We start from the raw sequence: 57,671 nt of genomic DNA on the forward strand, positions 1-57,671 counted from the left end.
CGGATCTGTCATGAGACAAATGTAAGCATTGTAAGGAAAATCTAAAAGAACGACCCCCAAGAAATATCGGGTGAGCCGGAAAGCAATTGTCAGTGTAGTTAAAAGCAATTTATTTCGCATTCAAAAATAATTGTTTTTATAGTTACAGACAATTGTTTTCCTTTCCGGATATCTATTCCTGGCATTAGCTGGTGGCCGGCAAAGACCTTTCTGAGAAAAAAAGAAATGATTATAAACCATATAATATATTCACTATTGGTTATGTCACAAATTATAAATACTTTTGTCTCAGAGATAAAAACAATAAAGAATTGACTATGACAACTTATTTACAACCAAACAACTGCCAAAGTTGGGACGAAGTACAAGATGAACTCTTTGGTGCTACCGGAACTCCTCTACGCGAACAACTTGAGAAGGAAAGCGAATTTTTTCGTATTAGCGAACGATTGAAACTGGCCAGAAAAGAAGCAGGGTTAACTCAACAGGAACTTGCCGAAAAGGTCGGTTTGAAACGAAGTGATCTTTCTCTTATAGAAAATGGAAAGATTGACGTCGGGATTACAACACTATTCGATTTATTCAGGGCCTTAGGCAAAAAACTTAGTTTTACCATTTTATAGCAACAAAGAAAAACAAACTGAAACTATGGAAAATATACGTAATATCTTCTTTTATGGCAATTACGCTAAAGAGTTTATCAAGGAACAGCGCTTCCCTATACAAAAGAAAATAAAGTTTGTGTTCGATTTAATACGTTATGAATCACGTGTATCCAAACAATTCCTAAAACATATAGAAGGGGCTAAAGGACTATATGAAATACGCATAGAAGCGGATAGGGATATCGTCCGTATCTTCTGCTGTTTTGACGAGGGTCAACTTATTGTTTTGTTTAATGGATTTCAAAAGAAAACCCGTAAAACACCAACTAAGGAAATACAAAAGGCTCTTTTGCTAATGGAGGAATATTTCACAAATAAAAGATAACATTGAAAACATTCCACAAACTTTAGATATATTTGAACACTCAAGTTATCTGATACTTAAATAAGACGGAAGAAATGAATAAAGTAGTAATAGCTATGGACTCCTTCAAAGGTTGCCTGACCACTGAAGAGGCCGGGAAAGCGGCGGAGGCAGGAATAAAGGCGGTCTTTCGGGATTGTGAAACACTTCTTTTCCCTATCGCCGACGGAGGCGAAGGTATGTTGGATGTACTTCTTTCCACGACAAACGGGACGTACGAAAGCCTGACGGTACACGGTCCTCTGATGGACCCCGTAGAAGGCAGATACGGCCTCTCGGGGGACGGACGGACAGCTTTGATCGAGATGGCGACAGTCAGCGGACTGCCACTCGTGCCGCGGGAGAAAAGAAACCCGATGCTAACTACGACCTACGGGACAGGCGAACTGATCCTCGATGCACTCCGGCGAGGTTGCCGCAAGTTCATTGTCGGTATCGGAGGCAGTGCAACCAACGATGCCGGACTGGGAATGCTGCAAGCGTTAGGATTCCGCTTTCTGGACAGGGATGGTAATCCGTTGGGAATAGGTGGAAGGATTATGTCGGAAGTGGCAGCCATAGATACGTCTGCTGTTCATCCGGCCTTAAAAGAGGCACATTTCACAATTGCCTGCGACGTGGAGAATCCTTTCTGCGGTCCTGATGGGGCGGCTTATATCTTCGCCCCTCAAAAAGGGGCTGATTCCGATATGGTGAAAGAACTGGACGCCGGTATGCGTTCTCTTGCACAAGTCATCCGGTCAGTAACAGGCAAAGAGATTGCCGATTACCCCGGAGCCGGAGCAGCCGGAGGCATGGGCGGCGGTTTCCTCGCATTCCTGAATGCCGAATTGAAGCCGGGTATCCGCCTGATGCTCGAAGCACTGGATTTTGAAGAAAAGGTAAAAGGGGCCGATCTGGTTATCACCGGTGAAGGACGGGTAGACGGGCAAACGGCCATGGGGAAAGTCCCTTCCGGTATCCTGAAAGAGGCACAGAAACAGAATATTCCCGTCATCGTGATAGCCGGAAGCATAGAAGATACGGAAAAGATGAACCGGGCAGGTTTCCAGGGAGTATTCTCTATCACGCCAGGCCCGATCTCATTAGAAAAAGCGATGCAACCGGAGTTTGCCAAAGCAAACATCCGCCGGACAGTCAGCCAAGTCTGCGCGGCGATCCGTCCGTTTATTACCCGATAAAATAAGATTTACATAATCACTTATAAAGAATGAAAATATGAAAGAAATCAAAGAGAAGGCTGAACAGATGCTACAGCAGTGTGAGGTAGTCACCATCGCATCCATTAACGAGAACGGTTATCCCCGTCCTGTTCCCATGAGCAAAATCAAATCGGAAGGCTATTCAACGGTTTAAGCCTCCTTGTTTAGAAGTTCATCTTCTCATCGATGATATATTCCGGACGTGCTTTGATTTCATCAAACAGGATTCCGACGTATTGTCCTAACACCCCGACTGTCAGCAATTGGACGCCACCAAAGAAAATGACGGAAGTCATGATGGATGTCCAGCCTGTTTCGGCTTTGCTGAAACCGTATATCTTGCCTAAGGTAAACCAGATTGCCAATACGATACCGACCAGCACGGCTATAAATCCCAGGCTCGTAGCCAGTCGCAGCGGCTTCTTGGAGAAATAGAGCATGGCAGTCGTGGCAAACTTCCACATCTTGCTAAACGGGTATTTCGTCTCGCCGGCAATACGCGCCTCACGCTCGTAATAAAAGGGAACTTGCTTAAAACCCACCCAGCTGATCAGCCCGCGAATATATTTACCCCGCTCCTGGAAACGGTCGAACTGGTCCATCACTTTACGGTCTATCATACGGAAATCGCCCGTATCCAAAGGGAAGCTGACATCACTCATATAGTTGAGCATACGATAAAAGGCTTTCGCTGTAATTTTCTTAAAAAGCCCCTCACCTTCCCTCGACTTGCGGACACAATAGACCACGTTAGCCTCTTCCTTCTCTTGCAAAGCCAGGATATCGGAGATCAGTTCAGGAGGGTCTTGCATATCGGCATCCAGGATAACAGCCAGGTCGGCATCACAATTATTGATGCCTGCCGTCACTGCCGGCTGGTGGCCGAAGTTGCGGGAGAAATGGATCACTTTCACCTGCGGATCGGTTGCTGCAATCTCGTTCAGCATCACACGCGTGCGATCCCGGCTACCGTCGTTGATGTAAATAATTTCCGTTTGAACCGGAAGCTGTCTCAACGCTTCCCGTGTACGCCGGTACGATTCGGCAATAACCAATTCCTCGTTATAACAGGGAACTATAACCGCAAGTTTCTTCATCTGCATTTAAGCCTTAAACGTATAGAACTTATTCATTATAAAATTAATCACCGTATAGAAAGCCATTGCTATCAACTGGTTATAATACGGATCGATCGGCAGGCAGGGATTCAGGACATACACTAACAATCCCAACTGCAGCAAATAGCACACTCCGAACACTACGCCAAAACGGACGGCACTGCCGATCCATCCTGCCGAGCTCCGGAATGTCCATTGCTTATTCCATATAAAACTATTTAATACGCCTGCCACATAACCGACTACGTTCGAGACTACATCCGAACACCCGAACAACTTCATCATAACCCAGATGACAACGGCGGTTATTACCGTATTACTTACTCCAACTATGCCATATTTAATGGCTTGCTTGACTGTTTCCTCCATTCTTCTTTATAATCTCGTCCACTTCCTCCGCCGACAATTCCTTCACATTTGTGATTGTGAAGACATCGGAAAGGAAGTTTCCATACTGGTTACATTCGCCGATCACCAGATCAAGCGTCAACTTGATATCAGTCCGGACCGGAATCAGAAAAACCAGCTCCAAATAATTCTCATTGATTGTCAACCGTTCGATCTCACAGTCCGCTTTCCCGAGGGAATACGGAAACTCACGTTCGATCACTGTCCGCTGATAATCCTGAAACGGCTTCAGTTCATTCGCCAGGATCAGGACATAAAAACGTAACTTCTCTCCTTTTCCACCCAAACCGGTGGAGATATAAACCTGCTTCTCGTCAGACAGTTCGGACTCCAACGCGATACGGCTCTCCATTAACGCCATATAAGCCCAATCCGCCACATCCGGATCAGGGGCCTGCGCATATTCTTCCAGGATCCGGTAAGCTTTCACCTTACGGGAAGTAGCCAGCATGGACAATACATATCTCTTATGTTCCGTAGACGATTCGGGATCATCCAGACTATTTTCGAAAATGGTAAAATCCATATTCGAGATATCCGGCTTGTCTTTATCTTTCCTGATCTTCTCAGAATATTTAAAATATTCCATCTGCCGTTCTACCGGTACACGCTGTTCTAATATATGGAAATGTCCGTCAATCCTACTAAAAGAGTCCCGGAACTTCTTGAAAATGTCATTATCCTCTTTCATAAGCCTACTTTTTAGTTTTGTACATATCCATTAAACAAGAAACTAAGACAAATGTAAGGCTTTTTCCCGATAAATAACTATCGGGAAGGTAAAAACGGGATATTATTATGCTCCGGCATAGATCAAAAATCCTAAACCGATCACAAACAGGACAAACATTCCGGCATTCAGATAGTCCGACGAACGCGGAGCTCCCTTAAACTCATGCCAGATCAAAATCCCCCACAAAGCAGAGACTAAGGTTGCCCCCTGTCCCAAACCGTAAGAGATGGCAGCTCCTGCCTTTTCGGATGCGATCATACTGAAAGACTGCCCGATACACCAGATTACACCGCCCAACATACCGACAAGGTGCGTTTTGGCATTTCCTTTGAAATAACCGGAGATGGATACCGGAGCGCCTTCCACCGGACGTTTCATCGCTATCGTATTGAACAGGAAATTACTGATAAACACACCCAGGGAGAAGATAAAGACTGCCGTATAGGGAGTCAGCTTGCCCGGAGCCGGATTGGCAAAATTCCCCAGGTCCATCGAAGCGGCAACGAAACGGTAGAAGAAAGCCATGATTACACCTGCGGCAACAGAAATGAAGATACCCTTTCCGGAAACCTTCTTCGAGCCGACCAATGCTTTTTTATAGGCCAGCCCGTTCAGGAGGATGGCAACAGTGATCAATGCCACGCCGATAAAGATATACATCGGTTCACCTTTGGCCGCCCCGAAATAGTTGACCAATACGCCCAACACTAATGCCAACCCGATCCCTACCGGGAAAGCGACCGACATCCCGCATATCGCAATAGCCGCCGACAAGAGGATATTGGCAGCATTAAAAACGATACCCCCCAGGAAAGCGCTTCCCAGCGAGCCCATATCGGCTTGTGCCAGATTGGGCAAGAAGCTCTGTCCTTCAGTGCCGATGCTTCCTAACGTAAAGGCGGACAATATGGAAAAGAGCAAAACTCCGATCACATAATCCCAGTAAAAGAACTCATACCGCCACGTTCTGGAAGCCAGCTTCTGCGTATTTCCCCACGATCCCCAACAGAGCATTGTTACAACGCAGAACAGGATCGCCAACGAATAATCTTGTACTATAAACATAATATTCTTATTTTGAAACAGGTTGATGCATCATGTAATTCTCGATCAAAGCCGCCATTTCCGTCGGCGGCACTTTCTCTATCAGGCGAAGGTCCCTGCCTCTCTCGTCCGGTGTCCAGCTATTCGTTCCTTCATCGTCCACGACACGGAAAGTTCCGCGCTCTACATTGTAATAGGGTTCATATCCTTTGATAGCAACCAATACAGCCGTAAGGTCCCAACTCATCCGCCCATCCGGATCACCTTCGGCAAAACAGAGGGAATAGGCCTCTTTCACCGGGCTGTTCTCCACATTCATCTGAACGAGCTTCTTTCCGGTAAGGATCACATTCCCGATCTTCCAGCCACTGAATACGATTTCCGTAGGCCACTGTTCTGCCACTACACGGGAAGACGGGACATCACAATAAACATTAAACTCTTTCCCTTCCGGAAAGAAACCAGCCATCGAAACCAAACGTTTCACCTTCTTAGCCACCAACTCGCGGCCGGAAAGAGGACTGTATTCGTCACCCTGCGAGAGCAAAAGATCTTTCAGGTTTGTGAAAAAGCCGATCGTACAAACCACGACACTGTTATCGGGCTGTGCACTCAAAATCCGGCGATACACCTTCACTGCATCGGGAGCATCCGATGTTTTAGCTGTCTTATGCGGATAGTTGGCGGGAAGCGCTTCCGTCCATTTAACCTTATGCCAGGTAGTCAAGGAGGCGCCCCCTTCACTTTTCGGAGCTCCGACAGGGATATCCGGCCGCTTGAAATAGGTATTCAACACTTCGATACAAGGCACGACATTCTCATCCTTATTGGAAGAAACAGTCGCCAGAATATTCACCTGCCCGCTATCGGCCAGCGCATGCATCAGGGCCATTGCCCCTACATCGTCATAATCCGGTCCCAGGTCGGTATCCAGTATCAGGTTGACAGGTTGTGCAGCCGGCTCTTCTGCGGTTGTTGCCGCCGGCTTACCGGTACAGGCAGCCAATAGTGCGGCCAAACAGATAAAAAGAATTGATTTCTTCATGGTATTATAATTTATTGATGAACAACTTGAAGAGGCGCATCAGAATAGACCAATGCCTCATTAAAATGAACGGAAGCATCCGGTGCCGGATTCAGCCATTTGAATGTAAAGATATGCTTTCCTTTGGGAATCTGATATTTCCAGAACAAATCATTTCTGCGGGTTCTGGAAGCGGCAGGCAGATTAGCCGTTTCGACACATTCGCCGTCCATATACATTTCGACGCGGGCAACATAACGCTCATCGGCAGCCCGTACATATCCTTTGAATACGATTCCTGTTCCGTCGAGCACAATCTCCCCGACATCGGTTACTTGTTTATTCACACGAATGAGATTTTGGGGAAATAATCCTTCAAACGCTTTCTCATAACGCACCGGAACTGGCGATTGACAAGCAATCGTGACCTCTTTTTCCCCTACCTTTCCACCATTCCGTTCGATCATCTGCAAGGCCTGCTTGAATGACATCTCATAAGTCCGGTTCAGCGATATATCCGTATAGGCAAAATTCAAATCCTCCACCTCCTTGAGATTCGTCAGCCAGTATTCCGGAATCCCGCTATAGCCCAGGACAGTTCCTAAGATACCGGCTGCCGAAGCAGGATTACAGTCCGAGTCCTGGCCGCAACGGGTGGCAATATCCATTGTCTTGAAGAAATCACCCTCGCCATACAACAGCCCGATCAGGATATAAGCACTGTTAATAACAGCATCGATATTAAACGGGACAAAGACGCCATCCGGACAACCGATATCCTCACTCCATTTCTTTTCGCATTCAAACCAGGTACGTTTCCAATCGTCCGGAAATTCTGCATGCCAACGGATCACATCGCTCATGCATTCGTAGTAACGGCTTTGTTCCGGTATCGTTTTCAGTGCTTCCGTCACAATAAATCCGATATCGTCCGACACGAAGGCAAGCGAATACATAGCACCGACATATACGCCGCCATACCAGCCGTCCCCATAATTCATGATATGTCCGATCTTGTCGGATATTTCGGAAGCCGCATTCGGCATTCCCGGCGACATCAGACCGGAATAGTCCGCCTCTATCTGGTAATCCAGATCGTCTGCATGAGGATTATTCAACCAATGCCCGGAAGCGGGCGGCATGATTCCCTGCAGAATATTATAACGGGCCGACTGGTTCGCATGCCAGAGAGGATAGCCGGCTGTTGCAAAAGCCATTGCAAACGAATCGACCGGAGCATCCAGTCCTAACCGGTCGAAGACATCGACAAACGTCAGGTCCATATAAACATCGTCATACAACCCGGGCGAGTTCTCATACCACCACTTGATATAGCCATCCGCCCAAGGAATCGGGACATACTCCTGGATCATCGTCCCGTTATACCTGAACTCTGTCGGTCCGCCATAGGTACAACCGATCGTTTGTCCGGCCCAACCGCCTTTTATCTTATCCAATAATCTTTCCCGGCTGATTGTAAATGTTTCGGGAAGAGTTGCCGCTTTTTGTCCGGCCGGTTGCTGCGAACAAGAGATCGCTCCCCCTATCAAAACAACAGCCAACATTTGTAATATTGCCTTTTTCATAATAACAAATAAGATTTATATTAACCGAAAATATCCACTTCATTCCGATAAGGTGCCGATGATTGCGCCCCTACACGTGTCACCGATATAGCCGAAGCCTTACAGGCAAAACGGGCAGCTTCCTTCAGGTCGCGCCATTCGGAAAGGGCTACGGTCAAGGCTCCGTTAAACACATCGCCGGCTGCCGTCGTATCGACAGCCTCCACTTTCCAAGCCGGGACAATCTCAGACTTTCCGTCACAGTAGATAAGCGCTCCTTTCGATCCGAGTGTAATGATCACGTTCTGCACTCCCATCCCGGAAAGGACACGGGCGGCTTCACAGGCGGAAGACTCGTCTGTTATCTTCACGCCGGAAATCATTTCCGCTTCCGTCTCATTCGGTGTGATCAAGTATAAACGGCGAAGCAGTTCGGCTGATAACGGATGAGCGGGAGCCGGATTCAGGATCACCTTCTTTCCCTTCTCCCAAGCCAGATCGGCGACATAACAGACTGTCTCCATCGGGATCTCCAACTGCATCAAAACCAGATCGGCCTGCTCGATGGCCTCCTCCGCCCTGGCCAAATCGGAGGGCATCAGGTTGGCATTCGCTCCGGAGGCAACGACAATACAATTTTCGGCCTTCTCGTCCACCGTGATCAGCGCCACACCGGAAGGATGCTCGGAATCTGAAAATATATAAGAAGTATTGATACCCTCCTCCTCGAAAAGCTGTTGCGACTGATGGCCGAATATATCACTTCCGGTCTTGCAGATAAAAGTAACCGGACCACCCAGGCGTGCAATGGCAACTGCCTGGTTTGCCCCTTTCCCACCGGGATTCATGAAGAAGGTTCCGCCTAAAATCGTCTCGCCCGGCCGGGGCAGATGTGCGGCTTTTATGACCATATCGGTATTGCTGCTACCGACCACCAGTATTTGTTGCCTGATTGACTGTGTTGTATCCATGCCTGTATCTCGTATTAAATATAATTGTCTACAATGAAGCGTTACAAATATAATCGTATATCTTTTCTCTTTTTCTGCATAATTCTTTTGTAAAGATAAACCCAAATCTTACTTTTGCAAAAGAAGTTTGCAAGAATAAAACTCATATACAAGCAGATAAGTTCATGAAACAAGCCACAAAACTCAACCAGATCATTCTACTGATCCAATCGCTCTCCAAAGCGGAAAAACGGTATATCCGGCTCTGCTCCAATCTGCAAAACGGGGATAAGAACTATATGATCCTGTATGATCTGATATGTGAAGGCATCTCTCCCGACCAGATATTCGAGAAATTCTGCGACGAAGTAAATGAAAAAAGCTTCGAGATGGCAGCCAAACATCTCTACCAGGTATTGTTGGACAGCCTTGTGCAATTGCGTGAAAAGCAGGATATACAGACAGCCATTTTCAATTACATCACCAAAGCCGGTATCTTGTTTGAACGCGAACTATTCGACAATGCGTTTGACGAATTAGATAAGGCCCGGAAGCTGGCTGTCACGTATGAAAACGACCCGCTGCTTCTATTGATCCGCCGTACGGAGCTGAAATATATGAGTGCACTCGGCTTTGAAGGTATCAGCGAGAAAGAGTTGGTAAATAAACAGATGCAGATTAACGACGTGATGAAATACGCCCGCAACACCAACCTCCACCTGCAATTATATGACATTCTGAAACACCGCATCACTTACAAAGGATATGCCCGTTCCGACAAGCAGAAAGAAGACCTGAACGATCTTGTTTTAAGTGAACTAAACCTGGTTGCCAACCATTCCTACCAGGGATTCGAGGCTCGTAAGCTTCACTTGCTGTTCCAGGCAACCTATTACCTGAACACGGGAAACTACAAATCCGCCATCCGCTTCTATCAGGAATTGATCACCCTGTTTGAAGCCAACCGCCATCTGATTCTCAACCCGCCGATCTACTATCTCAGCGCCATCGAAGGGGTACTGGATAGCCTGCACGTCGCCGGATTATATCAGGAAATGCCTTTCTTCCTGTCCAAACTCGAAGAAATCAGCACAGGCGACTATCCGTCGGAATTTCTGATAGAAGTGCAAGCCCGCCTCTATTTGTATAGACTTTCAAGCTTGCTCAATACAGGACAATTCGAAGCGGCTTCAGATCTCACAGAAGAGAACAACGAACTTGTATCAAAAAAAGCCACGACAGCGGGACCGGAAACACAATTGCGGCTGGCCCTTTATTCCGCCATCCTCCATCTTTGCCTGGGAGAACCGGCAAAAGCCCGTAAGAGCATGAAAAAGATATTCGGCTCCGGCAAATCATTCCACACATTGCCCTCTTATAAAACAGCCCGTCTTGTCAATCTGCTGATACAGGCGGAATCGGGCAATTATGACTTTTTTGCAAACGAAATCAACTCCATCAAACGCAATATCCGCTACGAGAAACAAACATACAGAACCGAAAAACTCCTGTTCCGTTTCCTGATGGCCCATCCGTTGCCCGTCTATAAAAAAGACAGGGAAAAACTTTGGCAGCAATACCGGAAAGAGATCACACTAATCCGACAAGACAAATATGAAAAACAACTCCTTAAAACATTCGATTTTACAGCCTGGGTCGAAAGCCGATTAACCGGCACACCTCTCCGGGAGATACTGACCGGCACAAAAAAAGGGGCCGTGTAAGCCCCTTCATCTATTTATTATTATCAGGTCAAACCCGAATCTTATGCCCGCTCAACGCGTAATAGAAAATCATCAGATAAGCCGGGAAGCAGATCCAGTAAGCCTGTTGCAAGTCGCCGAACACATCAGCCAACCAACCGAACAGTAACGGGAAGATAGCGCCACCCACGATAGCCATCACCAACAGCGAAGAACCCGTCTTGGTGAACTTGCCCAGGTCTTTCATGGCAAGCGGCCACAAAGCCGGCCACATCAACGAATTGGCAAGACCCAACAGGGCGACGAACCAGATGGAAACATGAACCGGAAGGAATACGACCAGCAAAGAACTTATCACACCTATTATAGCACAGATAAACATAGCCTTTTCCTGTGAGAGATATTTCGGAATAAAGAATACGCCGACCAGATAACCGGCCACCATACCGATCACCGTATAAGAAGTATATATCTGCGGGTCGGCCAGACCTATCGATTTGGCATAGTCCACGATACTTGCCATTGCCAACGTCTCAACGCCCACATAACACAGCAAAGACACCAGACCTAACAGCAGGTGCGGGAACTGCCAGATACTTGTCTTTGTGGAGGCATAGGAAGAAGAAGCTTCCTCATCACTCTCGTCCTCCCCTTCCGCTTTCACTTCGGGCAGCGGGACAAAAGCAACCAAAACGCCCAACAAGACAAAAATACCGGAGATAAAGTAGAACGGCAACTTAATGTCATCCAACTGCACATCGCCCAGATTCAGGAATACGCCCAGGAAAATAGGGGCGATCGCCCAAGCCGCCTTATTGGCAATCCCCATCATGCTCATACGGGTAGCAGCGCTTTCCAGCGGTCCGAGAATTGTAATATAGGGATTTACAGCCGCCTGCAACATCGTATTACCGATACCGCTTACGAACGAAGCCAACAGGAACATGGCAAAACTCTGGTTCTCAGCAGACGGGATAAACAGATACAGGCCGACAGCAAAAAACAGAAACGAAAGAATCATCGTCTTCTTATACCCGATCGCCTTGATAATAAGCCCGCAGGGATAACCGAAGATAACAAATGTAGAGAAAGTAGCGGCCAGAACCAGATAGGATTCAGCGGTAGTCAAATCCAATGCCGTACGCAGGAACGGAATAATCAATCCGTTAATACCTAAAGCGAAGCCGATCATAAAGAACAGTACGCCAATTACAACCAAAGGGAATAAATACCCTTTTGAAGCAGAGTTTGTGTTTTTCATGTTTATTTGTTTTTACGTTTATAAATTATTCTCCGCAAATGTACTGATATTTTTGGATTCTATCGTCATATATTTTATAATCCGGCATTGAAACCTTTTTCTTCTTATAAAACTAAAAAATACACTTATCTAAACAACATTTCCACCTTTTCCCTATATTTGCACCCAAATTGTTTAGGGATCAAATTTATGGCAACTACTACTAAAGAAATGACGGCGGGAGCTCCCCTTCCGCTTATTCTCAATTTTACCTTCCCACTGTTGCTTGGAAATATATTGCAACAAACCTATTCGCTTGTCGATGCCGCTATCGTTGGAAAATTCTTAGGGATTAACGACTTGGCTGCAATCGGGGCAAGTACGTCGGTCGTGTTCCTGATACTGGGATTCTGTAACGGGTGTTGTTGCGGGTTCGGGATTCCGGTTGCACAGAAGTTCGGGGCGAGGGATTACAAGACAATGAGGCGTTATGTGGCGGTCAGCCTGCAACTGGCAACCCTGATGTCTGTCGTTATTGCTATTCTGACAAGTATCTACTGTGCAGACATTCTGCGTAATATGCGGACGCCGGATACTATTTTCCGCGGAGCCTATCTTTACCTGTTGGTGACGTTTATCGGAGTACCCTGTACGTTCTTCTACAACCTGCTATCGAGTATCATACGTGCACTTGGAGACAGCAAAACGCCATTCTGGTTCCTTCTTTTCTCGACCGTATTGAATATCGTGCTCGACCTCTTCTGTATCCTCGTACTGGGATGGGGCGTGTTGGGTGCGGGAATTGCAACCGTTGTGTCACAAGGCGTATCGGCCTTGCTATGTTACTTCTATATGTACCGGCATTTCCCGATTCTAAGAGGGACTCCCGAAGATCGGAAATTCCGCCTGCCATTGGCAAAGAACTTACTGTATATAGGCGTCCCGATGGGGCTCCAATTCTCGATTACGGCTATCGGCAGTATCATGTTGCAAAGTGCCAACAACGCACTGGGAACCGCCTGTGTAGCCGCCTTTACCGCCGCCATGCGAATCAAGATGTTCTTTATCTGTCCTTTTGAAAGCCTGGGTATCGCGATGGCGACCTATGCGGGACAAAACTACGGGGCGGGTAAGCCGGAACGTATCTGGCAGGGCATCAAAGCCAGCTCCCTGATGATGATGCTCTATGCCGTGGTTACTTTCATCATATTAATGTGGGCTTCCGACAAGATTTCCCTGCTGTTCGTAGATGCTTCGGAGACGGAAATACTGGAAAACACGGTCTTGTTCCTCCATGCCTCCTGCTATTTTTTCCCGATTTTAGGATTGCTTTGTATCCTGCGCTACACCATACAAGGAGCGGGCTACACCAATCTCGCCATGCTTTCCGGCGTGTCCGAGATGATAGCTCGCGGACTGGTCAGTGTCTTTGCCGTACCGGTATTCGGGTTCCTTGCCGTCTGCTTCGGTGACCCGACAGCTTGGGTCGCTGCCGACCTGTTTCTGGTTCCAGCGTTCATCTATGTCTACCGCAGGTTGAAAAAGACGGTACGGAGCGCCTGATCAGGCAATGCCCAGTAGCTCAACTTCAAAGACCAGCGTAGAGAAACCGGGGATCGGACCGGATGCACGTGTGCCGTATCCAAGCGTATAAGGAATATAGATCATCCAACGGTCCCCTACATGCATGTGCCGAAGGGCTTCCTGCCAGCCTTCGATCACCTGGTTCAGCCGGAAAGCCTCCGGATATCCTCGTTTCCAGGAGTTGTCGAACTCACGTCCGTTAATCAACGTGCCGCGATAATGGACGGAAACTACATCACTCAACCCCGGCGAAACCATACCGGAACCTTTCTCTATTTCTTTATATAACACGCCGCAAGGAAGTTTCATAACTCCCGCCTGTCCGGCCATCTCATCCATAAACAGCAAATTCTGTTCCTTATATTCTTCTTTCTTTCCCATTCGAATTTCATTTAATTCATGGGCAAAGATACATAAGTATTCGGAATGAACTGCGCACCGCATTTTATCTATAGTCTGCTGAAACGAAATGGTTCATAAATTGGCATATTTGAAACAAACAGACCTCGTAGGGGCGGTTCGCGAACCGCCCAAAGCCCTATAAGGGCGATACATTGTGACACTGGATGTTACCGGTGCCGCCCTTACAGGGCTAAGAGGGGGAGGGAGACATTTTCCTTAACCCAAGGCTCACGCCTTGGGCTGAGATCTGCCGGGCTTACAGCCCTAAGACAACGTCGCTATTTGGGCGGTTCGCGAACCGCCCCTACGGGGCCGTTATCCACATCCTGTTAAATCATCATTTACAGGCTCATTATTTCTTAAATGCGATCCCTTATAACTTTCAACTATCCCGGGGGGCTTATTGTATAAAACGTATTTTTCAGGCCCGAAAGACATCCGAAACAAAACAAATGTTAATGGCTTTTTTTGACCTCAAAAAGGAACTTTTTCACCTTTTTAGAGCGTTTCCAGCATTTACGACCGTCCTAATTGGAAAGATGACCGTTTTAAGGGCAAAAAAGCACCTAAATTTCCTTGGGATATTTGGAACCGCCGTCCGTTTTATTTTCAAATATTCGATTCTCCGGGAGTTAAGGTTTATCACTTTGTCGGCATTTATGCCTTCCGGTAATCAAAAAGAATGCATTTCAGAACGGGCTGCGCACCTCACCCCACCAGGAGGGGATAAACCATGAAAAGAGTCAAACCAAAATCGATCAAGATTTCGGACGAAATAGAAAAACAGTCAAAACAGGGGGTTATTGTAATTCATCTGGTTTGCAGGAGGTCCATTATTTGCCAGTATTAAAACAACCCGACAAGGAAGGAAGGGAGGCTAAAATAAACAGAAAGAAATAAAAAGAGACAAACAATTCTACCATAAGTCTGTTCTTTAATGGCTAAATCTAAACAAAAAAGTTATGCACATACGTACATGGTGTTATGCTATGCTCTCCCTGATTTTGCCTATGACGGTACAGGCACAAGGGGAACACAAATACCTGGATCACGCATTGCCGGAGGCGTGGCAGGAAGACGACAGTAATTTCCAACAGACATTACCGGTAGACGACCAGTGGTGGAAGAACTTCAACGACCCCGTACTGGATTCGCTGATCGAAGTGGCCGTCCGGCAAAACTACTCCGTACTGATGGCGGCAGACCGCATTGCAATGGCTAAGGCGAACCTGCGCATCCAACAAGGCAGCTACTCGCCCACCCTCGGGTTTTCGGCAGGCTGGACCCGCCAGCAAACCAGCGGTAACACCGGCAGCCTGCCGCGAACAACAACCCAATACAGCGATGCCACCCTCTCGATGAACTGGGAGATCGACGTATTCGGCAGTATCCGTAACCGTGTAAAGGCACAGAAGGAAAACTTCGCCGCCTCGAAAGAGGACTATAATGCCGTGATGGTGTCCCTCTGTGCACAGGTAGCCTCCGCCTACATCAACCTGCGGGAACTGCAACAGGAAGTGGAGGTTGTGAAAAAGAACTGCCAATCACAACTTGCCGTCGTCAAGATCACGGAAAAACGGTATGAGACAGGGCTTGTCTCCAAGCTCGACGTAGCACAGGCCCTATCCGTCTACTACGACACGAAAGCCTCCCTTCCGATGCTGGAAGCCGGGATTATCCAATACACAAACGCATTAGGCGTATTGATGGGACTCTACCCTCAGGATGCCCGTAAGATCATGGAGACACAGAAACCGTTGCCGGAGTATGTCGAGATGGTCGGTATCGGCATTCCGGCCAACCTGCTGCTCCGCCGTCCGGATATCCGGTCAGCCGAACGGCTGGTGAATGCACAGGCTGCCTCCCTCGGAGCATCCAAATCCGATTGGTGGCCAAAGGTATTTGTAAACGGTTCGGTAGGGTTCGCATCGCACGATTTGGATAAACTGGCGAACCACAATAGCCTCACGTACGAGATCGCCCCGTCCATCTCCTGGAGCTTCTTCCAAGGAGGTAAACTGGCACAGGCCACACGGCTTGCCAAAGCCCAACTCGACGAGTCGATCCGACAGTTCAACCAGGATGTGCTGACAGCCGTCCAGGAAGTGGACAATGCGATGAACGCCTACAAAAACTCGATCCGGCAGATCGTTGCCCTCCGGGAAGTGGTCAACCAGGGAAAGCAAACCCTGGAACTCTCCCTCGACCTCTATAAACAGGGGTTGACTCCTTTCCAGAACGTGCTGGACGCCCAACGCTCCCTCCTTTCCTACGAGAACGAGTTGACACAGGCGAAAGGATCTTCCCTTCTTAGCCTGATACAGCTTTATCAGGCGTTAGGGGGAGGTTGGGGAATTGAAGAATAGTTGAAAGTTGAGAGTTGAAAGTTGAAAGTTAAGAATTAAAAAATAAGAAGATGAAGACGTATTTTAGAATAGGGATTGTGGGGCTGCTGGCAGTGGTGATGCTGGCAGGCTGCAAGGAGAAGAAACAGCAGACGGAAACGCCGGCGCCTTCGATCAGCGTGGCGATGCCGGTTGTAAAAGATATAACCTTGACGAAGGATTATCCGGGCTATCTGAGTTCGGACAGGATGGTCAACCTTGTTGCACGTGTAAACGGATATCTGCAATCGTCCGAGCTTGTGCCGGGTGCCAAAGTGAAAAAAGGCGACCTGATATTCGTGATCGAGCCGGAGGTCTACCAGAATAATGTCACACAGGCGGAAGCCGCCCTCAACACGGCTAAAGCCCAAGTGGATTATGCCCGAAGTAACTACGAACGCATGAAAGAAGCCGCCAAAAGCGGTGCCGTCAGCCAGATACAGGTCTTGCAGGCACAGTCGACAGCCGCCGAGATGGAAGCCTCCGTACGTAACGCCGAAGCCGCCCTGAAAACGGCCCGGACCAACCTGGGCTATTGCTTCATACGGGCTCCTTACGACGGACGCGTCACACGGGCAAGCTATGACGTAGGCAACTATATCAACGGAGCCGTCCAGCCCGTCACACTGGCCACCTTATATAAAGACGACCTGATGTATGCCAACTTCAACATCGAAGACAACCAGTTCATGCGCATGAAGCTGATTGCCGCACAGAACGATCCCAGTATCAAGATGCCGACCCATGTCACCATACGCGCCGGACAGGACGGACGCCAGACCTACACCGGTACGCTGGACTACCTCTCCCCCAACATCGACCTCTCGACCGGGACGCTGAACATCCGTGCCAACCTGAAGAACGAAGACGGCGAACTGAAGAGCGGCCTCTACGTCACCATCACACTGCCTTACAGCGAACAGAAAGATGCCGTCCTGGTGCGCGACGCCTCCATCGGTACCGACCAGTTAGGGAAATTCCTGTATATCGTCAACGACTCGAACATCGTACGCTATCGCCACATCGAAGCCGGACAGTTGGTGAACGACACGCTCCGGCAGATCGTCAGCGGCATCCGCCCGGATGAACGCTATGTGACAACAGCCCTGCTGAAAGTAAGGGACGGTATGAGTATTAAGCCTATAAAATAAAAAGCTATGGTAAAATTCTTCATCAACAGACCCATATTCGCTACCGTCCTCGCCCTCATCCTGGTGGTAGCCGGATTGGTCACGCTACATATATTGCCAATCGCACAATATCCGGAGATCACACCGCCTACCGTACAAGTCTCGGCCGTCTATCCGGGTGCGGATGCGGAAACGGTCGCACAGACTGTCGGACTGCCCATCGAACAGCAGGTGAACGGTGTGGACGGCATGCTATACATGAGTTCCAATTCATCCAGCTCGGGAGCCTATTCGCTGACCATCACGTTTGCCGTCGGGACAGACATCGACATGGCAACCGTCATGGTACAAAACCGTGTCAGCATCGCACAAAGCAGCTTGCCGGAGGCGGTGATCGTTCAGGGCATCACGACTAAGAAACAATCGTCGAACATCGTCATGATGCTGACTTTAAGCTCCAAGAATCCCATCTACAACGGGCTTTACCTCAGCAACTACGCCAACCTCAACATGACCGACGAACTGACCCGCCTGCCGGGTGTAGGCTCCGTCAGTGTCATGGGTGCAGGCAGCTACAGCATGCGCGTCTGGCTCGACCCTGACGCCATGCGTATCCGGAACCTGACTCCCGATATGATCTTCCAGGCCATCTCGACACAGAACACACAGGTCTCCGCCGGCTATGTCGGGCAACCGATCGCCAAAGCGGACAACCCCTTCCAATACACGCTGACCGTAAAAGGACGCCTCACGACACCGGAAGAGTTCGGCAACATCATCCTCCGCACCGAAGAGGGTGGCAAGATCCTACGGCTGAAAGACGTCGCCCATATCGAACTGGGCAGCTCTTCCTATAACGTCACCTCCAGCCTGAAAGGCCATTCGAGTGCAGCCATCGCCATCTACCAGCTACCCGGCTCCAACTCGCTCGAAGTGGCCAAAGGGGTGCGCGACAAGATGAAACAGCTGGCCGCCAACCTGCCGGAAGACGTCACCTATGATGTAACCTTGGACACGACACAGGTCATCAACGCTTCCATCGACGAGGTGCTCGTCACCTTCCTCGAAACGACCGCGCTTGTGATTCTCGTGATCTTCCTTTTCCTGCAAAACTTCCGGGCGGTCATCATCCCCTGTATCACCATTCCCGTCTCCCTGATCGGGACGTTGGCGGTGATGTCTGCATTGGGATTCTCGATCAATACGCTGACACTTTTCGGGTTGATCCTCGCGATAGCGATTGTGGTGGACGATGCGATCGTGGTGGTGGAGAACTCGTCGCGCCTGATGGACACGGGGAAATACACCGCTCGCGAGGCGGTGACGGAGGCTATGGGTGAAATCGTCGGCCCGATTGTCGGTGTCGTGTTAGTACTGCTGGCGGTGTTTATCCCGACCACTTTCATTGGCGGCATCTCCGGACAGCTGTACAAACAATTCGCACTGACCATTGCAGCAGCCACCGTCCTGAGCGGATTCAACTCGCTTACGCTCACACCCGCCCTCTGCGCCCTGTTCCTGCAAGCCAACAAAGAGCCGAAGTTCTTCGTGTTCAAAGCATTCAACAAGGTATTCGGCAAGACGCAGAGCCTCTATGACGACATTGTCGGCCGTATGCTGAAACATCCGGTTGTCACCATGTTAGTGTTCGGTGTCATAACCGCCGTGGCTATCGTCATGTTTATGCGCTGGCCGACCACCTTCATCCCTGAAGAGGACGACGGCTACTTCCTTGTATCCGCTCAGCTCCCTCCGGCTGCCAGCCTGAACCGTACGGAAGCGGTCGGGAAAAAGATAGACAAGATACTCGACAGCTACCCGGAGGTCAAGACCTATATTGGGGTAAACGGTTTCTCCATCATGGGCGGCGGCGAACTCTCCAATGCCGGTACCTATTTTGTAATCCTGAAGAACTGGGACGAGCGGAAAGGCAAGGCGCATACAGCCTCGGCCGTCGTCAACCGCTTCAACCGCGAAGCCTATGGCATCGAGGAAGCCCAGATATTCGCAATGGTTCCCCCTGCTATCCCCGGACTGGGTGCTTCGGGCGGTTTGCAGCTGCAATTGGAAGACCGTAAGAACCTCGGTCCGACAGAGATGCAACATGCCATCGAGACCCTTCAGCAGACCTACCACAGCAAGCCGCAGTTGCTCAGCCTCTCGAGCATGTACCAGGCGAACGTCCCCCAGTATAAACTGGAGATCGACCGCGACAAGGTGCAGCTGTCAGGCCTCCAGCTCAACCAGGTATTCTCTACGTTGAGCTACTACATGGGAGCCGCCTACGTCAACGACTTCGTTGAGTTCGGACGCATCTACCAGGTCAAGATCGAGGCTAACGGAGAGGCACAGAAGGTCATAGACGATGTCATGCACCTGAGCCTCGAGAACAATGCGGGAAAAATGGTTCCCTTCTCTGCTTTCACCGAAGTGAAAGACCAGTTGGGGCTGGACCAGATCAACCTCTATAATATGTATAAGTCCGCCTCCATCACCTGCATCGCCAACCCGGAATACAGCTCCGGTGAAGCGATACAGGCCATGGAAGAGCTGGTACAGGAACAGTTGGGTGATAATTTCGGATACGAATGGACCTCCGTCGCCTACCAGGAGACGAAAGCCGGTTCTACGACGATGCTCGTCTTTGCCATGGCGCTGTTGGTCGCCTTCCTGGTCCTTTCCGCCCAGTATGAAAGCTGGACAAGCCCGATTGCCGCCATTTTAGGACTGCCGATCGCCCTGTTGGGTGCGATCCTGGGCTGTTTCGTGATGGGTGTCCCGGTCAGTATCTATACGCAGATCGGTATCATCCTCCTGATCGCCCTCTCGGCCAAGAACGGTATCCTGATCGTCGAGTTCGCCCGCGACTACCACAAAGCCGGCAATCCGATACGCGAATCGGCCCTCGAAGCCGGCCACGTCCGCTTGCGCCCGATCTTGATGACCTCGTTCGCCTTCGTGCTGGGTGTCATGCCTCTGCTGTTCGCTACGGGAGCCGGAGCGGGAAGCCGTCTGTCATTAGGTGCAGCCGTCGTATTCGGTATGGCGGTCAACACTATCTTTGCAACGATGTTCATCCCGAGCTTCTATGAGCTGATGCAAGATTTCCAGGAAAAGGTGTTGGACAGGTTCAGCCGGAAATAAAAGTGAAATTAACAAAGGTGTCTGACAAGAGTTCGTGCTCTTGTCAGACACCTTTGTTATATTTTCAACAGTTTGACTTATTTTTCTGTATTATCAAAATCAAGTAGATTACCCGTATTATATCTGTCAAAATCAGACTGAAACAATCGGTCTTGAATGATACGATATTTCTCAAATTCACTTTCAGCGAATGCTTTGGCAACTTGTGCGGAGACTGTGCCTATATTGTTAAGTAGGTCATACTCATTAAACTGTAAAAATGCGTCTAACTTCTTTGCCCAATCTTCCATTGACATAGGGATATGTCGCTCAGCTTGTTCTTCCGCATAATCCAAATACATTGAAACGATTCTGTCCAAACGAAGAAGTTCTCGTAACGTCAGAATGCTGTAGCTCGTTTGCTGTTTATACGATAACCTACGGCAATAATAGCATCAAGGTTATAATGCTTGGTATTATAGTTTTTCCCATCGAAAGCAGTTACCGAGAAAGACTCGGTAACTGAAATTTCATCTAACTCACCTTCTTTAAAAATGTTTTTCAAATGCAGCCCTATATTATCCGTAGAACAATCAAAGAGTGTGGCCATCAGTTTTTGACTCAACCAAATCGTATCTCCTTGTAACCGCACCTCAATGCCATCGCAGCTACCTTTTTGCGTCAATTCCTTTCCCAATATAAAACAAGTCTATCCAGGTATTGAAATTACCTATTTGACAAGTGTTTAATAACATCTTACTTTTACACCACAGTCAAAAACAATATCTGTAGACAGGCAGTTTTATTTTAAAGGATAAAGTGAAGCTGAAAGAATACGCAGACAGTAGGTCCGCGCGGTCAGGTCTTATTGCAAGATCCCTGGCTGATCGAAAAACTCGCACACTTGTTGAAAGAGACGCGCTGACAGTAGCTATTTGAGTAAAACAGAAAGGGGAACCTCACGGCCCCCCTTTCCCAAAACTCACTATTAAAACCTTGCTTAAAAAGCAAAGATTACTTATGAAAAAAAATTACGTCATTATTTTTCAGTAATATCCTTAACGCCTCCTGCTCGGAATCAGAGAGAGACAGATGCTCCAACCCCCGCCGATACTTCCCCAAATTATGAAAATCGGAACCGGCAAAATCATAGAGACCGTTCTTCAACAGATAGCGAGACTTATCAAGAGCCTGCTTCCCATAGAAACCTGCCAGTGACAGGATATTCAACTGGAACTTATACCCGCGCTCTTTCAGCGATACGTACTTCTCGTGCTCCATATAGATATACCGTTCAGGATGTGCGATAAGAGGCGTATATCCGCTCACAGTCAAGTCATACAACATCCCGTCCAACTCCGGGGGAGCCGACAGGTAAGAAGTCTCGACCAGCACCAACCTCTCGTCACCCATCGTTAGATACCCGTCTTTCTGATGGGAAGCAAACCCCGCATCCAGCATATACTCCGCCGCCAACTTCACCTGAATGCCCGGAGGAAGCATCTCCTGCAGCATCGCGAACCTTTCCGACAGGAAAGAGCGGTTGTTCATGGGCAAATCTTCCATCACATGGGGAGTCAGGTAAAAAGAAGCCACCCCCATATCGGACAAGGCGCGAAAAGCGGCCATCGCCTCCTCTTCCGTCTGTACACCGTCGTCCACACCGGGAAGCAGATGGCAGTGCACATCCGCCATCCCTTCCAATAATCCGGTCTGAAGGATATTTTTCTTCCGGCTAAAAAGTGAAAACATTCCTATTCCTTATTTCCGTAACCATATCCATACCCGTAACCATACCCATAGCCATATCCGTAACCGATACGTTTATAATTGACACCGTTCAATATGACACACAGGTTACGCAGTTTCTCCTGCCTGTACATGCGCTCCAGATCCGGCAGCTGGCGGCGGTCGAACAAGCCGGCGCGAATCACATAGATCGTCAGGTCCGCTACCCGGTTGACAATAGCCGCATCCGCCACGACCCCGCTCGGCACGTTATCCAGAATCACATAGTCGTACCGTTCCTTCAGCCCGGCTATCAGCGTTTCCAGACGGTCGCTCAGCAACAGTTCTGCCGGATTGGGCGGTACAGGCCCCGCATGGATAATATCCAGGTTCTCATGGAATTCATTTCTTGAGATGATCTCATCCACATCCGTCACCTTGCCCGAAAGGAAATTCGTCACCCCTTTACCCGAACCAGCCGTATGCGATGTCAAAGTTCCTTTCCGGACATCCAGGTCGACCAGCACCACCTTCTTCTTTGTCAGGGCAAAGCTCATCGCCAGGTTCATCGAAACGAACGTCTTACCCGCACCCGGGTTGAAAGAGGTGAACATCACCACCTTCAGGTCTTTTGCCTTCACACGCATGAAGTCCATGTTCGTCCGGACAATACGGAAGGCTTCCGATACGGAGTCGCGTCCTCCTTCCCGGACCACAATCTCATTCTTATCCTTTTTCTCGCGTGACGGGATCTCGCCAAGGAACGGGATCGTCATACGGCCTTCCAGGTCTTTGCGCGTACGCACCTTCGTATCCATCGTTGCCTGCATCCAGAAGACACCGGCCGGGATCATGCACCCTAATATCAGGGAAGCCAACATCACCATCATCGACTTCGGAGCCACCGGTTTCTTGCTTCCCGACGCCGGGTCGATGATACGCGCATTGCTCTCCGTGATCGCTTGCGAGAGCGCGTTTTCCTCCCGTTTATTCAATAAGTAGAGATAAAGTTCTTCCTTGATTTTCTGTTGCCGCTCGATCGACAGGACCTGCTTTTGCTGTCCCGGCACGGCCGAGATACGGCGAACGTTCTGTTCCTCCCTGCTACGGACATTCTTTATCTGGATGTTCAGGCTTACAATCAGGTTGTCCACCGAACGGACAATCGTCTGTTTCATCGCCTGTATCGAGCTGTTCAGGCTCATGACCACCGGGTTCCGGTTGCTGCTGCTGCTGACCAGGCGGTCCCGTTTCAACAGCAAGGCGTTGTATTCCCCTATCTGCGACTCGACGTTCGAATCCGATATGCCCGTATTGGCCGGTATCAGTTCCGCCTCTTTCGACGGGTCGACCAGGTAACTGCGGATATACCGGGCCAACGTTAGCTGGTTCTCTAAGCTCAATCCCTCGCGGCTGTATTCGCTGCTCTCCTTCAGGTACATGCCTGTTTCCGAAACGATATCCGTCAGTTGGTTTTCCCGTTTGAACGATTCGATATGCGAGTCCACGTTCCCCAACTCCTTTTCGATAATGATCAGACGGTCGTTAATGAAATCCGAGGTGTTGACCGTTATCTGGTTCTTATCGTTTATCACATCCTCGTTATAGATCGCGATCAGGGTATTGACAATATCTTCCGCCCGCTGGATCGATTCGTCCTGCAAAGTCAGGTTGATGATCGTCGCCGTCTTGCTGGCAAGCGCCACCTGCAATATCCGGTTGAAATGCAAGACCGTCTCGTCGAGGTCGCTTTTCGTCACCCGCACCGGCGTCCCGAAATACGCTGTCGTGTAGAACAAGGTAGGCGTCACCACCACGCGGCCGACAGGTGTCTGCACCGTGTCGTTCAACGCTACCGTCACAGCATCCGAGACATCCACTGAATCCGCTTCAAAATCGGACAAGGCCACCTTGCCTTCGTCTATCGCCGTCGCCACCAACCGGAACTGCTGGTTCGGCTCCGCATCCGGGAACTCCAGATGGACCGGGCTTTGCGTATATAGTTCCGTAGTTCTCAATCCCCTTTTCTGCGTATAGCTGATATCCAACTTCAAGCGTTTAACGACATTCTGCATCAGTTGCCTCGACTGGAACACAAGTACCTCGTTATCCACGCTGCTCTTCATGCTAAACATTCCCAGGTCCGAAAAAGCCGATGCCTCGCTCATTGCCCCCGATCCCTTCGTGTCGTCTTTAATCAGGACCGATGCGGTACGTGTGTACTGTTTGGGGGCCCATTGCAAATAGACAAAAGCGGCCGACATACAGACCACTACCGACAAAGCAAACCAATACCAGTTGGCCCGTACGATCTGAATGATATCTCCCAGGTTCAGCTCGTTCTCTTCCTGCTGCTGTAAGTTTTCTAATTCCTGATTAGGTTCCATGCAATTCTTTTGTTATTTAGAGAGTGTTACAATCAATGAGATTACCGACGCCAGGACCGATATACCGGACAGCCATACGCCGACCGAATTATTCTGGTTAATGCCGCTCTGCCCCGCTTTCGCCTTATTGGGCTCTACATACACGATATCGTTCTGCTGCAAGTAATAGCAAGGCGATTTAAAGAGATCGGCCGAACGGAGGTCATGGTAGAGGATCGTCCGCTTTCCGTCTTTCTCGCGTATCACCGCCACCCGGTCACGTTTACCGTAGATGGTCAGGTCGCCCGCCATACTGAGCGCTTCCAACAGCGTGATGCGGTCTCCCGAAATATTGAAACTTCCCGGACGCGCCACTTCCCCCATCACCGATATCTTATAGTTCAGGAACTGCACCGTGACGATCGGGTCCTTGATCAGGTCGCCTTCAATCAGTTTCTCCTTGATCTGGTCGGTCAGCTGCATACGCGTAAGCCCTTCGACATGCATCTTTCCGAGGATCGGGAAATCGATATCCCCGTTCGCATCCACCAGATAGCCCAACACGCGCTGCTGCCCGTTCAAGACGCCTCCCGTCGTACCCAACTGATAAGTCACCATCGGCATATTAAACGGCAAAGCCAACTCCGGCTCCTTACAATTCACCATGATCGACAACAAGTCGTCACTATGGATAATCACCTTGTACTTTTGTTCGATCTCCTGCTGCTTGTACGGTTCCACATCCTGCAGGTACAAGACTTCCTTCGGAGAAGTACAGGCGGTAAACAATACCACCAGGCACAAAAGTGCCTCTTTCAAATACATCTTCATCATAAATCTCTCTTGTTTTAAATCATCATTTAATTATGAATGCCCCAATTATTATTTCTTAATTCTTAATTTTTAATTCTCAATTCTCCATCACCCCCTCCTATGCAACGCCAACGAAGCATCACGCAGCTCCAAGCGATAGCGTTGCAAGGAATCGATGCAAGCGGCACGGGCATCCTCGTCGGCAGTCCGGGCCAGACGGCGGCATTCGTTCCGGACATCCGTTTCCAGACATATTTCCCGGTAGCAGAGATGCAGGTAACGGATCAGTTCGCCCTGCCGGACCGGTTCCGTATGGGACAGTTCCGTATGCTGCTCGTACAACTTGTCCAGCTCCGGGAAACAGCCGGTGAACGACTGCCTATCTTCCGGTAACGACATCTCCGGTATCTCTTCCGGGCCGTACCCCTCCGCTACGCTCTCCGGCCAACGCCGGCAAGCCGCCGACAAAAGCTCCCCGACCCTCGACCGGGCAGGCGGTATCATCGCCTTCCGTACCCAGGCGGCAAACGCCTCGCGTCCCATCCGGCGGAACATCTCGTCGGGGTCTTTTCCCCCTTCCGGGACCAGGTTCACGACCTGCAAACCGGATTTCCGGAGCAGGGGGACCAACTTACCCGCCGTCTCGCGCCCTGCCCGATCGGCATCCAACAACAGGAAAACCGTATCCGCCGCCCCGCGTATCAAGGACAGATGCACTTCGGAAAGATTCACCCCGCACAGGGCGACTGTCCGGCCGAAACCCGCGGCATGCATCGCCAAAGCATCCTTATAGCCCTCGGTGATAAAAACCTGCCCGCTTTCGCGTATAGCCGCCTCCGCCTCATGCCAGGCATAAAGCAGGTGATCTTTTTTATAAATCGAACTGGTTTTGCTGTTCATGTATTTGCGTTGCTTCAGCACTTCGGGGTCCGTACCCAGATAGCGTGCGGCAAAGGCGACAAGCTGCCCGGCGCCGTCCCGTATCGGGAATACAAGGCGTCCCTCGGTGAACCGGTACAAAGCAGGAGTAGCGGTATCCGCCCCCATCCGTACCCCGAACCGCTCATACGTCTCCCTCAACTCCCCGCACCCCGGGTCATAGGGAAGCAAAGTCTTCCAAAAACGCTCGTTGCCGGAGACCGTCGGCGCTTCGTCATGCAGGTCCTTTATCTTCGTTTCCGGTTGCCGAACCTCCGGCTCCCGGGGAATATAACCGGTATGGCAGAGGTCCGCACAAATCCGGACAGCTTCCCCGAAACCGCATCCCTCGCGCTTTTGCACGAAGGTGAACGCATCGCCTCCCGCCTCGCAACTGAAACAATGGTAGAGCCCCTTTGCAGGGTTGACCTGCAAAGAGGGGTGTTTATCCTCATGGAACGGGCAAAGCCCCACGTAGCCCGCCCCCTGTTTCTGCAAATGCAGGTAATGGCCGATCACCTGCACGATATCGATCCGTCCGCGTAGGGACGCTATGTCTATCGGATTATTCATCTACTTTCCATGTTTAATTTCCGGTCGGGATTCCAGAAATAGGTGAACGATTTATTGCGATACACATCGGCCACGCCGCGCGCGCCGTTTCTTGTCTTCAGGACATACATCCGGATCAGGTGATGGGTACTCCGCCCTTCCGCGGTTTTCGGAATCCCGTACTCCTCCGGACGATGAAGGATGACCACGTTGTCGGCCACCTGTTCGATCGCACCCGAATCGCGCAAATCGCTCAAAACCGGTAGATGTTCTTCCCGTTTGTGTACTTCACGGTTCAACTGCGAGACGACCAGTATGGCACAATTCAGCTCCGTCGCAATCTTTTTCAAGCCGCGGATGTAATTGTTCACCAGGCTTTCCATCGTCTCTCCCTTGCCCGGCTGTCCGACCATCTGGTGGAGGTAATCCACCAAGATCAAGTCACACTGCCCTTTGCGGTGCATCAACTGTGCCTGTGCACGCAACGATTCGAGGCTCGAAGAGGCCGGATTGATGAAATGATAGGGCAAGTCCTCCAATGTCCCGGCATATTTTTCCATCTTCTCCAAGTCTCGCGTCTGCAAGCCCCCGATACGCAGCAGCTCCGGCTCCACACCGGCATAACCGGCAAAAATGCGGTTCATCGTCTGCAACCCCGTCATCTCGTAGCTGAAATGGAGCACATGCCGGCCGGACAACGCGGCAGACATGGCCATAAACATCGCCAACGAGGTCTTGCCGTCACTCGTCAGACCGCCGAGCACCACGATTTCACCCATGTAGAATCCGCCCGTAATGCCGTCGAACTCATCGACCCCGCTCCGGATGCGGTGGGGGTCGGTCTTATGTTCCATGCGGTTCCGCTGGATACCGATCGTTTCGGCCGCCAAGCGGGAGAGCGGCACCATCGGTTCATCCTCATTGCAGTCTTCCCGCAAACCGAGCAGCAGGTTCTCCGTCTCGCCTATCAGTTGCATATAATCCGTCTCGTACTGGTTGGCTTTCAGCTCTTGTTTCTTAAAGATTTTGTCCAGGCAGTCCAGCATAAAAAGGCGTTTTATTTCCCGTGCATACGAAACGGCGTTGAAGTCCAGGCGATACTTCGACATATCGCCCGACAAATACGACAATCCGCCCATCCGGGCACAACGGTCCATATCCGTTTTCTTCATTTCCGTTTCCACCAACATCATATCCGGCTGTTCTCCCCTCCCATACAAGGACAAAAACGCAGCATAGATAAACCCCAAGTTCACGTCCCGGAACATCTCCGGGCGAACTACCGCCATCACCTCCGTCAGCACTTCCCCATCCAGGAAGAGGGCGCACAGCAACGCACGCTCGATATTCATTTCTTCTTCCATGGCATCTTTCAATCTAACAGGTCCGTACGCGGTTTCTGATCTCCAAAACGCCGTAATTCTTCCTCCTTCAGCTTCTCGGCCGACCGGTTATTCTTTTCCTGATACCCGGCAAACGAACGCGTCTCCATGTTACGCATAAACTTTTCATATCCGAAAACACGAAAACAGGTAGCCTCCCCGGCCCGGCGGACATCTATCAACCCTGCATCTTTCAGCGACTTCACACAACGTCTGAACGCTGTAACACTCAAGCCTACACTTTCTGCCAGCTTATCATAGGTCGAAACGACCTCCCCGATGCCGGAAAATTTCATATTCCCGTTTACAACAAAAGTACTGTCTGCATAATTGCAGTTAGCAAACAGAGCCAGGTGTACAAGCCCGATGCGGCGTTCACGCTGGCGCATATCCAGCATGCGATTAAGGATTGGCCAAGGAATTTTTATATATGCCTTCCCCAAATATTGGACAGCCTTAAGATCCTTCTCAGCTAAATCATTGTCATTCATAGCTTTTTTTTCTTTTGAACAGAAAGCGGTTTTTCCTATGCCTTGATAATCATACCCCAGAGTAGCAACCTGAATTAAAAGCGGTTTTTCCCTACCATATATAATATATATAAAATATAGGCTCTCTCTTTTTTTATCAGATCAAAGGTCAACAACATTCATGTTTCTTGTTTGTAATTTAATTTCCTTTTAGCGCAAAGACAATAGTCTACGGTTCCAAAAACAATTGTTTCCGTTTTCAAAAACAACTGTATTTAAATCTGAAAATAATTGTTTTCCCTTACCGAAACTATGGTTCACCCAGATAATCCACGATTAATTTCACTTGTACGGGTGTCAACAGACGTTGTCCCTTAACCCACCCTTTTCCCTTCAGGCTTTCGATTAAATCCGGAATATTCTTCACCCATAAGGTTAACCTTTGCGTGGCTGCCCGGGGTGTGATCCCGGGAGCGTAGAGGATCGCTAATTCTTGCCATCCGTAACTCTTAACTTTAAAAATTTCATTCATTTTGTCCATCTATTTTATGGTTAATAATAACGCTATAAATATAAGGACTAAATACCATTAAAAGAAATTTTATCGACATAAAACATAGCATTATACGAAAACATATCATAGTTCGTATTCAATTGTATAATTTCATCAAAATACCCCTACACTCCATCCGTATATTTGTACTATTATTTACAACAAGTCTTTTATTTATTCTAAAAACAATCCTTATGGCGTTAAAGTATCGTATCGTCCTGAAAAGGGACATGAGCAAAGGTGCCGCAGCCGATGCCAAACTATTCTACGGTCAAGTCCGTTCGATAGAAAAAACCGATTTCAAAAAATTGTGCGAATTAGTGTCGGGCTACTGCACGGCCAAAAAGGGCGAAGTCGAACTCGTCGTCGACGGCCTGATCAACATCATGAAAAACGAACTCGAAAGCGGCAACATCGTCCAGATGGGTGCATTCGGCAACTTCCGCATGCTTGCCGGCAGCCGCGGTTCGGCTACCCTGAGAAATTTCGATCCGTCGATGTTCAAAAAGGGCCGTATCGTTTTCACCCCCGGAGCCATTCTGCAAACCATCATCTCCAAACCGTCTTTCATGAAACTCGAACCGTTCGAAGATCCGGACGAAAACCCTAACGGCGGCGTAGAACGCCCGGGAATATTATGAAACAGGCAGACTTTATATCTTTTCTCCTTCCCCTTGCCCGAAAGGCGGGGGAAGCTTTCCGGATCAACCCGGTAGTCATCCTGGCACAGGCAGCTATCGAATCCGGCTGGGGACAGAGCGACCTGTCCACCTTGTACCGCAACTATTTCGGCATCACCGCCTACGGCAAGAAAAACGTCTGGTGGAAAGGCGAAAGTATCAGCTTGGGCCCCCACTCCCTCCGCTTCCGTGTCTACGACACACCCGGAGACTCCCTCATGGACTACGCCCGCCTGATCCGCCACGCCTATCCCTCGGCCGCCGATGCCAGCAACGACCCGCCGACCTTCGCCCGCATAATCTCCTGCAGCAAATACATCAGCGAAGTCAACGGCGACAACCGCACCGCCTACCGCCAAGCACTGGTCAAGATCTGTAGGCAGGTTGGGAAGATTTTTTACACATATCAAATTAATAATCAATTAATCAATTAAAAAATGAAATATCTTGAAACCATTCTCAACTTCCTCACCACCCTCGCCCGAATCATCTTCCCGCGACGGAAAAGACCGGTTACCGGTGACAACCTTTGTCCTGATCCTCTGCCTCAGCCTCCTCAGTCTCCTCTCCCTCTGGAAAGGGGAAGCGGAAATAGCCCTGACAGCCTTAGGCGCAATCCTCTCACTCCTGCCCACCCCGAAACCTCCGCCCTCGAAGCCGACTGGCTCGGCCTCTCCGGATACACACTGATGCTGCTGGGTGGCACGGGGTATTTACTGAAATATTGGTTGTAGTTTCCCGAGGGGGCAAAGCCCCCTTGGCTTGTTATTGCTAAAAAGTAACCTTATCCGGATCCATACGTGTATCTTCAAAAGCCAGGATAATAATGTCATGCTCTTCAATCTCATAGTACAGGATATTTAACGGAGTCACAACACACTGTCTTATTTCCGGATAACGAATATTTGCCTGGAAAGCGAATGGATAATCTTGTATTATATTAAAACAACGTTCCAATTCATCTATCAAATTGTTATAGCATTTTATACCCCAGGCATTTAACACCTTATCACATACATCATCAATAGACTTCTGAGCTTTAGGAGTAATGACTAAATTATACTCCATCTTTATACTTTTTCATGAAGTCCGAAACCGGAATAGCCAATCCATTCTTATATTCTTCCCGACTTACTTGTATATCATTCAATATATATTCAGGTATTTCCCTTGATGAAATATCCCTTTTATATGAGACAATAGGTTCCTGAACGGAAGAAGAGCTCTTTTCCGGGTATTGATATTCTACATTTTTTTTCTTCATAGTCATAATTATTTAATATTTAAAGTGTCGGAACAAATATAGGAACTATTTTCGAGATTATGATTCTCATTTCTACCTCTTCACAAACTCCAGCACCTTATACGCATATCTTAGTGACAGAATAAAGCGGTTGGTATAGATATTGTTTTCACGGAATGCCCGCAGATGTTCTTTCATGATCTGCAGGCAGGCAGACAGCCCGGAGGTACTGACTCCTCCCATACGCATCGTCACGAAATCCATCGGCAGATAACGGACACGTATCCGGTGGACAAACAGATACCGCAGCAGCAATTCAAAATCCGCACATATCCTATAGTCCGTCTTATACAACCCTAACCGCTCATAGCACGAACGCCGCACATAAAACGAAGGATGGGCGGGCATAAAGCCAAGCCGCATCAGCCAGCAACGAAAGACCCTCGACGAATAATACCTGACACATTTCGTCAAGTCCTCCGGATAGACATAATGGATATCCCCATACACCGCCTCCAGCGTCTCATCTTCCTCAAACGCCTCCGCCACCTTCTCCAGCACATCCGGCGCAGTAAAGAAATCATCCGAATTCAAGATCCCGACCACCTCCCCGGCCGCCATCCTGATCCCTTTATTCATCGCATCATAAAGCCCCTCATCCTTCCCGCACACCACCTTCCGGCACACCGGACAAAGCGCCCCCTTCCCCTCATCCACCCTTTCCACCACCTCCAACGTCCCATCCGTCGACAGCCCGTCCACAATAATATGTTCAACCTCCCGATACGTCTGCCCATTCACAGAAAGCAACGTATCAGAAATAGTCCGCGCACTGTTATAGGCGGGGGTGATGAGGGAGATAAGCATGGGGAAAAGAAGGGTTATATTCTATTTATTATTCTTATTTTTACAGCAGGAATGCCTTGATATATACTATTCGCATCCAAATCCTTTGTCGCGACAGAAGATACAGTTAACACAGCCCCGGCATTTACAATGACACCAGGACAAACTACAGCACGCGCCCCAATCCATGCGCCCTCTTTCACTATAATCTCCCCAATCATCAAATCAAATGTCTCTTTTTTATAGTTGTGATTACCACAAAGCAACATCGCTCCTTGAGAAATACAGACATTATCTTCAATCATAACATCCGCCAGATTATCAATCCAGACAGATTCGCCAACCCAAACATTGTTTCCTATTTTTAAACGCCAAGGATATTTGATATTTACGGAAGGCTTTATACAAACCCCTTTCCCTATCTTCGCTCCGAACAATTTCAACAAAGCGACTTTTAAAGAAGAAAAGGGATTCAAAGGACATTGAAAAAATATTGCATTGACTATAAACCAAAACGTTCTTTTGATAAATCCTCTTCCCGGATCATACCAGGAATTGTCGTATTTAGAAAGATCTGTTTTCATTGATTAATAGAGGATTGTATAAATCGGGTTATTTCAGACGCAATAACCTTTTGTCCAATTTCGTTCACATGAATACCATCCCTATAATCAGCCAACCGCATCACTTCTAAACCTTTGATTAAGGGAATAGAATCCCGCTCACAAAAAGAAATAATCTCCTCTCCTTCCTGATTGTATGTCCCTTTCTCCACTTCTACCCGATCAGGATGCAACCAGATAAAGAACGGAATACCTTCCTTTTTAAAACGGTCAGCCAACGCCTGAAAACCGGGGTTAAAGACTTTCCCATCCTTACTAATCTCGGAAGGAGCTTCCTGTTTCAAAATCCGGGGCAACAAATAACGGTGTATCAATTCCCAATAAGCCAATTTATACTGATGACTCGGAAAACTCGGGTTCACGTCCACAACCGGCTGATAATTGATATTATCATGTGCATCATGCGAACTACAAAGCAAAAAAGCAACCTTAGCCCCAAACGTCCCATATCGTTTCAAATAAGCCTCACAATTATCCGGTCCCCAACTACCGGCAGAGATATTCAGTACCTGTACTTTCTTTCCGAACAGCTTCGACAATGAAGCACATAACCGGGAAGTAGCCATGCTATCCTGCTCTGTCTGCACTCCCCCATTGATCACGGAATCTCCTAATCCCAATATAATAAAAGCAGAAGAATCAACCGATTCACTCCGCTGACTATATTCATTATATCGGACATGTTTCTTGAAACGATACTGGTTTTGATTAGGCTGGGCAATATATTCAAAATCCGGATCCGACTGTATTAATACAGTATCGCAAAGCCCCCAGGCTTTGCGGAGATAAATCTCCCCACCTACTAAAACAAGAACAAATGCCACTATGGCAATCCCTATTTTCTTTTTCATGATTCAGCTACTTCAAATACACAAACTCAGGTTTCTCACCTCCATATAGAATCCACTCATACAACCGCTTCATCTTACCGGCAACCATTTCTACGGAATAATTATCTTTAATCAACTGTTTACCCCGCTCTCCCATCGCCAGCCTTTCCTCTTCGGAAGTATTCAATGCCTCCCGGATCGTCGTAGCTAACGTATCCACATCATTATCCACCCACCAACCACAAGAATGTGTGTTGAGCTCTTCCCAAGGGGTACCTTTAGAGGCGATGACAGGGACACCTTTTACTAATGCTTCAGTAATAATATTACCAAAGTTTTCAAAATCACTGGGAACAACCAAGTAAGAAAGAGATTCTAATGCTTTCTCTTTCTCTTTACCACTTAAGAAACCCGTAAAAACAACGTTATTTAGTTGTAAGCGTTTTACTTCTTGTTGTAGGTATTGCATATAACCGGCATCCCCATCTCCAATAACCAAAACCTCCACATCTTTACACTGTAAAGCATTTACAGCATAAAAGATACGTTCCACATGTTTACGGGGATGGATACGTCCTAAATAGCCTATTCTCTGTTTATCCGGCGAAAGTCCCCCTGTTTGCTGATTACAGGATTGAATCGGATTAGGAATAACAGCTACAGGAGACTTAATCCCCATATTTCGCAAATGCTCCATCTCTTCCATACAAGTAGCGTGCAAGCAAGCAGCCTTTTGCAAATCCGATTTCAGATATAGCCACAACGATAATTTCTTAATCATTGCAGACTTTTCAAAACACTGAGGATATAACATTCCTCTCAATGTTATCACATAAGGTTTATGTTCTTTTCTTGCCCATGAAGCTGTACAAACAGACGGATATTGCCAGATGCCCTGGATATGATAAACATCCGCCTGTTCCTTTTCCAATGCCTTACGAAAATGAGAAGAATAACCAAACCGTTGTTCTTTCGGACGCGGAACCAAATGGATAAACGCTGAAGAATCTATCAATTGATCTTTTTCTTTATCAATATCGTATGTCAATATAACAGAAGACAGACCAGCAGCAATCTCACCTTTAACAGATAATAAAGTGCTTAAGGCAGGACCGCCCGATAGAACTCCCATAGAGGGGATTGAATGTAATATCTTCATTTTTTCCCAGAAAAGATTTTATAATTTAAATCGTCATATTCAAAACATTAAACGCTTCTGTTTGGAGAATAACTCATTCTTTTACGAAAACGATGCGTATACTTGTATTTTATCTTTCTTATAAGAAAAGATAATTTAAGACGTGGGAGCCAATATGAAAAATATATTCTATTTCTTCCATACTTCAATAATAAATCAACCGTTATTTCTTGATATGGCAAAAAACGATTTGGTACGATCAGGAACTTTCCATCATAATCGATTTTCAAATCCACTTTCATAGGCCGTTTCAAAAAATGTATATATAAAAACTCTTCTCTTTGTATATGTCTTTCTTTATCTAAATAATAACGGTAAAGACTCCCTGAATCCCATACAAAAACCTGATAATCATTCTTATAATCATCTTCACTTTTATAATGAAGTAACTTAAAGTTATAACTTCGTATCTTTAAATCAGCAAAGGGTACATTCTCATATATAGGAATTCCAACAGTTTTAAAATAATAGTTTATTCCAACTTCATCTATAAAATAATATCCTAATTCAGAAGTAATATTTTCTTTATAAGAAGGTATCCCTGATAAGTTCATTTTATAAATAGCATTAATATCTTGATTATTTCTAAATAATGTCATGTGTCCTCTCCAAGATATTTTATCGTATTCTTTATATACATATTCTTCTATCATAGAATTAAAATTGCCCCAGATCAAATCATTATCACAATACCCCCAAAAATCATATTGTTTAATATATTCACTAAACAGCTCGCCATAAGCGACCCTAAAAGCACATATATCATAAGGTTTATTCAGTTGAATAGGATAATCATAACAAGATTGTATATATTCCTGCAACTCTTCAAAGTTCATATAATTCACTTTAACATTAGGAGGATAATCATAGCTTGATCGATCATCCGTAAAAATAATCCAATCAATTTCAGGATTATATTGACATGACTTCAGCCATAGAGGAAAATAATTTGGGAATTTTCCAAAATATGGAAGAATAAAGACTATTTTCATAATTATATAATGCTTAATAAAGTTTGAGCCACAATCTCCGGATTAATCCGCCTGGACAATTCACGACTTTTATACGACATACGTATCAATTCTTCATCGGAAGAATTGATCAACGATTGAAGAGCCTTACGAATAGAAGATACATCTCCCGGAGTAAACAAATGACCGTTATAGTTTTCCAAAACAAAATAAGGAACTGCCCCACAACAATTGGAAGAAAGAATAGGCAATCCGCCTGCAGCAGCCTCATGCAAAACCAAAGCCCAAGGTTCAAAGACAGAAGGAAGAATAAAAGCTCCGGAGTTTTGCATTTCAACAGCCAGTTCTTCTTGTGACATAAAATCTTTGATTTCCACATCAGGGAAACCATCCAATGTATCACGCAACGGACCATTCCCGATCAAAGTCAATACCCAATCTTTCCTATCAGGAATAGATTTCCATGCATTTAATAAAAAAGATAAACCTTTCACTTTAGCAAAACGGCCAATAAACAGAAGCCTACGAGGATAACTTATTTCCTTTGATGAAATAGATACTTTCTGGAATATATTCGTATCAGCAGAGTAGAAAGGCTCAATAATTTGAGATCGTTTAAAACCCAACCTTCGAGCATATTCATATTGCCATATTCCCGCTATTTGAATATGACTAAACCAACGTTTATGTCTAAGCGGAGAAAACAGAACATTCAGCCATTGTTTTCCTCCCTGCCATTGAGTATCGCAACCAGCAACAATCGGTATATTACATTCCTTACGATAAGAGCCGACTACTTTACAATACAGTTTATCAATCCAACCAGAAACCCAAATCAGATCAGGTTTAATATTTCGAACTTGATTTAGTAGAGAAGAAGGATCGGAAAATGAATTACGATCATAATAAACTACATTCGGCAATTCAGGTGGTATATAAGGAGTCTTACATTTTGTCCATCTAACAATGTGGGCTGTACAATCCATTCGTAAAAGTTCTTTTATAACAACGATGTTATAAGGCATCAATTCCGAATATAGGATTAAGATTGTTTTCATTATAATGTATGATAAATTTGTAAATATGCATTTGCCACGTAAGAAGGAGTATATTTCTCAACATTATACAAGCCTTCTTTTACGATTTTATCCCTTAGTTCTCCATTCTCAATAATAGAGATAAAACCTTTCTGGATAGCAGATACATCATAAGGATCAACAAGGACAGCCCCATTTGCTGCAATCTCTTTCATTGGAGAGATATTAGAAGTTAAAACAGGACGTCCTATCGCCTGAGCTTCAATTATAGGCATCCCAAAACCTTCATACCAGGAAACAAAACTTACAATATCACTTTGTACATATTCATTTATGATCTCCGCATCAGAAAGATGATACACGTTTGAATAATTAATCTGATAAAATTGCAAATGCTCTTGTAAAGCGGTACTGATAATTCCTACTATTCTCAAATGGCAGGGTATCCCATGTAATGCTTCTATTGTTCGATACAAATTCTTATTTTCTCCTGTACCAATACACAAAATCCGAGGGCAAATAGTATTAAAAGTATTTTCAACCGATTTGAACGAAGCATCTATGGCATTTGGTATGACAGTCAGCTTATGAGGAGAACATAATTTATACTTTATAACTTTCTGCTTAGTCTCTTCTGAAATACAAATGACTTTAGCAGACCTCCAAAAAGGAAGATAGAACCAAAATATTTTATACAGAAAATGCTTCATTCCTTTAGAATATTCCAAATAACCTATATCATGCAAAGTAATAACAGTCTTTTTACGAGGTAAGACAAACGCTAAATAATACACATCCCCTGTAATATGGTTAATACCTTTTCTATTTCGATGCACAAAAGCAAATCTAATATTTTTCAATATAGAAAGAATATCTGCTTTAGCACAAGGCATATAAAAATTTTCAATATGCTCCTTTTTTTCGATTTCTGCAATATAAGTTTGAGAAACTTTACCAATGCTATAGCCGGAAGAAGGATTACGATGGAAGTAAGTTATATTCATGAATAAATAAATAAGATATTTCCAAAAAAATTGTCTGTTGATATTTTTTCAAAATCAAACGGTTTCATAGAACATCCACATCCTCTCCAGAAACGAGTAATAGGTTTAAGAGTATATGCTTTATATCCTCTATCTATAAAATAATTATATAAATCCACTAAAGAATATCCTGCTTGATGAGCACTTTCACTATTAAATTCACACCAAACATCAGGATGGCAACAAGAAATCATCTCCTTTCCTCCTTGTACACATCCCCATTCAGCACCTTCTATATCAATTTTTAAAAAACGTACATTTAGCCTATTATTCTGTTTCCATATAGTATCTAATGTAATAGTTTGAACTTGCTCTTCTTTTCCGGTAGGTTTATCATACAAAGAATTACAACCGCAAGTAAAATCAGATAAAGTAAGAGTTAATATCTTATTATCTTCATCCAAAATAGCTTTTTGATAAACTTCCACATTCTTAACTTGATTTTGAAATAACACCGTTTTGATAAAAGAAGCATTAGAAGAACTTGCTTCTATTGCATAGATTTTCTCAAAGCAAGGTACTAAATTAAGAGAATAAGTTCCTAAATTAGCCCCAACATCAATAAATACCCCCTTTGATTTTTTATATTTATCAAAAAAGTATCTAACAAAAGAAACTTCATACGCACCATCCATATATATCCAATATTGAATAAAATCACCTATATTCAATAATACATGTAGTTTTGAAAACTTCAATTTTTTAGACTTAAAAATATTCCTTCCTTTGCAAACAGATGATAGTTTAAATAAAAACTGATAAGGAATAAATTTACAATAACTAAACAAAAACAGAATCACATTCATTATATTCATTTTTTAATCACGTTTATTTCATTATAATATGAAACAAGAAGCATATACAAATAAGCAGTTTTAACTCCTGTGAAAATAATTCCAGAAATAGAAAACAATAGAAATATCAATAATATGTAATAGGAAAATGTTCGTTTTTTTAACATCCAGTAATAGAAATACGACAATGAAACTACCATCATACCTCCATATAAAAACAACAAATTTCCTAAATCACCATCCATACCCCAATAATGATAATAAGATTCAATAATATTCATTGAAAAATGTCCAAACAGATAATGTATCACAGAAACATCTGTCATCCACAAAAAATCGAATCCAGCCAATCGTCCTCCTAAACTCTCATCATCTATATCTATACTCAAACTACGCACTTCACCAACACTTTCCATAACATAAAAATAGAAACCTCCTAAAATCAATAATAGCAGTATTACTTTTATTATATCCTTCATATATATACCTGCTCTTTGTTTATCATAACTAATATCAAATAGCAAGAGTGAAAAATAAACGACCATTCCGGTTCGACTTCCTGTTAAAAAGACAGACAGGCCTATTAATATATAAAATAGCAACTTATGCAATATTTTAGCACTTTGATTTTGTATTAGATAGATAGCAAACAGGAAAATCACCATAGAAGAATAAGCATTCGGATTTCTAAAAATCCCATAATACCTACTATTAGCAGCCAATAATAAATTGTCTGCCTTTGAAACATTACTTATTACATATGCTGCATTGTCTGTATCTAATGGATAATACGTATCAATAAAATCTTTAACAAAACCAATATCAAAAACCAATGCCATTTGTGACCCCACTAATAAAAACGTACATAAATAGATAAAATTATTATTTATCGTATCATCATATTTACAAAATGGGAACAACAGAAAAAGACTGATTAATTGCATAGACATAGCAACTGATTTAAAGTCAAGCATGTTTCCAAACGAAAAACAATAAACAATAAAACTAACAAATATAGTAGTTATTACTGCAACTGACCATTTTTTCAGTTTTAATGGATGTCGATTTTGACACCAATATAACACAAATGGCATCACTCCTTGTAGCGCAAAAGCATACATATTTACATTAGGAGCAAAAAAAGCAATAAACAAAGCTATACGAACAATATATTTTTTCAAATTTATTCTATCTATTTTTAAACAATACACTTCTATAGATCAAAAAAGTTCTTACAAATACAGGAAACTTCATGATTAAAATATAAATATATCCTTTTAAATTAAATGGTATCGTTTGAAACATTTTCCATAGACTAATATCAAACTTAGTCCAGTTTTTATAATAGCTTGTTTTTTCATCTTTAGAGATACTATTAGACTGATATAACAATAAATAAGTACGACTAATTGATTCTACCATAAATGCAAGATATTTTCCATATATGGAAGTATTCACATAGAAAGACAATATTTCTTTCCAAGCGTCAACCATTTCCGTATATTCTTTGGCATTCCTTAGAGAAAAATTCCGAAATCGATTATATTCTGTTGAATTTTCTCGTTGATAATATGTTAATGTTATATTAGACAATAAAGAACAAGAACTTGCATAATAAAAAACGAATGGAGTAAATATACCATCTTCATTAATATGATGTGGGAAACAACGTATATTGTTTTTTTTCAAAAAAGCAATTGAATAAAGTTTATTCCATGTAATCCCTGATATCATTATCTTTCTACTATACACACTCTCCGGAATTACATATTTACCTTTAAGTAATATATCCTTATAGTAACATCCTCCTTTTATCAGTTTCCCGTCTAAATCGACCTTATCATAGGATCCAGCCACAAAATCCACTGGTTCCTTCATCATCGCCTTATACAACACCTCTATACAATCTGGCGTTATTTCATCATCACTATCCATAAAGAACAAATACTCTCCTTTTGCATTATCTATAGCTGTATTTTTAGTTGCCCCCGTTCCTATATTATGAGGATGCTCAATGATCCGTACTTCTTTTCCTCGTGGATGCTCGGCTACGATTTTACGGACAATATCCATGCTATCATCCGTACCCCGATCATCCACAATCAGAAATTCGATACTATCAAAAGTTTGATTCAGAGCAGAAAGCAAAGCGCGTTCCACATAAGGCGCCACATTGTAAATGGGCATTGATAAAGTTACTTTATACATGATTGGATTTATTCTTTATATATGAAGACGAAGCAATGCTTCGCGATAGCCTTCTTTCAAAAAAGAAAGGCTTCCTATATTCATTTGTTTTAATATAACACGAGGCCAGTACCAGTTATTATAAGCCGACTGTGCTAATCCGGTAGACAAAACAATACCCCATAGGCCCAAATGAAGCCATGACAAAGAGATATAGCATCCGGCAGTTATTCCTAATCCCGTAAATAAGCAACTTTTAAGGAAGGGAAAATCGTTTCCTGCTATCACAGTCTGACATAAATTCCAAAAATTATGATCCAGCAACCTGAAGCCGGCACAGGCTAACAGAATAAAGGCACTTGGTAAAGTCGTATTTGAACCTATAAACCGAATAGCATAGGGAGCAACTGTTATGAGTAATATCGTTCCTACCACAAAAAAGGAATAGAATATAGTCATTGTATAAGCGACTTCTTTTCTAAACAGTGTTTTGTTATCCGATACACGAAGGGAAGCAAAGCGAGGTTGATAGATCGTGAACATGATACCGGAAATTCCCCCGATCAAACCGATCAACTGTATCATCAAGCCATACGAAGCAACTTCTTCCAAGGACAGGTAAATACCGGCCAGTAAAGTAGATGCACCATAGGTTAAATACCCGGATAATGTGGTTATCCCAAGTTTTTTCGAGTTATGCCACAGGGTCTTAAATAACGCTATCTTTTCTGTGACTGATACTTTATAAGACGATAAAGTTTGTCTTAGTCCTGCTGTAAAATAGTAGCGATATGACAAGTATCGGGTCAAGAATGGATAAATAAAATTAGCTATCACCACCCCTAACAAACCATATCCGGCATATAACAAAACATAAGTAAGCACAATCTTCAAGACATTGGAATAGACCATCGCCTTCTTACTTTCTTTGATTTTACCTGAACCAGTCAATAATGCGCTATAGTAGGAGTAATAAATTTGAAAGAACACACCTGCTGAATAGATCAACCAAATAAGAAGACTGTTCGGGAGATTACTGAAACCGGCTGTCACTTGATAAACATATCCAGTGCCGGCTGTTAGCATAAGTAATAAGACAACACCTCCCATCAAACGGTATATCCAACGGGCTGTCTGGATCAGTGCGGCTAAAAGAGAATAATTTATTTCAACCTTTACAAAACTGTCCAGTGTTTCTATTCCATTCTTCAACAATCGTTGTGCACCACTATAGACATACGTTACATTCCGTCCGAATTGGGGAGAAAAACCAAAGTCAACCAAAGTAACCAACTGTCCCACCGAAAGCATCAAATAGTTCATACCGACCTCTTCAGCAGAAAGCATTCTTAATACCATTGGCAATATAATAATCCCGGATGCAATAGAAAAGAACTGAGCAAAATAGCCCCAAATAATATCTTGTCGACTGACCTTTATTGTCTGAGACATTATTATTCTAAGTCCTTAAAATACTCAATCGTCATCTTCAACCCCTCTTCCAGCTTCACCTTCGGTTCCCAACCATTAAGCATTTCTTTTGCCAAAGAAATATCCGGTTTACGCTGTTTCGGATCATCGCCCGGTAACGGGCAATGTACGATTTTGGAATTGGAACCGGTGAGCTCGATTATCTTTTCAGCCAGTTCCAGCATTGTGAACTCGCCGGGGTTACCGATATTGACCGGGCCGATGAAGTCGTCGACTGTAGCCATCATACGGACCATGCCTTCAACCAGGTCATCCACATATTGGAAGCTACGGGTTTGAAGGCCGTCGCCGTAAATCGTAAGATCTTCGCCTCGTAAGGCCTGCATGATGAAGTTGGAGACGACACGGCCGTCGTTCGGGTTCATATTCGGACCGTAGGTGTTGAAGATGCGGATGATTTTAATCCGTACGCCATTCTGACGGTGGTAGTCCATGAAGAGCGTCTCGGCAGAGCGTTTGCCTTCGTCGTAGCAGCTACGAATACCGATCGGATTGACATGTCCCCAATAGCTCTCTACCTGCGGATGGACAGCGGGGTCGCCATAGACTTCACTGGTGGATGCTTGGAGGATCTTCGCATTCGTACGTTTCGCCAACCCTAACATGTTCATCGCTCCGTAGATGGATGTCTTCATCGTCTTGATGGGGTTATATTGGTAATGGGGAGGGGACGCGGGACAGGCCAGGTTGTAGACTTCGTCGACCTCGGCATAATAGGGAGTGGTCACGTCGTGACGGACCAGCTCGAAGTTATGACAGTCCAGCAGCTGCCGGATATTATCCTTGCTACCGGTAAAATAGTTATCCAGACAAATCACATCATTGCCTTCTCTGACAAGACGCGCACAGAGATGGGAACCGATAAAGCCGGCGCCTCCCGTTACTAAAATCCGTTTCATTTTTTCCCTATTCGTGAGTAAACAAAATATTCTTCTTCCAACTCTTTCGCATCATATATGTTACGACCGTCGACAATCACATTTCCACGCATCAGGCGTTTGATACATTTCCAACTGGGCAGGCGGAATTGTTTCCATTCGGTGATCAGCAACAGGGCGTCTGCATCGATCACAGCCTCGTACATATCCTTGCAATATTCGACTACCGAACCGATCCGACGCTTACATTCGTCCATCGCCACAGGATCGTAGACTTTGACGATTGCACCGGCTTTCAATAGTTTGTCGATAATGACCAGGGCCGGAGCTTCACGCATATCGTCGGTTTCGGGTTTGAAGGAAAGGCCCCACAAGGTGATGATCTTACCTTTCAGTTCTCCACCGAACAGTTTATTTATCTTATCGAAGACTATGCTTTTCTGATTTTCATTCACTTCCTCTACCGCTTCTATCACGCGCATATTGTAGCCGTTCTCTTTTCCGGTGTGGATAAGCGCTTTCACATCTTTCGGGAAACAACTGCCTCCATAGCCGCAACCGGCATACAGGAAACGGTTACCGATACGACTGTCCGATCCCATCCCCTTACGGACAGACTCAACGTCGGCACCGACGATCTCACAGAGGTTGGCAATATCATTCATGAAACTGATACGGGTGGCAAGCATGGCATTAGCGGCATATTTTGTCATCTCGGCAGACCGGATATCCATAAATATAATGGGATAGCCATTCAGCAGGAAAGGACGGTAGAGACGTTCCAGAAGCTTACGGGCTTCTTCACTCTCCACACCGACCACGACACGATCCGGAGCCAGAAAGTCTTTGACGGCAGCTCCTTCTTTCAGAAATTCAGGATTGGAAGCGACATCGAAAGGGATTTGCACGCCCCGTTTATCCAATTCTTCGCAGATAGCGGCTTTGACTTTTCCGGCAGTTCCTACCGGAACCGTGCTTTTGGTGACCAACACGATATACCGGTTCATATGGCGTCCTACCGTACGGGCTACTTCCAATACATATTTCAAATCGGCACTGCCATCTTCGTCCGGAGGAGTCCCGACGGCACTAAAGACAACCGAAACCTTATCCAGGCAAGAAACCAAGTCTGTTGTAAAATGCAAACGGCCGGCCTGTACATTCTTTTGCACCAGGCTTTCCAAACCGGGCTCATAAATCGGCATAACGCCTGCTTGTAAAGCTTTTATTTTAGCTTCATTAATATCTACGCAAGTGACATCGACTCCCATTTCAGAGAAGCATGTACCTGTCACCAAACCGACATAGCCGGTTCCTACAATCGCTATATTCATATTTTTTTATTTAAACTCAACACTGATGACGGATGGGCATCCCGTACCTTATCGATCCATAGGTTTATACCGGTATAGAGAACGATATCGACCAGGAGCAATACATTACAATTGATATAGGAGACCAACGTCATATTTAAGACACAAAAAGCGCCAGACATAAAAAGAATAGTCAACATCGAGCGGCGGGGAGAGAAATCGATCGACAACAGTTTATGATGAATGTGATTCTTATCTGCTATAAAAAGAGGTTTATGCAGGCGGGTACGCAGCAGCATCACCCGGAACACATCAAATATGGGGATCAGCAATGTTGTAAAAGCAACCGTAAAAGTTTTCCCGGAGCAGGGCATCAGTTCCGGATGACAGGAAGAATAGCGGATGATCAAAAAGGCCAACAGATAGCCTAAGGTCAGACTGCCGGTATCTCCCATAAAGATCTTTCTACAGTGTTCGGCCCGTCCGAATACATTATAATAAAAGAAAGGAATCAGAGTTCCTAACACGGTAAAGACCAACATGGCATAAATCAACATATCGTGATAAAAGAAAAGGCTGCCCATTATTATCAGGGAGATTCCACTTATACCGGAAGCCAGGCCGTCCAGACCGTCGATCAGATTAATCGCATTAATAATAAAGACTGTAGCCAGAATGGTAAACGGGATACCGAGCCAGGGTGATAACTCGTGGATACCCAACAAGCCGTACAAATTGTTAATCCACAAGCCGGATAGAGGTAACATACTGACAGCTACGATCTGTATCACAAATTTAGACCGGTAGCGAAGCCCTATTAAATCATCTTTTATTCCTGCTAAATATAATAGAATTAGCCCACATATAAGAAAAAAGAATTCAGGCACTATAAAGCCCAATGATTTCACAGGTAATTGTAAACCAACCAAGTACCTAATACCAATAGAAAAGAAGAGGGAAAACAAAATCGTCGGAAGGAAGGAAAAACCGCCTAAACGGGGAATTGCCTGATTATGGACCTTTCTTTCGTCCGGGATGTCGAATAATTTCTTTCGGTAGGATATCACCAAAATGCGAGGAATTATGATAAAGGATAGTGCTATCGAAACAGATAAACACAACAGTATCAGCAAATAAGACATATCTATTAAGTATTAAGTGAACATGACAAAGTTCGTCAGTCACAAAGGGTGTACTAACTAAAATGACTAAAAAAAACGTTCCTTTTTTTTAGTCATTTTTTAGTTGATATATCCAAAAAAATTGCGTTAGACCTTATATTTCTTTATTCGTTGATCTACAAGTAATATATTATTATTTTATTTTGGTTGTTCTAAATTAAATATCTACTTTTGCAATGACTAAAAAAAAGGAACGTTTTTTTTAGTCATTTTTTAAATGTTCATTTTTAACCATCCAATAGCGGAGTAGAGTTATTTATTTCCACAAAACCACGTATAAACTTTCTTTTTGTTACCATTCTTTTCATATTGAAAACTAAATGATAATCTCAAAAAGTCTATTTTCAGGGGTGTGTAAAGAAAATCCAGGTAAGAGAGTAAAGCACAAAGAATTTTTGTTCCCAGTTAAAGAATAACCAGAAACAAAAACTCTTGTAGATATATATACATTATTAATATAAGGAGAGAATAATACTGCGCAAAATCAAAGAAGAATAAAAACAGTAATCTATTTTACCGTATATTCCCCAATCTGCTTAAACCCATTCAAAAACTCCGTAATAGACAGGCGTTTCTTTCCGGCGAGCTGGAGGGAGAGCAGACGGAGGTAGCCGCCTTCTACGGCGATGTCGACATAGCTTTTCTTGTCTGTGCAGATGGTGCCGACGGGAAGGTTATGGGTGGCGGGATGTTTTTCCGCCTGGTAGACCTTCAAAACGGTCGGGACGCCTTCGGGAGAGATGATCTCCGTCCAGGCGGCGGGATAAGGTGACAAGCCACGGATGAAATCGTATATCTTTTTCAAGGGCTGGTGCCAGTCGATACGGCAGGTTTCTTTAAATATCTTCGGGGCGGGACGGAGTTCGACTGAGTCTTGATAGAACTCTTCCTGGGGTATGGCGTCTGTCTTGCCTTCCAACAGCAGGTCGACTGTCTCCAACACCAGGCCGGCACCCATCGTCATCAGAGAGTCGTGCACAGTGCCGACATCGTCCGTATCGGCTATAGGGAGGTGTTTCTGGCGGATGATCTTGCCGGTGTCGATCTCATGTGTCAGGAAGAAGGTCGTCACGCCGGTTTCCGTATCTCCGTTGATGACCGCCCAGTTGATCGGGGCTGCTCCCCGGTACTGAGGCAAGAGAGAGGCATGGAGGTTAAACGTCCCCAGACGCGGCATGTTCCAGACCACCTCCGGCAGCATACGGAAGGCCACGACAATCTGCAAGTCAGCCTCCAACGCACGGAGTTCGGAGAGGAAAGCTTCGTCTTTGAGCTTCACCGGCTGGAGCACAGGCAGACCTTTCGAGACGGCATATTGCTTGACGGGGCTTGCCTGCAAGACACTACCATGACGGCCTACGGGTTTGTCCGGCATCGTGATCACGCCTACTACATTATATCCGCCTTCAACCAAGGCACGCAGGCTCTCCACGGCAAAGTCGGGAGTGCCCATATATACGATTCGCAAATCTTCTTTCTTCATTTTCTTAATCTCCTGAAAAGTTTTCTACCAGCACTTCGCGGTATGAGTTAAATATTTTCGACTTGGACATAAAGCCTATGTATCGTCCTTCCTCGTCCACTACAGGGAGGTTCCAGGCTTTCGTATCGTCAAAGATACGCATAATCTGCTCCATTGGCGTCCCAACCTGTATCTTGGCGGGAGCCGACACCATGAACTTGGAGACATGGAACCGGTTATATAACTCCGGACGGAACATAATATTCCGGATATTGTCCAGCAGGACGAGCCCCAACAGGATTCCCCGCTCGTCAATGACCGGGAAGGTGTTTCGTCCGCTCTTGGCTATCACCTTCACCATATCGCCTAACGACATTTCGGGAGAGACGGTGAGGAAATCGCGTTCGATCACACTGTCTGTATTGAGGAGTGTCAGGACGGCACGGTCCTTATGGTGGGTCAGCAACTCGCCTTTCTGGGCCAGACGCATCGAGTAGATGCTGTGGGGCAGGAACATCTTGATCGTGATATAGGAGCTGACCGAGACAATCATCAGCGGAAGGAAAAGCTCGTAGCCGCCTGTCAGCTCGGCAATAAGGAAGACACCCGTCAGCGGTGCATGCATGACACCGGACATGATGCCTGCCATCCCCAAGAGGGCGAAATTCTTCTCCGAGAGGTACATCGTAAAGGGGAAAAAGTTGGACGCATGGGCAAACACAAAACCGGCAATACAACCCAAATACAAGCTGGGAGCAAAAATACCACCGCATCCGCCTCCGGCGTTCGTCGCACTCGAAGCAAAGACTTTGAAGAGCAGGATCAGCGTCAGGAAGAGTTGCAAGCCCCAGTAAGTATCGTTCAGACCGTAGAACATACTCTTGTCCATGATATGGGAGAACTGGCCGTTGAGCAGGGACGAGATCGTATCGTAACCTTCACCGTAAAGCGGGGGGAATACGAAAATCAATACGCTCAGCATGATGCCTCCGACGAGAAATTTCTTCCAATACTTACCGAGTTTCCGGTACATTCCCTCCACCCTGTTCATCACCTTCGTAAAATAGAGGGATACCAGGCCACAGAACACGCCGAGCAGAAGGACGTAGGGTATGCGTTCGATCACAAACACTTCGGTCTGCGAGAAGGGGAACATCGCTTCCGTCCCTGTAAAGATATAGGAGACAGTCGCAGCTGTCACTGAAGTGATAAGCAGAGGCAATACCGACGTCATCGTCAGGTCGAGCAACAGCACTTCCACCACGAAGACCACTCCGGTTATCGGAGCCTTAAAGATACCGGAAATGGCGCCTGCCGCCCCACAGCCGACAAGCAGCATCAACGTCTTTTGCTCCATCCTGAACAGGCGTCCCAGATTGGAACCGATCGCCGCTCCCGTCAGCACGATAGGCGCCTCCGCCCCGACCGATCCACCAAAACCGATGGTGACGGAACTGGCCACAATAGAGGTCCAGGTGTTATGGGGTTTGATACGGCTCTTACGCTGGGAAATGGCATACAGGATTTTCGTCACCCCGTGGCTGATGTCGTCCCGCACGATATACTTGACGAACAAACCGGCAAGCAGGATACCAATCACCGGATAGAGCAGGTAGAGGTAGTTAGCCCCGTCCTGGTTAAAGTTTCCGGTCAACATATGTTGGATATGATGAATGATCCATTTCAGGATAATAGCAGCAGCTGCCGTGCAAATCCCGACCAAAAGACTGACGATCAAGATAAAATTTTTCTCTTTTATATGCTTGTCCCGCCATAGCAGGAACCGATAGAATAATCCTTCGTTTACCATCTTAAATACCTTTACCTGTAATTACTGTTTTAACTGTATAGATCAGAATTGTCAGATCCAGTGTCAGTGACATATTTTCGTAATATAATATATCGTATTCCATACGCTCTATCATTTTATCCACATTCTCGGCATAGCCATACTTCACCATCCCTAACGAGGTGATACCCGGACGGACGTTGTGCAGCAGGTAATAATAAGGAGCCTTCTTCACAATTTCGTCAATAAAATATTTTCGTTCGGGACGGGGCCCGACGAGCGACATATCCCCTTTCAGCACATTCCAGAACTGGGGCAGCTCATCCAACCGATACTTCCGCATGATCCGCCCGAACGGCGTAATGCGGCAATCGTCTTCCGAGGCGAGCAACGGTCCGTTTTCCTCTGCATTCACATACATGGTCCGGAACTTATACATCATAAACGGCTCGCCGAGATAGCCGATCCGTTCCTGACGGAAGAAGATGGGACCCGGAGAGTCTTTCTTCACCCGCCAAGCGATATAGGCGAATAACGGGGAAAGGAGTACCAATGCGGCAACAGAACAAACTTTATCCAGAAAAAGCTTAATATTCTGTGCGGCAGGCGAGAAATTATTGTCCGTCACATCGACCAGGGGAATTCCCCGAATGGTCCGGATCTGGATCTTGGACAACATATTGAAGCGGTCTGCCAACACCTTTATCGGACGTTTATAACGGTAGAGCGAATAAAGGATGCCCAACAGCTCCTTATTGCTTTTCGACTCGACAGCCAGGACGAACTCGTCGACATTCCCTGTATCCATCAGGGCCGGGATATCCTCCACCGTCCCTAAGACATGGGCACGGTCGGCCTTGACAGGGATATTCCCGTTCTCCGATACGAAACCGTAAATATTATATCCCAGGCGGTACAGGTCACGGGCGATACGGACAGCCTTACCTCCGGCGCCGACCACAAGTACGTTCATCGCCCATTTCCGGCTCTTGATCTTACGGACACCGTCCTGCGTGATCAGCAGGCGCGGGATATAAGTCACGATAAACTGTAAGCCGAACAGGCCGAAAAACAGCTTGTAATATATCTTGAACGAATGGGGTATATCGTCGAGCATCAGGGCAAAGAATACGACAAGCGTACCGATCAACACCGTGATAAACGTCGAAAACAATTCGGTCAGACGGGATTTTCCAAACGGTTTATTATAATACCCGGAGAAATAATAAAGAACCAGCCAGAAAAAAGGGATGATTGCCTGACCGGTAAGCACACCCGGATATTGCAGATAGTCGAGCAGACTGCTTGCCCCTTCGTCGATGGCAAACACCTCGTAACGAAGGATATTGAACAACAACCATGCAACGGAAGCCGATAGATAATCCGATAATATATATTTCCCTGCCTGCTTGCTCTTCTTCATTTTTATCTGATTACCTGAATAACGCCACCATCTCCTAATTTAATGATATTGGAAGGTTTTGCCTTACTCATATCATCCTGGCGATACTTCACTATATAATCGACACCGTTCTTAATCACATCCGACACTTCACTAAAATTAGTCGGAGAAGGTTCTCCGCTTACATTTGCAGATGTGGAAACCAACGGCCTCCGGAAACGTTCGCACAGCTTACGTGAGAACTCTTCGTTCGTGATCCGGATCCCGACGCTGCCGTCTTCGCCCAACAGGTTACCGGCAATATTCTTCGCATGCGGATAAATAACCGTCAACGGTTTGTCGGCTACCTCGATCAGGTCCCAGGCTATATCGGGAATTTCCGACACGTACATGCTCAGTTTCGCCGTACTGTCAGTCAGGACCAACATAGCCTTATTGTCAATTCTTCTCTTCAGCTCGTACACTCTTTGCACGGCTTTCTCGTTGGTTGCATCACAACCAATCCCCCAAATAGTATCTGTGGGATAGAGTATTATCCCTCCTGCCTGCATGATTTCACAGGCTTTTTGAATATCGTCTGTCATTGTTTTTTAAATAATGTCACAAATGTACAAATCATTCGCGGACTTTATTATAAAAAGTAGAGAAAATGTATTTTAATAAAAATGTATGCGCCTGAACAGAAATATCCATTTATATTGTCTAACTTTACGGATTGAAATATATTGGAGATTTTGTTGCTATCAGCTTCTATATCCAATATATCTGGGACGATAAAAAAGAAAAAAACAATATATAATGATTACAAAATGGAACTTTCAAACCCCAACAGAAGAAGAGTTACATAAAAGAGACAAGCTGGCAACCGAACTGGGCCTCAGTCCGGTCGTATGTCTTTTGCTCGTTCAACGAGGACTGACCACTGTTGAAGAGGTGAAGAAATTCTTTAAACCCAGCTTGAGCGACCTGCACGATCCATTCCTTATGCCGGATATGGAAAAGGCTGTCAAGCGTCTGAACAAGGCTCTGGGCAATAAAGAAAAGATTTTGGTTTACGGTGACTATGATGTAGACGGCACGACCGCTGTTTCTCTGGTCTACAAGTTTTTACGCCCCTATTCGTCATCATTGGATTACTATATCCCGGATCGGTATGACGAAGGGTACGGGATCTCGTACAAGGGGATCAATTATGCCAAGGAGAATGGGATTACGCTCATCATCTCGCTTGACTGCGGCATCAAAGCGATTGAGAAGATCGAGTATGCCAAGGAATTGGGTATCGACTTTATTATCTGTGACCACCATATGCCGGACGATACATTGCCGGATGCTGTGGCGGTGTTGGATGCCAAGCGGGTGGATTCGATCTACCCGTATGAACATCTGTCGGGATGCGGAGTTGGTTTCAAGTTCATGCAAGCGTTTGCCAAGAGCAATAACTTCCCGTTTGCCGACCTGGAGAAGCTGCTGGAACTGACGGCAGTCAGCATTGCATCGGACATCGTTCCCATCACAGGGGAGAACCGCATACTGGCCTATTACGGTCTGAAGCAACTCAACAGTAACCCGAGCCTCGGACTGAAGGGAATCATCGACATCTGCGGTCTGTCCGGAAAAGAGATCACCATCAGCGACATTGTTTTCAAGATCGGACCGCGTATCAATGCCTCCGGACGTATGATGAACGGAAAGGAAGCTGTCGAACTCTTGTTGGCAAAAGATGTGGACAGCGCAAGGGAGAAAAGCGAAAGCATCAACCAGTACAACGAAGAACGACGCGAACTGGACAAAAAGATCACGGACGAAGCGAATGCCATCATCGACGAGTTTCAGAACATGGAAGACCGGAAGGCGATCATTGTCTATAACCCGGGCTGGCACAAGGGTGTGATCGGTATCGTTGCATCCCGCCTGACGGAAAAGTATTACCGTCCGGCTGTCGTACTGACCAAATCTTCCGAACTGATCACGGGCTCCGCACGCTCGGTTACAGGATTCGATATCTATAAGGCAATCGAGAACTGCCGTGACTTGTTGGAAAACTTCGGCGGACATACTTATGCAGCCGGGCTCTCCCTGCGAGAAGAGAATCTGGAAGCTTTCACCGAACGGTTCCTCAAGCTGGCTGCCGACGAGATTATCCCCGAACAGATGATACCCCAACTCGACGTCGACGCCGTATTGGACTTGCAGGATATCAATCCCAAATTCATGAGCGAGCTGAAGAAAATGAATCCCTTCGGCCCGGACAACCAGAAGCCGGTGTTCTGTTCTTTCGGCGTAAAGGATTACGGAACCAGCAAGCTGGTGGGGAAAGAGCTGGAACATATCAAACTGGAACTGATTGATGACAAATCGAATACACCGATACATGGCATTGCCTTCGGTATGCACCAGCACAATACCCATATCAAAAACATGAAGCCTTTCAATATCTGTTACACCATCGAAGAGAACACCTATAACGGCAACACCTCTCTACAACTTATGGTGAAGGATATCAAGGAGAACGATATGTGAAGAGATGCGGTGGACGTCTACCATAAGATATTAGGGAAGTACTGGGGATACCCTGCTTTCCGTCCTTTGCAGGAAGAAATCATTCATGCTGTCTGCGAAGGAAAAGATACGCTCGGACTGATGCCTACGGGAGGTGGTAAATCCATTACCTTCCAGGTTCCGGCACTGATAATGGAAGGGATATGCATCGTCATCACCCCATTGATAGCGTTGATGCGCGACCAGGTGGATAATCTACGCCGGGTAGGAATCAACGCTACGGCTGTCTACTCAGGCATGAGCCGACAGGAGATTGCCACAGAACTGGAAAGGTGCATTTCCGGAAACTGCAAATTCCTGTACATCTCGCCCGAACGTCTCGCCATGGAACAATTCCGGGAGAAGCTGCAAGCCATGAACGTCTGCCTGCTGGTTGTAGACGAGAGCCATTGTATCTCGCAATGGGGCTATGATTTCCGTCCCTCCTACCTTCATATAGCCGATGTCCGCAAACAGTTGCCCGGTGTACCGGTATTAGCGCTTACAGCAACGGCGACTCCGGAAGTGGTGGACGACATACAGGAACGGTTGCTTTTCAAAGAGAAAAATGTTTTCAGGAAAAGCTTTGTCCGTCCGAACCTGGCGTATATTGTACGCCGCACGGAAGACAAACCGGGTACACTTGTCTATATACTCAGTAAAGTCCCGGGTACAGCCATCGTCTATGTACGAAACCGGAAACAGACAAAAGAGGTTGCCATTCTCCTGCAACAAGCCGGCATATCCGCCGATTACTTCCATGCCGGACTGAGCCGAGAAGAGAAGGAGATACGGCAAAACCGCTGGAAGAACAACGAATGCAGGGTAATGGTTGCCACCAATGCTTTCGGCATGGGGATCGATAAACCGGATGTACGTCTGGTCGTACACCTGGATATGCCCGGTTCGTTGGAGGAATACTACCAGGAAGCAGGACGCGCCGGACGTGATAACAAGAAAGCCTATGCCGTAGCCCTCTGTTCTGAGACGGACAGCCTCATACTGAAAAAGCGGATAGAAGATGAATTCCCCGATAAGAAACTCATCAAACAGATATATGAAGCCTTGGACAGCTACGACCTGGCGCATAACTTCTCGTTAGCGGATTTCTGTTCAACCTATCAACTTCCCCCGTTGCAGGTCCATCATGCTCTGAAGCTATTGGAACTATCCGGATATATCGAATACATCGAACAGCAGGATGAAGCCCTCCATAAGATAGCTCCACAAGTCACTCGCACCCATCCGGGGATAAAGGGAAACTCCCTTATCATTCCCCCCTCCATCTATGAGAAGCGACGTGAAAGAGCCGGGAAACGCATCACCAAAGTCGTGGAGTACCTCGAAACAGAACGCATCTGCCGCAGCCATTTGCTAATCTCTTACTTTGGAGAGAAGGACACGGAAGCCTGCGGATGCTGTGATGTCTGCCTCTCCAAGAACAGTTCAGGATTAAGCAACAGGGACTTCAACATGATACGCGACAAGCTCCTGAAACGCTTATCCGGGGAACAACCGCTCCCGGTCAATGCCATAACGGAATCCCTGCCTTTCCCGGCAGAGAAAAGCATAACTGTCATCCGTTTCCTGGTGGAACACGACAGCCGCTTTCACATGAAAGACGGAGAAATCTGTATGAAATAAAATAATCATTAAACAACAAGAGTATATGCCATATCCCATTTGCTTCGTATCACTCGGTCCGGGAGAGCCGGAACTGATTACCCTGAAAGGTTTGAAAAAGCTCCAACAGGCCGATGTCATCTATTGCCCTGCAACCTTAAACAAGAGTGGGCAATCCCTCTCACGCGCAGCCAATATCGTAAAGGAACTCAATATCGAAGATTCGGCAATCCAGCTGTTCACACTCCCGATGAGCAAGGACCGTACCGAAGCCTGGAAAGCCTACGACAGACTATACGAAAAGGCTGTATCCGCCCGGCTGGAAGGGAAAAAGACTGTCATTGTAGCTGAAGGGGATGCAGGCTTCTACTCTTCCATCCAATATATATACGATAAATTCAAGGCTAATGACATCGAGGTGGAGCGTACCGCCGGAATCCCCGCCTTTATCGCAGCCGGAGCCCTTGCCGGCTTGCATATCGTCAAACAAGAAGAACAGATCATCGTCATTCCCGGAATGCTGACAGCGGAAGAACTGTCGGAAAAGATCAAAGCCGGCTACGTAATCGTCATTATGAAACTGTCCCAATGCGTGGATGCCGTCCATGAATGCATCTGCAAGCACCCGCAAGCCCGGTTTCACTACTTCGAGAACGTCGGGACGGATAAAGAGTATTATACATCCGATAAAAAAATCATCAGTGAAAAACCGTTTCCTTATTTCTCACTGATGATCATACAGTAGTTTATCATATAAATAGTAGAATCTATTCGGATTCCAAAAGATTGCTCAATTGGATGATGTGATAGCGAAGGGATTGAACGGATTCCCAGTTCTGATGGCCGGACTTGCAGAGTTCACGTGCACTCACCAGCACTCCCGAAATATGGCTGCCGATCTTTTCAATCCTTTTATTCGTGTCACTGTAAAGAGACTCCAAATCTTCCGGAGAATAGATGGAAGCCGATTGGGCCAATGATTCGAGCAACTTCATTTGATAGACACCTGCCTTTGGGATCAAGTCGCGGACTGCATAATGATGGAGATCCTGGATTTCTTTCTGTTTAGTCACATCCCAACCTACATTATTCATACCACCGGAAGGATTCATCTTAGAAAATGCCTGAAAACCAAGACTATCTGCAATAGTCTTTATCCATGAACTTGTTTCCCTTAACGCTACTTCCATCAAACTTAATCTCATTGTTGCCATAATCAAATCTCCTTAAATTACATAAACCGTAGTTTTCTTATTTGTTACACTATTTACTTTTTATCACATTTAATCCTATGTTTCTTTCATTTTATCATCGTGACATTGCAAATGTAATCAATTTATCACATACAACATGAACCTTTCCAGATTTTATAATTCTTTAAGACAAAAGATAACCAAAAGCCCATATTCTGCCAACTCAAGTTTACAAAATAACAACAAAATAACATATATACATAACACAATGACAATCTATCCCCACTTTTATTATCAATTATCAAACTGACATCTATTTTACGGAAGACTTGGCTTTCAACAACTATCCTCCCTTTCATTTTGTTATTATATAAAAATATAATTACATTTGTTTCTCACTTAAACTTACATCAAGCATGAAATCGGACATAGAAATTGCAAGAGAGGTTTCCCTACATAAAATAAAGGAAGTCGCAAGCGGGCTGGGTATCCCACGTGAAGAAGTTCAAAATTACGGCAGGTATATAGCCAAAATACCCCTTCACCTGATCGACGATAAGAAAATCAAGGAGCATAACCTGATCCTGGTCACAGCCATCACCCCGACCAAGGCCGGTATCGGTAAGACTACCGTCTCGATCGGTCTGACATTGGGACTGAACAAGATCGGAAAAAAAGCGGTTGTCGCCCTTCGTGAGCCTTCATTAGGGCCGTGCTTCGGTATGAAAGGCGGGGCTGCCGGAGGCGGTTACTCGCAAGTGCTGCCGATGGAAAACATCAACCTCCACTTCACAGGAGACTTTCACGCGGTTACCTCCGCACACAATATGATCACGGCTCTGCTGGATAACTACATCTACCAGACCCGCAACACCTGCGAGGGCCTGAAAGAGATCAAATGGAAGCGCGTACTGGACGTAAACGACCGCAGCCTGCGCAATATCGTTTCTGGTCTGGGAGGCTCCGCCAACGGCGTCCCGACAGAGACAGGCTTCGACATCACCCCTGCTTCGGAAATCATGGCGATCCTTTGTCTGGCAACGGACATCGAAGACCTGAAACGCCGTGTCGGCAATATCCTGTTGGGATATGCATACGACGGAAACCCGTTTACCGTAAACGACCTGGGAGTAGCAGGCGCCATCACTGTTTTACTGAAAGACGCCCTCCTGCCCAACCTGGTGCAGACGACCGAGAATACTGCAGCATTTGTACACGGAGGCCCGTTCGCTAACATTGCACACGGTTGCAATTCGATCCTGGCAACAAAAATGGCACTCACATATGGTGACTATGTCGTGACAGAGGCCGGCTTCGGTGCAGACCTGGGAGCAGAAAAATTTTTCGATATCAAATGCAGAAAAGCAGGACTGGCCCCGAAACTGACCGTTATCGTCGCAACGGCACAAAGCCTGAAACTGCATGGCGGCGTACCGGAAGACAAGATCAAAGAACCGAACGTCGAAGGACTGAAGAACGGTTTTGAAAACCTGGACAAGCATGTAGAGAACATGAAGCGTTTCGGGCAGGAAGTAATCGTCACCTTCAACAAATATGCATCCGACACAGACGAGGAAATCAATCTGGTGGCCGAACACTGCCGCGAGATAGGCGTAGGTTTCTGTATGAATAACGTATTTGCAGCAGGTGGCGAAGGAGGTGCCGAACTGGCCAGACTGGTTGTCGATACCATTGAGAAGAAACCATCCGCCCCGCTCCAATATATATATGAAGACAATGACCCGGTCCGCACTAAGATCAAGAAGGTATCCGAACAGATCTACGGGGCTGCATCCGTCGTTTACACCACATTGGCCGACAAGAAGATCAAACAGATCGAAAGCCTGGGAATCTCGCACTATCCGATTTGTATTGCAAAGACGCAGTATTCATTCTCATCCGATCCGAAAGCCTACGGCGTTGCT

Annotated in this window: 52 protein-coding genes and 2 pseudogenes (1 of these 54 running past the window's edge); 16 read left to right on the forward strand and 38 right to left on the reverse strand. The window is 46.1% G+C overall.

What is annotated here, in order from left to right; all coding sequences use genetic code 11:
• The first annotated feature begins 317 nt into the window (after positions 1–317).
• From DWU89_RS06080 to DWU89_RS06095, 4 genes and pseudogenes are all read left to right on the forward strand, one after another.
• On the forward strand, positions 318–623 hold the full coding sequence (locus DWU89_RS06080; RefSeq protein WP_115498751.1) for a helix-turn-helix domain-containing protein: 306 nt from the start codon (positions 318–320) through the stop codon (positions 621–623).
• 25 nt (positions 624–648) lie between these two features.
• The gene (locus DWU89_RS06085; RefSeq protein ID WP_115498752.1) at positions 649–990 is read left to right on the forward strand and encodes a type II toxin-antitoxin system RelE/ParE family toxin; all 342 of its coding nucleotides are present in this window, start codon (positions 649–651) and stop codon (positions 988–990) included.
• A gap of 74 nt (positions 991–1,064) precedes the next feature.
• Complete coding sequence (locus DWU89_RS06090; RefSeq protein WP_115498753.1) at positions 1,065–2,210, forward strand: glycerate kinase family protein; 1,146 nt, start codon at positions 1,065–1,067, stop codon at positions 2,208–2,210.
• Between the two features lie 37 nt (positions 2,211–2,247).
• Positions 2,248–2,382 (forward strand): annotated as a pseudogene (locus DWU89_RS06095) (pyridoxamine 5'-phosphate oxidase family protein); the annotation flags it as partial.
• A gap of 13 nt (positions 2,383–2,395) precedes the next feature.
• Here DWU89_RS06095 and DWU89_RS06100 read toward each other — a convergent pair.
• From DWU89_RS06100 to rbsK, 7 genes are all read right to left on the reverse strand, one after another.
• Positions 2,396–3,328 carry a glycosyltransferase family 2 protein gene (locus DWU89_RS06100; protein WP_115498845.1) on the reverse strand — a complete coding sequence of 311 codons (933 nt, stop codon included), beginning with the start codon at positions 3,326–3,328 and terminating at the stop codon, positions 2,396–2,398.
• A 6-nt stretch (positions 3,329–3,334) separates the two neighbouring features.
• Positions 3,335–3,718, reverse strand: a complete 384-nt coding sequence (locus DWU89_RS06105) for a GtrA family protein (RefSeq protein WP_115498754.1) — start codon at positions 3,716–3,718, stop codon at positions 3,335–3,337.
• Positions 3,690–4,448, reverse strand: a complete 759-nt coding sequence (locus DWU89_RS06110) for a hypothetical protein (RefSeq protein ID WP_115498755.1) — start codon at positions 4,446–4,448, stop codon at positions 3,690–3,692. Before DWU89_RS06110 ends, DWU89_RS06105 begins: the two co-directional genes overlap by 29 nt.
• A gap of 105 nt (positions 4,449–4,553) precedes the next feature.
• Positions 4,554–5,555 carry a GRP family sugar transporter gene (locus DWU89_RS06115; protein WP_115498756.1) on the reverse strand — a complete coding sequence of 334 codons (1,002 nt, stop codon included), beginning with the start codon at positions 5,553–5,555 and terminating at the stop codon, positions 4,554–4,556.
• Between the two features lie 7 nt (positions 5,556–5,562).
• Positions 5,563–6,579, reverse strand: a complete 1,017-nt coding sequence (locus DWU89_RS06120) for a nucleoside hydrolase (protein ID WP_115498757.1) — start codon at positions 6,577–6,579, stop codon at positions 5,563–5,565.
• Positions 6,580–6,590: 11 nt separating this feature from the next.
• On the reverse strand, positions 6,591–8,144 hold the full coding sequence (locus tag DWU89_RS06125) for an ADP-ribosylglycohydrolase family protein (RefSeq protein WP_115498758.1): 1,554 nt from the start codon (positions 8,142–8,144) through the stop codon (positions 6,591–6,593).
• A 20-nt stretch (positions 8,145–8,164) separates the two neighbouring features.
• A complete protein-coding gene (rbsK, locus tag DWU89_RS06130; protein WP_115498759.1) occupies positions 8,165–9,094 on the reverse strand; it encodes a ribokinase in 930 nt (309 codons plus the stop codon).
• Between the two features lie 164 nt (positions 9,095–9,258).
• On the opposite strand from rbsK, the gene DWU89_RS06135 reads away from it, so the two are divergent.
• Positions 9,259–10,797 (forward strand): hypothetical protein, encoded by a 1,539-nt coding sequence (locus DWU89_RS06135; RefSeq protein WP_115498760.1) that lies wholly within the window; start codon positions 9,259–9,261, stop codon positions 10,795–10,797.
• Positions 10,798–10,825: 28 nt separating this feature from the next.
• Here the strand turns inward: DWU89_RS06135 and gluP are convergent, their stop codons facing one another.
• Positions 10,826–12,037: a glucose/galactose MFS transporter gene (gene gluP, locus DWU89_RS06140; RefSeq protein ID WP_115498761.1), complete on the reverse strand. Its 1,212-nt coding sequence runs from the start codon at positions 12,035–12,037 to the stop codon at positions 10,826–10,828.
• 189 nt (positions 12,038–12,226) lie between these two features.
• Here gluP and DWU89_RS06145 point away from each other — a divergent pair, with 189 nt between their 5' ends.
• On the forward strand, positions 12,227–13,579 hold the full coding sequence (locus DWU89_RS06145; protein ID WP_115498762.1) for an MATE family efflux transporter: 1,353 nt from the start codon (positions 12,227–12,229) through the stop codon (positions 13,577–13,579).
• On the opposite strand, the gene DWU89_RS06150 is transcribed toward DWU89_RS06145, so the two are convergent.
• A complete protein-coding gene (locus DWU89_RS06150; RefSeq protein ID WP_115498763.1) occupies positions 13,580–13,981 on the reverse strand; it encodes an FKBP-type peptidyl-prolyl cis-trans isomerase in 402 nt (133 codons plus the stop codon).
• A gap of 983 nt (positions 13,982–14,964) precedes the next feature.
• On the opposite strand from DWU89_RS06150, the gene DWU89_RS06160 reads away from it, so the two are divergent.
• Genes DWU89_RS06160 through DWU89_RS06170 form a run of 3 tightly spaced genes read left to right on the forward strand, consistent with a single transcriptional unit; the run spans position 14,965 to position 20,660 of the window.
• A complete protein-coding gene (locus DWU89_RS06160) occupies positions 14,965–16,368 on the forward strand; it encodes an efflux transporter outer membrane subunit (RefSeq protein ID WP_115498765.1) in 1,404 nt (467 codons plus the stop codon).
• Between the two features lie 50 nt (positions 16,369–16,418).
• Positions 16,419–17,537: an efflux RND transporter periplasmic adaptor subunit gene (locus DWU89_RS06165; RefSeq protein ID WP_115498766.1), complete on the forward strand. Its 1,119-nt coding sequence runs from the start codon at positions 16,419–16,421 to the stop codon at positions 17,535–17,537.
• 6 nt (positions 17,538–17,543) lie between these two features.
• Entirely contained in the window at positions 17,544–20,660 is a 3,117-nt protein-coding gene (locus DWU89_RS06170; RefSeq protein ID WP_115498767.1) for an efflux RND transporter permease subunit, read from the forward strand.
• Between the two features lie 77 nt (positions 20,661–20,737).
• On the opposite strand, the pseudogene rhuM reads toward DWU89_RS06170, so the two are convergent.
• The 8 genes and pseudogenes from rhuM to DWU89_RS06220 form a co-directional block, all read right to left on the reverse strand.
• Positions 20,738–21,339, reverse strand: a pseudogene (gene rhuM / locus DWU89_RS20865) (RhuM family protein).
• Positions 21,340–21,653: 314 nt separating this feature from the next.
• Positions 21,654–22,391 carry a tyrosine-protein phosphatase gene (locus DWU89_RS06190; RefSeq protein WP_115498769.1) on the reverse strand — a complete coding sequence of 246 codons (738 nt, stop codon included), beginning with the start codon at positions 22,389–22,391 and terminating at the stop codon, positions 21,654–21,656.
• A 2-nt stretch (positions 22,392–22,393) separates the two neighbouring features.
• Positions 22,394–24,754: a GumC family protein gene (locus DWU89_RS06195; RefSeq protein WP_115498770.1), complete on the reverse strand. Its 2,361-nt coding sequence runs from the start codon at positions 24,752–24,754 to the stop codon at positions 22,394–22,396.
• Positions 24,755–24,766: 12 nt separating this feature from the next.
• Complete coding sequence (locus tag DWU89_RS06200) at positions 24,767–25,567, reverse strand: polysaccharide biosynthesis/export family protein (RefSeq protein ID WP_244205865.1); 801 nt, start codon at positions 25,565–25,567, stop codon at positions 24,767–24,769.
• Positions 25,568–25,654: 87 nt separating this feature from the next.
• The gene (locus DWU89_RS06205) at positions 25,655–27,037 is read right to left on the reverse strand and encodes a DNA primase (protein ID WP_115498771.1); all 1,383 of its coding nucleotides are present in this window, start codon (positions 27,035–27,037) and stop codon (positions 25,655–25,657) included.
• A complete protein-coding gene (locus tag DWU89_RS06210) occupies positions 27,034–28,380 on the reverse strand; it encodes a replicative DNA helicase (protein WP_115498848.1) in 1,347 nt (448 codons plus the stop codon). The genes DWU89_RS06205 and DWU89_RS06210 overlap by 4 nt, the downstream gene beginning before the upstream one ends.
• A gap of 8 nt (positions 28,381–28,388) precedes the next feature.
• Entirely contained in the window at positions 28,389–28,889 is a 501-nt protein-coding gene (locus DWU89_RS06215; RefSeq protein ID WP_115498772.1) for a winged helix-turn-helix domain-containing protein, read from the reverse strand.
• A 289-nt stretch (positions 28,890–29,178) separates the two neighbouring features.
• Entirely contained in the window at positions 29,179–29,400 is a 222-nt protein-coding gene (locus DWU89_RS06220; RefSeq protein WP_115498849.1) for a DUF4248 domain-containing protein, read from the reverse strand.
• 215 nt (positions 29,401–29,615) lie between these two features.
• Between DWU89_RS06220 and DWU89_RS06225 the strand changes: the two genes are divergently transcribed.
• The 3 genes from DWU89_RS06225 to DWU89_RS06235 are packed head-to-tail and all read left to right on the forward strand — an operon-like array spanning position 29,616 to position 30,791.
• Positions 29,616–30,062: an HU family DNA-binding protein gene (locus DWU89_RS06225; RefSeq protein ID WP_115498773.1), complete on the forward strand. Its 447-nt coding sequence runs from the start codon at positions 29,616–29,618 to the stop codon at positions 30,060–30,062.
• Positions 30,059–30,535 carry a glucosaminidase domain-containing protein gene (locus DWU89_RS06230; RefSeq protein ID WP_115498774.1) on the forward strand — a complete coding sequence of 159 codons (477 nt, stop codon included), beginning with the start codon at positions 30,059–30,061 and terminating at the stop codon, positions 30,533–30,535. The genes DWU89_RS06225 and DWU89_RS06230 overlap by 4 nt, the downstream gene beginning before the upstream one ends.
• 13 nt (positions 30,536–30,548) lie before the next feature.
• Positions 30,549–30,791: a hypothetical protein gene (locus tag DWU89_RS06235; protein ID WP_158543339.1), complete on the forward strand. Its 243-nt coding sequence runs from the start codon at positions 30,549–30,551 to the stop codon at positions 30,789–30,791.
• Positions 30,792–30,872: 81 nt separating this feature from the next.
• On the opposite strand, the gene DWU89_RS06240 is transcribed toward DWU89_RS06235, so the two are convergent.
• The 20 genes from DWU89_RS06240 to DWU89_RS06335 all read right to left on the reverse strand — a co-directional run bounded on the left by DWU89_RS06240 (position 30,873) and on the right by DWU89_RS06335 (position 50,973).
• On the reverse strand, positions 30,873–31,169 hold the full coding sequence (locus tag DWU89_RS06240; protein ID WP_115498776.1) for a type II toxin-antitoxin system RelE/ParE family toxin: 297 nt from the start codon (positions 31,167–31,169) through the stop codon (positions 30,873–30,875).
• Positions 31,159–31,365, reverse strand: a complete 207-nt coding sequence (locus DWU89_RS06245; protein WP_115498777.1) for a hypothetical protein — start codon at positions 31,363–31,365, stop codon at positions 31,159–31,161. Before DWU89_RS06245 ends, DWU89_RS06240 begins: the two co-directional genes overlap by 11 nt.
• Positions 31,366–31,437: 72 nt before the next feature.
• On the reverse strand, positions 31,438–32,211 hold the full coding sequence (locus tag DWU89_RS06250; RefSeq protein WP_115498778.1) for a glycosyltransferase family 2 protein: 774 nt from the start codon (positions 32,209–32,211) through the stop codon (positions 31,438–31,440).
• Positions 32,212–32,225: 14 nt separating this feature from the next.
• Positions 32,226–32,774 (reverse strand): WcaF family extracellular polysaccharide biosynthesis acetyltransferase, encoded by a 549-nt coding sequence (locus tag DWU89_RS06255; protein ID WP_115498779.1) that lies wholly within the window; start codon positions 32,772–32,774, stop codon positions 32,226–32,228.
• Positions 32,771–33,664 carry a hypothetical protein gene (locus DWU89_RS06260; protein WP_115498780.1) on the reverse strand — a complete coding sequence of 298 codons (894 nt, stop codon included), beginning with the start codon at positions 33,662–33,664 and terminating at the stop codon, positions 32,771–32,773. Before DWU89_RS06260 ends, DWU89_RS06255 begins: the two co-directional genes overlap by 4 nt.
• A gap of 7 nt (positions 33,665–33,671) precedes the next feature.
• Positions 33,672–34,802, reverse strand: a complete 1,131-nt coding sequence (locus tag DWU89_RS06265; RefSeq protein ID WP_115498781.1) for a glycosyltransferase — start codon at positions 34,800–34,802, stop codon at positions 33,672–33,674.
• 47 nt (positions 34,803–34,849) lie between these two features.
• Entirely contained in the window at positions 34,850–35,833 is a 984-nt protein-coding gene (locus tag DWU89_RS06270; protein WP_115498782.1) for a DUF6625 family protein, read from the reverse strand.
• A 2-nt stretch (positions 35,834–35,835) separates the two neighbouring features.
• Positions 35,836–36,870, reverse strand: a complete 1,035-nt coding sequence (locus DWU89_RS06275; protein WP_115498783.1) for a glycosyltransferase family 4 protein — start codon at positions 36,868–36,870, stop codon at positions 35,836–35,838.
• Positions 36,870–37,853, reverse strand: a complete 984-nt coding sequence (locus tag DWU89_RS06280) for a glycosyltransferase family 4 protein (protein WP_115498784.1) — start codon at positions 37,851–37,853, stop codon at positions 36,870–36,872. Before DWU89_RS06280 ends, DWU89_RS06275 begins: the two co-directional genes overlap by 1 nt.
• Positions 37,850–38,698: an FkbM family methyltransferase gene (locus tag DWU89_RS06285; RefSeq protein WP_158543341.1), complete on the reverse strand. Its 849-nt coding sequence runs from the start codon at positions 38,696–38,698 to the stop codon at positions 37,850–37,852. The genes DWU89_RS06280 and DWU89_RS06285 overlap by 4 nt, the downstream gene beginning before the upstream one ends.
• A gap of 5 nt (positions 38,699–38,703) precedes the next feature.
• The gene (locus DWU89_RS06290; RefSeq protein WP_115498786.1) at positions 38,704–39,867 is read right to left on the reverse strand and encodes a hypothetical protein; all 1,164 of its coding nucleotides are present in this window, start codon (positions 39,865–39,867) and stop codon (positions 38,704–38,706) included.
• A 7-nt stretch (positions 39,868–39,874) separates the two neighbouring features.
• Entirely contained in the window at positions 39,875–40,894 is a 1,020-nt protein-coding gene (locus DWU89_RS06295; RefSeq protein ID WP_115498787.1) for a glycosyltransferase family 2 protein, read from the reverse strand.
• 15 nt (positions 40,895–40,909) lie between these two features.
• Positions 40,910–42,325, reverse strand: coding sequence for an O-unit flippase-like protein (gene wzx / locus DWU89_RS06300; protein WP_115498788.1), 1,416 nt, complete (start codon positions 42,323–42,325; stop codon positions 40,910–40,912).
• Between the two features lie 2 nt (positions 42,326–42,327).
• A complete protein-coding gene (locus tag DWU89_RS06305) occupies positions 42,328–43,263 on the reverse strand; it encodes a UDP-glucuronic acid decarboxylase family protein (protein WP_115498789.1) in 936 nt (311 codons plus the stop codon).
• On the reverse strand, positions 43,260–44,576 hold the full coding sequence (locus DWU89_RS06310) for a UDP-glucose dehydrogenase family protein (RefSeq protein WP_115498790.1): 1,317 nt from the start codon (positions 44,574–44,576) through the stop codon (positions 43,260–43,262). Before DWU89_RS06310 ends, DWU89_RS06305 begins: the two co-directional genes overlap by 4 nt.
• A complete protein-coding gene (locus DWU89_RS06315) occupies positions 44,573–45,697 on the reverse strand; it encodes an MraY family glycosyltransferase (RefSeq protein ID WP_115498791.1) in 1,125 nt (374 codons plus the stop codon). The genes DWU89_RS06310 and DWU89_RS06315 overlap by 4 nt, the downstream gene beginning before the upstream one ends.
• 547 nt (positions 45,698–46,244) lie before the next feature.
• Positions 46,245–47,219, reverse strand: coding sequence for a methionyl-tRNA formyltransferase (gene fmt, locus DWU89_RS06320; RefSeq protein WP_115498792.1), 975 nt, complete (start codon positions 47,217–47,219; stop codon positions 46,245–46,247).
• A gap of 4 nt (positions 47,220–47,223) precedes the next feature.
• Positions 47,224–49,008 carry a chloride channel protein gene (locus DWU89_RS06325; protein ID WP_115498793.1) on the reverse strand — a complete coding sequence of 595 codons (1,785 nt, stop codon included), beginning with the start codon at positions 49,006–49,008 and terminating at the stop codon, positions 47,224–47,226.
• A 1-nt stretch (position 49,009) separates the two neighbouring features.
• Entirely contained in the window at positions 49,010–50,410 is a 1,401-nt protein-coding gene (locus DWU89_RS06330; protein WP_115498794.1) for a sugar transferase, read from the reverse strand.
• Positions 50,411–50,412: 2 nt separating this feature from the next.
• Positions 50,413–50,973: an L-threonylcarbamoyladenylate synthase gene (locus DWU89_RS06335; protein WP_115498795.1), complete on the reverse strand. Its 561-nt coding sequence runs from the start codon at positions 50,971–50,973 to the stop codon at positions 50,413–50,415.
• 214 nt (positions 50,974–51,187) lie between these two features.
• Here DWU89_RS06335 and recJ point away from each other — a divergent pair, with 214 nt between their 5' ends.
• The 3 genes from recJ to DWU89_RS06350 are packed head-to-tail and all read left to right on the forward strand — an operon-like array spanning position 51,188 to position 55,298.
• Positions 51,188–52,912, forward strand: coding sequence for a single-stranded-DNA-specific exonuclease RecJ (recJ, locus tag DWU89_RS06340; RefSeq protein WP_115498796.1), 1,725 nt, complete (start codon positions 51,188–51,190; stop codon positions 52,910–52,912).
• Positions 52,913–52,921: 9 nt separating this feature from the next.
• The gene (locus tag DWU89_RS06345; RefSeq protein ID WP_115498797.1) at positions 52,922–54,574 is read left to right on the forward strand and encodes a RecQ family ATP-dependent DNA helicase; all 1,653 of its coding nucleotides are present in this window, start codon (positions 52,922–52,924) and stop codon (positions 54,572–54,574) included.
• A 25-nt stretch (positions 54,575–54,599) separates the two neighbouring features.
• Positions 54,600–55,298, forward strand: a complete 699-nt coding sequence (locus DWU89_RS06350; protein WP_115498798.1) for a precorrin-2 C(20)-methyltransferase — start codon at positions 54,600–54,602, stop codon at positions 55,296–55,298.
• Positions 55,299–55,320: 22 nt separating this feature from the next.
• Here the strand turns inward: DWU89_RS06350 and DWU89_RS06355 are convergent, their stop codons facing one another.
• Positions 55,321–55,767, reverse strand: a complete 447-nt coding sequence (locus DWU89_RS06355; RefSeq protein ID WP_115498799.1) for a hypothetical protein — start codon at positions 55,765–55,767, stop codon at positions 55,321–55,323.
• A gap of 395 nt (positions 55,768–56,162) precedes the next feature.
• Between DWU89_RS06355 and DWU89_RS06360 the strand changes: the two genes are divergently transcribed.
• Positions 56,163–57,671: the 5' portion of a formate--tetrahydrofolate ligase gene (locus DWU89_RS06360; RefSeq protein ID WP_115498800.1), read on the forward strand. The gene runs 159 nt beyond the window's last position; 1,509 of the gene's 1,668 nt are visible here — the first part of the coding sequence; it begins with the start codon at positions 56,163–56,165; its stop codon lies off the right edge, out of view.

Source organism: Parabacteroides acidifaciens, assembly GCF_003363715.1.
Classification (GTDB): Bacteria; Bacteroidota; Bacteroidia; order Bacteroidales; family Tannerellaceae; genus Parabacteroides; species Parabacteroides acidifaciens.

What these genes read in the sequence shown, in the direction of transcription:
- DWU89_RS06080 (WP_115498751.1), top strand. Translation starts at nt 318, where the DNA reads ATGACAACTTATTTACAACCAAACAACTGCCAAAGTTGGGACGAAGTA.
- DWU89_RS06085 (WP_115498752.1), top strand. Translation starts at nt 649, where the DNA reads ATGGAAAATATACGTAATATCTTCTTTTATGGCAATTACGCTAAAGAG.
- DWU89_RS06090 (WP_115498753.1), top strand. Translation starts at nt 1,065, where the DNA reads ATGAATAAAGTAGTAATAGCTATGGACTCCTTCAAAGGTTGCCTGACC.
- DWU89_RS06100 (WP_115498845.1), bottom strand. Translation starts at nt 3,328, where the DNA reads ATGAAGAAACTTGCGGTTATAGTTCCCTGTTATAACGAGGAATTGGTT.
- DWU89_RS06105 (WP_115498754.1), bottom strand. Translation starts at nt 3,718, where the DNA reads ATGGAGGAAACAGTCAAGCAAGCCATTAAATATGGCATAGTTGGAGTA.
- DWU89_RS06110 (WP_115498755.1), bottom strand. Translation starts at nt 4,448, where the DNA reads ATGAAAGAGGATAATGACATTTTCAAGAAGTTCCGGGACTCTTTTAGT.
- DWU89_RS06115 (WP_115498756.1), bottom strand. Translation starts at nt 5,555, where the DNA reads ATGTTTATAGTACAAGATTATTCGTTGGCGATCCTGTTCTGCGTTGTA.
- DWU89_RS06120 (WP_115498757.1), bottom strand. Translation starts at nt 6,579, where the DNA reads ATGAAGAAATCAATTCTTTTTATCTGTTTGGCCGCACTATTGGCTGCC.
- DWU89_RS06125 (WP_115498758.1), bottom strand. Translation starts at nt 8,144, where the DNA reads ATGAAAAAGGCAATATTACAAATGTTGGCTGTTGTTTTGATAGGGGGA.
- rbsK (WP_115498759.1), bottom strand. Translation starts at nt 9,094, where the DNA reads ATGGATACAACACAGTCAATCAGGCAACAAATACTGGTGGTCGGTAGC.
- DWU89_RS06135 (WP_115498760.1), top strand. Translation starts at nt 9,259, where the DNA reads ATGAAACAAGCCACAAAACTCAACCAGATCATTCTACTGATCCAATCG.
- gluP (WP_115498761.1), bottom strand. Translation starts at nt 12,037, where the DNA reads ATGAAAAACACAAACTCTGCTTCAAAAGGGTATTTATTCCCTTTGGTT.
- DWU89_RS06145 (WP_115498762.1), top strand. Translation starts at nt 12,227, where the DNA reads ATGGCAACTACTACTAAAGAAATGACGGCGGGAGCTCCCCTTCCGCTT.
- DWU89_RS06150 (WP_115498763.1), bottom strand. Translation starts at nt 13,981, where the DNA reads ATGGGAAAGAAAGAAGAATATAAGGAACAGAATTTGCTGTTTATGGAT.
- DWU89_RS06160 (WP_115498765.1), top strand. Translation starts at nt 14,965, where the DNA reads ATGCACATACGTACATGGTGTTATGCTATGCTCTCCCTGATTTTGCCT.
- DWU89_RS06165 (WP_115498766.1), top strand. Translation starts at nt 16,419, where the DNA reads ATGAAGACGTATTTTAGAATAGGGATTGTGGGGCTGCTGGCAGTGGTG.
- DWU89_RS06170 (WP_115498767.1), top strand. Translation starts at nt 17,544, where the DNA reads ATGGTAAAATTCTTCATCAACAGACCCATATTCGCTACCGTCCTCGCC.
- DWU89_RS06190 (WP_115498769.1), bottom strand. Translation starts at nt 22,391, where the DNA reads ATGTTTTCACTTTTTAGCCGGAAGAAAAATATCCTTCAGACCGGATTA.
- DWU89_RS06195 (WP_115498770.1), bottom strand. Translation starts at nt 24,754, where the DNA reads ATGGAACCTAATCAGGAATTAGAAAACTTACAGCAGCAGGAAGAGAAC.
- DWU89_RS06200 (WP_244205865.1), bottom strand. Translation starts at nt 25,567, where the DNA reads ATGATGAAGATGTATTTGAAAGAGGCACTTTTGTGCCTGGTGGTATTG.
- DWU89_RS06205 (WP_115498771.1), bottom strand. Translation starts at nt 27,037, where the DNA reads ATGAATAATCCGATAGACATAGCGTCCCTACGCGGACGGATCGATATC.
- DWU89_RS06210 (WP_115498848.1), bottom strand. Translation starts at nt 28,380, where the DNA reads ATGGAAGAAGAAATGAATATCGAGCGTGCGTTGCTGTGCGCCCTCTTC.
- DWU89_RS06215 (WP_115498772.1), bottom strand. Translation starts at nt 28,889, where the DNA reads ATGAATGACAATGATTTAGCTGAGAAGGATCTTAAGGCTGTCCAATAT.
- DWU89_RS06220 (WP_115498849.1), bottom strand. Translation starts at nt 29,400, where the DNA reads ATGAATGAAATTTTTAAAGTTAAGAGTTACGGATGGCAAGAATTAGCG.
- DWU89_RS06225 (WP_115498773.1), top strand. Translation starts at nt 29,616, where the DNA reads ATGGCGTTAAAGTATCGTATCGTCCTGAAAAGGGACATGAGCAAAGGT.
- DWU89_RS06230 (WP_115498774.1), top strand. Translation starts at nt 30,059, where the DNA reads ATGAAACAGGCAGACTTTATATCTTTTCTCCTTCCCCTTGCCCGAAAG.
- DWU89_RS06240 (WP_115498776.1), bottom strand. Translation starts at nt 31,169, where the DNA reads ATGGAGTATAATTTAGTCATTACTCCTAAAGCTCAGAAGTCTATTGAT.
- DWU89_RS06245 (WP_115498777.1), bottom strand. Translation starts at nt 31,365, where the DNA reads ATGAAGAAAAAAAATGTAGAATATCAATACCCGGAAAAGAGCTCTTCT.
- DWU89_RS06250 (WP_115498778.1), bottom strand. Translation starts at nt 32,211, where the DNA reads ATGCTTATCTCCCTCATCACCCCCGCCTATAACAGTGCGCGGACTATT.
- DWU89_RS06255 (WP_115498779.1), bottom strand. Translation starts at nt 32,774, where the DNA reads ATGAAAACAGATCTTTCTAAATACGACAATTCCTGGTATGATCCGGGA.
- DWU89_RS06260 (WP_115498780.1), bottom strand. Translation starts at nt 33,664, where the DNA reads ATGAAAAAGAAAATAGGGATTGCCATAGTGGCATTTGTTCTTGTTTTA.
- DWU89_RS06265 (WP_115498781.1), bottom strand. Translation starts at nt 34,802, where the DNA reads ATGAAGATATTACATTCAATCCCCTCTATGGGAGTTCTATCGGGCGGT.
- DWU89_RS06270 (WP_115498782.1), bottom strand. Translation starts at nt 35,833, where the DNA reads ATGAAAATAGTCTTTATTCTTCCATATTTTGGAAAATTCCCAAATTAT.
- DWU89_RS06275 (WP_115498783.1), bottom strand. Translation starts at nt 36,870, where the DNA reads ATGAAAACAATCTTAATCCTATATTCGGAATTGATGCCTTATAACATC.
- DWU89_RS06280 (WP_115498784.1), bottom strand. Translation starts at nt 37,853, where the DNA reads ATGAATATAACTTACTTCCATCGTAATCCTTCTTCCGGCTATAGCATT.
- DWU89_RS06285 (WP_158543341.1), bottom strand. Translation starts at nt 38,698, where the DNA reads ATGAATGTGATTCTGTTTTTGTTTAGTTATTGTAAATTTATTCCTTAT.
- DWU89_RS06295 (WP_115498787.1), bottom strand. Translation starts at nt 40,894, where the DNA reads ATGTATAAAGTAACTTTATCAATGCCCATTTACAATGTGGCGCCTTAT.
- wzx (WP_115498788.1), bottom strand. Translation starts at nt 42,325, where the DNA reads ATGTCTCAGACAATAAAGGTCAGTCGACAAGATATTATTTGGGGCTAT.
- DWU89_RS06305 (WP_115498789.1), bottom strand. Translation starts at nt 43,263, where the DNA reads ATGAAACGGATTTTAGTAACGGGAGGCGCCGGCTTTATCGGTTCCCAT.
- DWU89_RS06310 (WP_115498790.1), bottom strand. Translation starts at nt 44,576, where the DNA reads ATGAATATAGCGATTGTAGGAACCGGCTATGTCGGTTTGGTGACAGGT.
- DWU89_RS06315 (WP_115498791.1), bottom strand. Translation starts at nt 45,697, where the DNA reads ATGTCTTATTTGCTGATACTGTTGTGTTTATCTGTTTCGATAGCACTA.
- fmt (WP_115498792.1), bottom strand. Translation starts at nt 47,219, where the DNA reads ATGAAGAAAGAAGATTTGCGAATCGTATATATGGGCACTCCCGACTTT.
- DWU89_RS06325 (WP_115498793.1), bottom strand. Translation starts at nt 49,008, where the DNA reads ATGGTAAACGAAGGATTATTCTATCGGTTCCTGCTATGGCGGGACAAG.
- DWU89_RS06330 (WP_115498794.1), bottom strand. Translation starts at nt 50,410, where the DNA reads ATGAAGAAGAGCAAGCAGGCAGGGAAATATATATTATCGGATTATCTA.
- DWU89_RS06335 (WP_115498795.1), bottom strand. Translation starts at nt 50,973, where the DNA reads ATGACAGACGATATTCAAAAAGCCTGTGAAATCATGCAGGCAGGAGGG.
- recJ (WP_115498796.1), top strand. Translation starts at nt 51,188, where the DNA reads ATGATTACAAAATGGAACTTTCAAACCCCAACAGAAGAAGAGTTACAT.
- DWU89_RS06350 (WP_115498798.1), top strand. Translation starts at nt 54,600, where the DNA reads ATGCCATATCCCATTTGCTTCGTATCACTCGGTCCGGGAGAGCCGGAA.
- DWU89_RS06355 (WP_115498799.1), bottom strand. Translation starts at nt 55,767, where the DNA reads ATGGCAACAATGAGATTAAGTTTGATGGAAGTAGCGTTAAGGGAAACA.